The sequence below is a fragment of the Sinomonas sp. ASV322 genome (assembly GCF_030908245.1).
GTDB lineage: Bacteria > Actinomycetota > Actinomycetes > Actinomycetales > Micrococcaceae > Sinomonas.
This window is the reverse complement of sequence record NZ_JAVFJJ010000021.1, coordinates 589-58,259: the sequence shown is the minus strand read 5'-3', so window position 1 is coordinate 58,259 and position 57,671 is coordinate 589. Positions and strand designations below refer to the sequence as shown.

At 71.1% G+C, this 57,671-nt stretch carries 40 protein-coding genes (1 of these 40 running past the window's edge); 15 read left to right on the top strand and 25 right to left on the bottom strand.

The annotated features are described in order from the left end of the window. Positions 1-305, bottom strand: the start of a protein-coding gene (locus RBS12_RS18765) for an IS110 family transposase (protein ID WP_307964926.1). Its footprint begins 790 nt before the window's first position; only the first 305 of its 1,095 coding nucleotides appear in the window; its start codon is at positions 303-305; its stop codon lies off the left edge, out of view. A gap of 444 nt (positions 306-749) precedes the next feature. On the opposite strand from RBS12_RS18765, the gene RBS12_RS18760 reads away from it, so the two are divergent. The 6 genes from RBS12_RS18760 (at position 750) to RBS12_RS18735 (ending at position 7,724) form a co-directional block, all read left to right on the top strand. Continuing rightward, complete coding sequence (locus RBS12_RS18760) at positions 750-3,389, top strand: GMC family oxidoreductase (protein ID WP_307967681.1); 2,640 nt, start codon at positions 750-752, stop codon at positions 3,387-3,389. A gap of 61 nt (positions 3,390-3,450) precedes the next feature. Further along, positions 3,451-4,488, top strand: a complete 1,038-nt coding sequence (locus RBS12_RS18755; protein WP_307967680.1) for an alpha/beta fold hydrolase — start codon at positions 3,451-3,453, stop codon at positions 4,486-4,488. Next, a complete protein-coding gene (locus RBS12_RS18750; protein ID WP_307967678.1) occupies positions 4,485-5,450 on the top strand; it encodes an acetoacetate decarboxylase family protein in 966 nt (321 codons plus the stop codon). The genes RBS12_RS18755 and RBS12_RS18750 overlap by 4 nt, the downstream gene beginning before the upstream one ends. Next, on the top strand, positions 5,447-5,929 hold the full coding sequence (locus tag RBS12_RS18745) for a hypothetical protein (protein WP_307967677.1): 483 nt from the start codon (positions 5,447-5,449) through the stop codon (positions 5,927-5,929). The genes RBS12_RS18750 and RBS12_RS18745 overlap by 4 nt, the downstream gene beginning before the upstream one ends. Then, entirely contained in the window at positions 5,926-6,384 is a 459-nt protein-coding gene (locus RBS12_RS18740; RefSeq protein WP_307967676.1) for a hypothetical protein, read from the top strand. Before RBS12_RS18745 ends, RBS12_RS18740 begins: the two co-directional genes overlap by 4 nt. Beyond that, positions 6,381-7,724 carry a patatin-like phospholipase family protein gene (locus tag RBS12_RS18735; RefSeq protein ID WP_307967675.1) on the top strand — a complete coding sequence of 448 codons (1,344 nt, stop codon included), beginning with the start codon at positions 6,381-6,383 and terminating at the stop codon, positions 7,722-7,724. The genes RBS12_RS18740 and RBS12_RS18735 overlap by 4 nt, the downstream gene beginning before the upstream one ends. A gap of 136 nt (positions 7,725-7,860) precedes the next feature. Here RBS12_RS18735 and mfd read toward each other — a convergent pair whose 3' ends face one another. Further along, positions 7,861-11,493 (bottom strand): transcription-repair coupling factor, encoded by a 3,633-nt coding sequence (gene mfd, locus RBS12_RS18730; RefSeq protein WP_307967674.1) that lies wholly within the window; start codon positions 11,491-11,493, stop codon positions 7,861-7,863. 250 nt (positions 11,494-11,743) lie between these two features. On the opposite strand from mfd, the gene RBS12_RS18725 reads away from it, so the two are divergent. The 3 genes from RBS12_RS18725 to nhaA all read left to right on the top strand — a co-directional run bounded on the left by RBS12_RS18725 (position 11,744) and on the right by nhaA (position 13,968). After that, positions 11,744-12,247: a DUF2505 domain-containing protein gene (locus RBS12_RS18725; RefSeq protein ID WP_307967673.1), complete on the top strand. Its 504-nt coding sequence runs from the start codon at positions 11,744-11,746 to the stop codon at positions 12,245-12,247. Beyond that, complete coding sequence (locus RBS12_RS18720) at positions 12,247-12,468, top strand: SCO4848 family membrane protein (RefSeq protein ID WP_307967672.1); 222 nt, start codon at positions 12,247-12,249, stop codon at positions 12,466-12,468. The genes RBS12_RS18725 and RBS12_RS18720 overlap by 1 nt, the downstream gene beginning before the upstream one ends. Before the next feature lie 171 nt (positions 12,469-12,639). Further along, positions 12,640-13,968: a Na+/H+ antiporter NhaA gene (nhaA, locus tag RBS12_RS18715; RefSeq protein WP_307967671.1), complete on the top strand. Its 1,329-nt coding sequence runs from the start codon at positions 12,640-12,642 to the stop codon at positions 13,966-13,968. Positions 13,969-14,027: 59 nt separating this feature from the next. Here the strand turns inward: nhaA and RBS12_RS18710 are convergent, their stop codons facing one another. Next, positions 14,028-14,171 (bottom strand): hypothetical protein, encoded by a 144-nt coding sequence (locus RBS12_RS18710; RefSeq protein WP_307967670.1) that lies wholly within the window; start codon positions 14,169-14,171, stop codon positions 14,028-14,030. Positions 14,172-14,238: 67 nt separating this feature from the next. Here RBS12_RS18710 and RBS12_RS18705 point away from each other — a divergent pair, with 67 nt between their 5' ends. Further along, the gene (locus tag RBS12_RS18705) at positions 14,239-14,958 is read left to right on the top strand and encodes a hypothetical protein (RefSeq protein ID WP_307967669.1); all 720 of its coding nucleotides are present in this window, start codon (positions 14,239-14,241) and stop codon (positions 14,956-14,958) included. Between the two features lie 382 nt (positions 14,959-15,340). Here the strand turns inward: RBS12_RS18705 and RBS12_RS18700 are convergent, their stop codons facing one another. Further along, the gene (locus RBS12_RS18700; RefSeq protein ID WP_307967668.1) at positions 15,341-16,048 is read right to left on the bottom strand and encodes a hypothetical protein; all 708 of its coding nucleotides are present in this window, start codon (positions 16,046-16,048) and stop codon (positions 15,341-15,343) included. A gap of 626 nt (positions 16,049-16,674) precedes the next feature. Here RBS12_RS18700 and RBS12_RS18695 point away from each other — a divergent pair. The 5 genes from RBS12_RS18695 to RBS12_RS18675 are packed head-to-tail and all read left to right on the top strand — an operon-like array spanning position 16,675 to position 26,853. Then, positions 16,675-17,289 (top strand): acyltransferase, encoded by a 615-nt coding sequence (locus tag RBS12_RS18695; RefSeq protein WP_307967666.1) that lies wholly within the window; start codon positions 16,675-16,677, stop codon positions 17,287-17,289. Continuing rightward, entirely contained in the window at positions 17,286-20,201 is a 2,916-nt protein-coding gene (locus RBS12_RS18690; protein WP_307967665.1) for a WecB/TagA/CpsF family glycosyltransferase, read from the top strand. The genes RBS12_RS18695 and RBS12_RS18690 overlap by 4 nt, the downstream gene beginning before the upstream one ends. After that, positions 20,198-20,629, top strand: coding sequence for a VanZ family protein (locus RBS12_RS18685; RefSeq protein ID WP_307967664.1), 432 nt, complete (start codon positions 20,198-20,200; stop codon positions 20,627-20,629). The genes RBS12_RS18690 and RBS12_RS18685 overlap by 4 nt, the downstream gene beginning before the upstream one ends. A 12-nt stretch (positions 20,630-20,641) precedes the next feature. Next, positions 20,642-25,366, top strand: coding sequence for a DUF4082 domain-containing protein (locus tag RBS12_RS18680; protein WP_307967663.1), 4,725 nt, complete (start codon positions 20,642-20,644; stop codon positions 25,364-25,366). Next, a complete protein-coding gene (locus tag RBS12_RS18675; protein ID WP_307967662.1) occupies positions 25,363-26,853 on the top strand; it encodes a hypothetical protein in 1,491 nt (496 codons plus the stop codon). Before RBS12_RS18680 ends, RBS12_RS18675 begins: the two co-directional genes overlap by 4 nt. A gap of 19 nt (positions 26,854-26,872) precedes the next feature. Here the strand turns inward: RBS12_RS18675 and RBS12_RS18670 are convergent, their stop codons facing one another. From RBS12_RS18670 to RBS12_RS18570, 21 genes are all read right to left on the bottom strand, one after another. Further along, a complete protein-coding gene (locus RBS12_RS18670) occupies positions 26,873-28,036 on the bottom strand; it encodes an acyltransferase (RefSeq protein WP_307967661.1) in 1,164 nt (387 codons plus the stop codon). Next, on the bottom strand, positions 28,021-30,021 hold the full coding sequence (locus RBS12_RS18665; protein WP_307967660.1) for an O-antigen ligase family protein: 2,001 nt from the start codon (positions 30,019-30,021) through the stop codon (positions 28,021-28,023). Before RBS12_RS18665 ends, RBS12_RS18670 begins: the two co-directional genes overlap by 16 nt. Beyond that, positions 30,021-30,830 carry a hypothetical protein gene (locus tag RBS12_RS18660; RefSeq protein WP_307967659.1) on the bottom strand — a complete coding sequence of 270 codons (810 nt, stop codon included), beginning with the start codon at positions 30,828-30,830 and terminating at the stop codon, positions 30,021-30,023. Before RBS12_RS18660 ends, RBS12_RS18665 begins: the two co-directional genes overlap by 1 nt. Continuing rightward, a complete protein-coding gene (locus RBS12_RS18655) occupies positions 30,827-32,023 on the bottom strand; it encodes a glycosyltransferase family 1 protein (RefSeq protein WP_307967658.1) in 1,197 nt (398 codons plus the stop codon). The genes RBS12_RS18660 and RBS12_RS18655 overlap by 4 nt, the downstream gene beginning before the upstream one ends. A 56-nt stretch (positions 32,024-32,079) precedes the next feature. Further along, positions 32,080-33,174: a glycosyltransferase family A protein gene (locus RBS12_RS18650; RefSeq protein ID WP_307967657.1), complete on the bottom strand. Its 1,095-nt coding sequence runs from the start codon at positions 33,172-33,174 to the stop codon at positions 32,080-32,082. Next, positions 33,171-34,610, bottom strand: a complete 1,440-nt coding sequence (locus RBS12_RS18645) for an oligosaccharide flippase family protein (protein ID WP_307967656.1) — start codon at positions 34,608-34,610, stop codon at positions 33,171-33,173. The genes RBS12_RS18650 and RBS12_RS18645 overlap by 4 nt, the downstream gene beginning before the upstream one ends. Beyond that, positions 34,607-35,659: a glycosyltransferase gene (locus RBS12_RS18640; RefSeq protein WP_307967655.1), complete on the bottom strand. Its 1,053-nt coding sequence runs from the start codon at positions 35,657-35,659 to the stop codon at positions 34,607-34,609. Before RBS12_RS18640 ends, RBS12_RS18645 begins: the two co-directional genes overlap by 4 nt. Continuing rightward, complete coding sequence (locus RBS12_RS18635; RefSeq protein ID WP_307967654.1) at positions 35,653-36,780, bottom strand: DegT/DnrJ/EryC1/StrS family aminotransferase; 1,128 nt, start codon at positions 36,778-36,780, stop codon at positions 35,653-35,655. Before RBS12_RS18635 ends, RBS12_RS18640 begins: the two co-directional genes overlap by 7 nt. Continuing rightward, positions 36,777-37,442, bottom strand: coding sequence for a NeuD/PglB/VioB family sugar acetyltransferase (locus tag RBS12_RS18630; RefSeq protein WP_307967653.1), 666 nt, complete (start codon positions 37,440-37,442; stop codon positions 36,777-36,779). The genes RBS12_RS18635 and RBS12_RS18630 overlap by 4 nt, the downstream gene beginning before the upstream one ends. After that, positions 37,439-38,572, bottom strand: coding sequence for a DegT/DnrJ/EryC1/StrS family aminotransferase (locus tag RBS12_RS18625; RefSeq protein ID WP_307967682.1), 1,134 nt, complete (start codon positions 38,570-38,572; stop codon positions 37,439-37,441). Before RBS12_RS18625 ends, RBS12_RS18630 begins: the two co-directional genes overlap by 4 nt. Before the next feature lie 74 nt (positions 38,573-38,646). After that, entirely contained in the window at positions 38,647-39,642 is a 996-nt protein-coding gene (locus tag RBS12_RS18620; RefSeq protein WP_307967652.1) for an NAD-dependent epimerase/dehydratase family protein, read from the bottom strand. Further along, complete coding sequence (locus RBS12_RS18615; RefSeq protein WP_307967651.1) at positions 39,639-40,796, bottom strand: Gfo/Idh/MocA family oxidoreductase; 1,158 nt, start codon at positions 40,794-40,796, stop codon at positions 39,639-39,641. The genes RBS12_RS18620 and RBS12_RS18615 overlap by 4 nt, the downstream gene beginning before the upstream one ends. 54 nt (positions 40,797-40,850) lie before the next feature. Next, entirely contained in the window at positions 40,851-42,383 is a 1,533-nt protein-coding gene (locus RBS12_RS18610; protein WP_307967650.1) for a sugar transferase, read from the bottom strand. Between the two features lie 285 nt (positions 42,384-42,668). Beyond that, positions 42,669-45,359 carry a LuxR C-terminal-related transcriptional regulator gene (locus tag RBS12_RS18605; protein WP_307967649.1) on the bottom strand — a complete coding sequence of 897 codons (2,691 nt, stop codon included), beginning with the start codon at positions 45,357-45,359 and terminating at the stop codon, positions 42,669-42,671. Positions 45,360-45,379: 20 nt separating this feature from the next. After that, positions 45,380-48,106, bottom strand: a complete 2,727-nt coding sequence (locus RBS12_RS18600) for a LuxR C-terminal-related transcriptional regulator (RefSeq protein ID WP_307967648.1) — start codon at positions 48,104-48,106, stop codon at positions 45,380-45,382. 188 nt (positions 48,107-48,294) lie between these two features. Beyond that, positions 48,295-48,750 carry a Fe-S cluster assembly sulfur transfer protein SufU gene (gene sufU, locus RBS12_RS18595; protein WP_307967647.1) on the bottom strand — a complete coding sequence of 152 codons (456 nt, stop codon included), beginning with the start codon at positions 48,748-48,750 and terminating at the stop codon, positions 48,295-48,297. Next, positions 48,747-50,108: a SufS family cysteine desulfurase gene (locus tag RBS12_RS18590; protein ID WP_307967646.1), complete on the bottom strand. Its 1,362-nt coding sequence runs from the start codon at positions 50,106-50,108 to the stop codon at positions 48,747-48,749. Before RBS12_RS18590 ends, sufU begins: the two co-directional genes overlap by 4 nt. A 382-nt stretch (positions 50,109-50,490) precedes the next feature. After that, complete coding sequence (locus tag RBS12_RS18585; RefSeq protein ID WP_307967645.1) at positions 50,491-53,142, bottom strand: LuxR C-terminal-related transcriptional regulator; 2,652 nt, start codon at positions 53,140-53,142, stop codon at positions 50,491-50,493. Further along, positions 53,142-55,859 (bottom strand): LuxR C-terminal-related transcriptional regulator, encoded by a 2,718-nt coding sequence (locus tag RBS12_RS18580; RefSeq protein WP_307967644.1) that lies wholly within the window; start codon positions 55,857-55,859, stop codon positions 53,142-53,144. The genes RBS12_RS18585 and RBS12_RS18580 overlap by 1 nt, the downstream gene beginning before the upstream one ends. 164 nt (positions 55,860-56,023) lie before the next feature. Next, positions 56,024-56,608 (bottom strand): aminoacyl-tRNA hydrolase, encoded by a 585-nt coding sequence (gene pth / locus RBS12_RS18575; RefSeq protein WP_307967643.1) that lies wholly within the window; start codon positions 56,606-56,608, stop codon positions 56,024-56,026. A gap of 152 nt (positions 56,609-56,760) precedes the next feature. Next, entirely contained in the window at positions 56,761-57,351 is a 591-nt protein-coding gene (locus RBS12_RS18570; RefSeq protein ID WP_307967642.1) for a 50S ribosomal protein L25/general stress protein Ctc, read from the bottom strand. Positions 57,352-57,671: the final 320 nt, after the last annotated feature.

Below are 57,671 nucleotides of genomic sequence, written 5' to 3'. Positions count from 1 at the left end.
AGGTGCACCGCGTCCCGGGCATCGGTCTTCACCCGGTCCCCCGACGGGCGCTGGAGCCGGGACGGGGCCGCAACCACGCACCTGACCCCCCGTGAGGTCAAGGCCCGCCAAAGCCCGAACCCCGTCGGGCCGGCCTCATAGACCACGGCGACCGGGCCTGGCAAGCAGGCCAGCCATGACCTGATCGCCTGCTCCGACGGGGCAAGCCTGGCCTGCACCAGCTCGCCGGTCACGCCGTCGATCGCCGCCGCGGCAACCGAACGGGCGTGCACATCCAGCCCAACACTCGTACGCTCAATGAACACCGGGGCCTCCCACGCATGTCGGATAGGCCGGGCAGGGGACTCTGCCCGGTAACCCACGAATCTGCGTGAGCGAGGCCCCGGCCCGCAACCACCCACGAAGTGGTGGTCACTCCATACCGTCTAGAGCTTTTCACGCGGCACGGCGCACCTTCCGGGGCGCGAGCGGGATCTCCCGCATCGCTCTTCCGAGAGGTGCGCCTTTCTGCGTTAACATCCGTCTCATCAGCCACAGCTCTGGCGTGAAGCCCCTGCGGACCGGATTATTAAGCCACCGCCCCTATTGAGTAAATCCAAACGCTGGACAATCGTGTCCTTCGGTGCGACCATCTTGTTGTCATCGCGCGGGCTCGCCGGCCTGAACGGCCCGTTGCTTCAATCATGGTCGAGAGGAACGCCATGGTAGGGCTGGCACATTCGTCACTCAGTTCACGCCACCACGAGTCCGTGGACGCCGTCATCGTCGGATCGGGATTCGGGGCCTCCGTCGCGGCTCTGCGGCTTGCCGAGGCAGGGCAGTCGGTCGTCCTCATGGAGCGGGGCCGCCCGTACGCCCCGGGGGAATTCGCCCGTTACCCGGACCAGATGGGCGCCAACTTCTGGGACCCGGATCGGCAGCTGTACGGGCTCTTCGACGCGTGGACGTTCCGCGGGCTCGAAGGCCTCGTCTCGGCCGGCCTCGGCGGCGGCTCGCTCATCTACGCGAACGTCCTCCTCCGCAAGGACGAGAAGTGGTTCGTCCGGGAGTCCCCCGTCCCGGGCGGCGGCTACGAGAACTGGCCCTTCACCAGGGCGGATCTCGACCCCTACTACGATCGGGCCGAGCAGATGCTCACCCCGGTCCGGTACCCCTACCAGAACACCCCCAAGACGAACGCGATGGAGGCGTCCGCGGCCACGCTCGGGCTCAACATCCAGCGGCCGCCGATCGCCGTCACGTTCTCCCCCACCCCAGGGGGCACACCCCGCACCAACGTCCCGCTTCCGCCGGCGCCCTACGGAAGCGTCCACGGCCCGGACGCGGTCCGCACCACGTGCACGCTGTGCGGAGAATGCGACCTCGGCTGCAACTCTGGCGCCAAGAACACCCTCGACCACACCTATCTGTCCGCGGCCAAATACGCCGGGGCCGATCTGCGCACGCTCCACGATGTGCGCGGGATCCGCCCCGTGCCGGGCGGGTATGAGGTGCGGTACGTCGTTCACGATCCCGAGGGCCCGGGCGGGCTGCTCGCTGAGCGGATCATCCGCTGCCGCCGCCTCGTGCTCGGCGCCGGGACGTTCGGCACGAACTTCCTCCTGCTCCGAAACCGCGGCTCCCTGCCTGGGCTCAGCTCGACGCTCGGCACCCGCTTCAGTGGCAACGGGGACCTCCTCACCTTCATCCTCGACGCGAAGACGCCGAGCCCAGACGGGGAAAAGCCGGGCGTCCGGACGCTGTACGGGAGCGACGGCCCCGTCATCACGACAGCGATCCGCGTCCCGGACACGGTCGACGGCGGGACGGGCCGCGGCTACTACGTCGAGGACGCGGGATACCCGGCCTTCATGAACTGGCTCATCGAGACCGCCGACCTCACCAGCACGGCCGAGCGGACCGCGAAGGTCGCGCTGCAGCTCCTCAAGGACCGCGTCTTCGAGGCGCGGCGGTCGAATATCTCGTCCGACCTCGCCGCCGCTCTCGGCGACGGGCACCTCTCGGCCAGCTCGCTCCCGCTGCTCGGCATGGGACGCGACGTTCCCGACGGCGTGATGGGCCTCGCCGAGGGAAAGCTCGAGATCGACTGGACCATCGCGACGTCCGAGAAGTACTTCGCGCGGGTCCGCGGAACGATGGAGGACATCGCGGGCCAGCTCGACGGGCGATTCGTCGACAACCCGCTCTGGTGGGCCAAGCGCGTCATCACGGTTCACCCCATCGGCGGCGCCCCGGCCGGGGACAACCCCTCGTCCGGCGTGTGCGACCCCTACGGCGAGGTCTTCGGCTACCCGGGCCTCTACGTCGTGGACGGAGCTGCCATGCCCGGGCCCGTCGGGGCAAATCCGTCGCTCACCATCGCGGCGTTCGCCGAGCGGGCGTGCGAGCGCCTGCTCTCGTCGGCGTCGTCGGCCGCGTCGGCCGCGTCGGCCGCGTCGGCCACATCCGCGTCGGCCACATCCGCGTCCCCCACGACGGCGGCGTCGTCCCCGGCCGCGTCGGCCACACCGGCGCCGACGACGACGGCGGGCGAGGCGGCGCCGTCGTCCGCCCATGGCGCGGCAAACCCGGCCGACGCGCCCGCCCCCAGCGAGCCCGCCGCGGTCCCGTTGGGGCCACGGTCCCTCGCGCCGGACGCGACCAAAGGCCTCGGCGCCCGCCGCGAACGCCCAGGCGCGCCCCTCGACGCCGCGGACCGCCATCGCGCCGAAAGGCGGGCGGCCGCCCCTGCCGGGGCGACGTCCGTGGCGTTCACCGAGCAGATGCACGGCTGGTTCAGCCCCGAGGCCACAGACCCGGCCGTGGGCAGCAGCCTAGGGCGCGAGCAGGGCAAGAGTGTCATGTTCGAGCTCACGATCACCGCCCCGGACATCGAGGAGTTCGTCGCGGACCCGAGCCACGCCGGCGTCGCGACCGGCTATCTCGTGGCAGACCAGTACGGCGGGCGCCTCCCCGTGGAACGGGGATGGTTCAACCTGTTCGTCGACGACGGCTCCTTCGGCGGGCGGCCCGCACGGCGCATGCTGTACCGCCTCTGGGTCCGTGACCCGGGCGGAACGAAGCTCACGTTCACGGGCCACAAGCTCGTCCGCGAGGACGGCGTGCTCAACCTGTGGCGGGACACAAGCACCCTGTACGCGACCTTCCTCCACGGCCACGTCCCGCCTCCCGCGGACGGGACGGAGACGACGCCGGGCGAGCAGCCCGAAGTCGTCGGCGCCGGCATCCTGCATATCCGGCCCCCGGACTTCGCGAAGCAGCTCACGACGTTCCGCACGGCCGGCCCCGCGGGGCCCGAAGCGCTCGCGACGTTCGGACGCTTCTTCCTCGGCCAGCTCTGGACCGTGTACGGCCCGGGCGCCCGCCGCGCGCTCTCCACGCCGAGCTGATCCGGCTGTCCCAGCCGGCTCCGCCGAAACGCTGACCCATGACCACGGAAGGAGCGAAGCCATGGACATCACCCGCGCCGACCATGTGACCACCATCATCCCGTTCAGGGCACGAGACGGCCGCCCCCTCAGCCTCGTCCACGTGACGTCCCCGATCGCGCCGTCGAAGGGGCCCGTCCTGCTCGTCCACGGCGCAGGGGTCCGCGCCGAGCTGTTCCGGCCGCCGGTCGCGACCACCCTCGTCGACGTCCTCCTCGAGGACGGGTGGGACGTGTGGATGCTCAACTGGCGCGCGTCGATCGACCTCGCCCCGGTTGCGTGGACCCTCGCCGACGCCGCCGTCTACGACCACCCGGCCGCCGTCGACCGCGTCCTCGACGAGACCGGCGCCGAGACGCTCAAGGCGGTGATCCACTGCCAGGGGTCCACCTCATTCGCGATGTCTGCGGCGGCAGGCCTGCTCCCGCGCGTCGACACGATCGTCTCGAACGCCGTTTCGCTGCATCCCGTGGTTCCGGGCTTCTCGCGATTCAAAATCGAACGCCTCGCCCCGCTTGTGCAGCATTTCAGCCCGTTCATCTCCCCCGCGTGGGGAATCCGCTCGGAGGGGTATTTCAGCCGGGTGGTGCGCGCGATCGTCAAGGCGAGCCACCACGAATGCGACAACACGGTGTGCAAGCTCGTGAGCTTCACGTACGGGAGCGGGCGGCCGGCGCTCTGGCGGCACGAGAATCTCGACGAGGCGACCCATTCGTGGATCCAGGGCGAATTCGCCGAAGTGCCGCTGAGCTTCTTCACCGAAATGGCCCGCTGCATCAGGGCGGGGAGCCTCGTGACGGTCGGACACCACCCCGAGCTCCCCGATGACTTCGGGGCCCAGGCGCCCCGGACCGACGCGCGCTTCGCCCTCCTCGCGGGACTCGACAACCTGTGTTTCCTCCCGGAAAGCCAGGAACGCACCTACGAATTCCTCGGACGCCACCGGCCCGGCCGGGACACGCTCCACCTCATTCCCGGCTACGGGCATCTCGATGTCTTCTTCGGGGCCAATGCCTGGCAGGACACCTTCCCGATCATCGTCAAGGAGTTGAACTCATGAATTCCCTCGCACGGCTCCTCACTCCGCTCGTCAAGCTCATGCCATCGACGCTCCCCGAACGCCAGAACGAGCTCCGCGGCCAATACGCCTCGGCGGACACGATCGAATTCGTCATGCCCGTGAATTCGCATCACTCCCCCGTCCTCATGGCGGCGTTCCCCGTCAACGCGAGGGCCGCCGCGGCGCTCCTGCCCGGAAAGGAGCTCCACCCGCTGACCATCGGAGGAAAGGGGATCCTCATGGTCACGATCGTCAACTACGAATCGACGAACATCGGGAAATACATCGAATACTCGCTCGCGATCGCCGTCACCCACGGACTCAAGCCGCGCCCGCCGCTCTTGCCGTTCGTTTTCCAGAAGAGCATGGGAATGGGACAGTTCGTCGTCGACCTCCCCGTGAGCACCGAGATCTCCGTCAAGGGCGGGAAGGGCATCTGGGGCATGCCGAAGCATCAGGCCAACCTTGACTTCGTCATCGACGAGACCACCGTCTCGGCCCAATACGATCTCGACGGAAAACTCGGCTGCTACGTCGAGATCGAAAAGCCCGAGCCCATGGGGCTGCCCCTCAAGATGGCGGCCTCCAACTATTGCGCGTTCCGAGGAATGCTCTGGAAGTCGGACATCTATTTCGAGGCCGTCGCCGACGTTGCCTTCGGGCGCAAGGCCAAGGGACGGATTGTCTTCGGCGACTCGCCCCGGGTCGCGCCCTTCAAGACCCTCGGCGTCGGGAGCAGTCCGCTCTTCACGGCGTGGCTCCCGCAGACGCACGGCGTGCTCGACGACCACTTCGAGGCATGGTTCCTCACGGCAGAGAGCCACGCGGCCCTCGCGTCGCTCGACGGCGGCGAAGGCCTCGAGAGCGTCGTGGGCCTCGGCAAGAGCCAGAAGTGGCTCGCACCGCCCGACCGCTCGCTCACCGCGGCGGACCGCCTCACCGTCGGAGGGCAGGCATCATGAACTGGCTGCTCCTGCTCGACGAGCTCTACTTCCTATTCGGGGCCACGATGTACGTCGGCACCATGTGGGTGCTCAAGTGGTTCCTCTACCCCACGTGGCGCTCGCTCGACCGCAGCAACGTCGACATGCACTTCGGCGTCCCGACCAAGCGGGCCACCGCGTTCTTCACCGTCGTCGTGCCCATCATGTTCATCGCCGGCGCCGTCATGATCTGGGCCGAATGGGGCACGACGCGCATCATCCCGGCCTTCATCTGCGAGGCGGGCATCATCGCGCTCACGATCGTGGGCCAGGGGCTCATCATCCCCATCAACATCAAGATCCGCAGCGGCGACTTCGCGGACGACAACGAGCTCCGGAGCATGCTCATCCGCTGGATGATGCTCAACGACATCCGCTTCTACGTCTCGACGATCACGTGGCTATCGATGGTGTGGATCCTCGTGGTGCGTGGGCACCTCCTGGGGTCCTTCGCGTGAGCGCCGCGGACCTCGGGCGGATCGCGCCCGACCGCAACGGGCGCGGCCTCCTCGCGTGGGCCTCGGCAGATCCTCTGCGCGCGCTCCTCGCGGCCATCGCCGTCGTCACGATAGTCTCCGGTGCCGCGCAGATCCCGCTCGGCGACGTCGTCCTCCGCTTCCTCGGCGTCACCCCCGGGCTCGTCGAGCGGCAGCTCTTCGGGACGATCGGCATGTTCATGGTCGTCGTGGGCGGGCTGCTCCTGCACACGCTCGCGACGTCGACGGCGTCCCGCCCGGTGCTCCTGTGGTGCGGCCTCCAGAAGGTCGGTGCCGCGGCCGCCGTCGGCATCGGCGTCGCAACCGCTGCCTTCGCGCCGCTCGCCCTGGCCGTCGCCTCGTTCGACTTCGTCACCGGGATCCTGTGCTTCGTCTACCTGAGGAAGCTCCCGCGTGTGCGGAGGCTCCGGCCGTGAAGCGCTCGCTCGTGCTTGCGGGAGGCGGGATGCGCGTCGCGTGGCAGGCCGGCGTCGTGCGCGCGCTCGCCGAGGAAGGCATCGAGTTCGACCACATCGACGGATCGTCGGGCGGAATCCTCGGCACCGGGATGCTCCTCTCGGGGGTCACCCCCGACGAGATGTGCAGCCGATGGTCGCGTCTGGACGTCAAGGACTTCAGCTCGGCGCTTCCGATCGGCGACTATCTCAAGGGTCCCGGCGCCCTCCCGGCGCTCGGCGACGCCGACGGCATCCTGCGGAAGGTCTTCCCGGCGCTCGGGATCGACGCCGACGAGATTCGACGGCGCGCTGGCCTCCCCGGCGCGGTCGAAGGCACGTTCAACGTCGCCGAATTCACACACAAGGTCGCCCACGCGATCGACGCTCAGCACATCGACGCCGAACTCATGGCCGCCGGCATGTCCCTCGCCCTCTTCGTCACTCCGCTCGAACGGGACGGGCAGGTCTGGACCGACGCCGTCTGGATGCGCGACGCGAACGTGCGGGAGGCGCTGCGCCGCGGCGCCGACGAGGTGTGGCTCGTGTGGTGCATCGGCAACTCGCCCTCGTGGGGCGACGGGCTGTTCGAGGCGTACGTGCACATGATCGAGATGAGCGCGATGGGCGCCCTTCTCGCCGACTTCGCCGAGGCCGCCGCGGCGGGGCGCGAGTTCGTGCTGCACGTCATCCGGCCCGAGCATCCGCTTCCGCTCGACCCCGAGTTCTACGTCGGCCGCATCGATGCGGACGCCCTGATCGGCATGGGATACCGGGACGCCCGCGCGTACCTCGGCACCCTGAATCCCGGTGGCGTCGCGCACGATGAGTCCTGCACCGCGATGATCGACCGTGTCCCCGGCGTCCGCTTCAACGAAGCGCTCCACGGCTCGGCCGAGGGGCAGCCGCTCTCGCTCCGGGTCACCCTCGTGGTGCCGACGCACGACGGCGTGCAGACGCCGGAGGTCACGGGCTACATCGACTTCGCGCCGTTCGGGTCCCGTGTCTTCCTCGCCGACGGCGCCGTCGAGTCCAGCGGCGAGCGGATCTCCTACCGCGGCCGTGTCCGAGTCGACGGCGAGTGGGCAGATTTCCGGCTCACGCGGACGTTCGACGACGGCGCGCTCGACGGGTGGCACGACGCGCGGCATGCGCGGCTCGAGATCGGCGGACGCATCGCGATTGATGTCTCGATGGGCCTCGGCGACGTCGCCGCGCTCCTCGGGTCGGTCGAACCCGTGGGCGTGCACGGCGTGGCCGACCGGGCGGCCGCCGTCGCGGGCTTCGCGGCGCGGGGCCTGCGCGAGCTGTTCGGCGCCTGACCAACCCGCCGCCTCTCGCGGGTGTCGGAATCTCACCAGTTTCTCTCCGCGTCCGACGGCGTGGCGCCGCCAGACGTCGGCGAGTCGCGCCGTCGTCGGCTTTGATCGTGGTGAGTTTCCGACGGGAGCGTCGGGGTCAGTCGGTGAAGATGGCCGTCACCACCTGGTCGGCCCAGTCGAGGATCTCCTTGTCCTGCAGATCCCGGCCGCCAATCGGTGCCGACTTCGGCTTCGGGATGAGCACCGCGTTGAGCGCGGCCTTGTACTGCGCCCCCTTGTACATGCGCGTGAGCCGCATGACCTTCGACTCGGGCAGGTCCGCTGGCGCGAACCTCACCATGTTCCCCTGAAGCGCGACGTCGGTCAGCCCGGCCGCGCGGGCCCGCACACGGAAGCGGGCGACGGCGGCAAGGTTCGCCACGGGCGCGGGCGGCTCGCCGTAGCGGTCGGTGAGCTCGTCCACGACCTCGGCGATCGCGCCGTCGTCGTTCGCGGCTGCGAGCTTGCGGTAGGCCTCGAGCCTGAGCCGCTCCCCCGGGACGTAATCGTGCGGGAGGTGAGCGTTGACCGGGAGCTCGATCTTCATCTCCGCGGCCTTCTCCTCGGCCTCGCCCCGGAAGTCCGCGACGGCCTCCCCGACGAGCCGGATGTAGAGGTCGAACCCGACCCCCGCGATGTGCCCGGACTGCTCGCCGCCGAGCAGGTTGCCCGCGCCGCGGATCTCGAGGTCCTTCATGGCGAGCTGCATGCCCGCGCCGAGCTCGTTGTGCGCCGCAACGGCCTTGAGGCGCTCGAGCGCGACCTCGCCGAGCGGCTTCTCGGACGGGTAGAGGAAGTACGCGTAGGCCCGCTCGCGGCCGCGGCCCACGCGCCCGCGGAGCTGGTGGAGCTGCGAGAGACCGTACGAATCCGAGCGGTCGATGATGAGAGTGTTCGCGTTCGAGATGTCGAGGCCGGTCTCGATGATCGTCGTGCACACGAGCACGTCGAAGCGCTTCTCCCAGAAGTCCACGATGATCTGCTCGAGGCGGTGCTCCGACATCTGACCGTGCGCAACCTCGACGCGCGCCTCGGGCACGAGCTCGCGGATCGCGGCCGCCGTCTTCTCGATCGACGAAACGCGGTTGTGGACGAAGAAGACCTGGCCCTCGCGCATGAGCTCGCGCCGGATCGCGGCCGAGACCTGCTTGTCCGTGTACGGGCCCACGTAGGTGAGCACAGGGTGGCGCTCCTCGGGCGGGGTCGCGAGGGTCGACGTCTCGCGGATGCCGGTGAGTGACATCTCGAGCGTGCGCGGGATCGGCGTCGCGGACATCGCGAGGACGTCCACGTTCGTGCGCATCTTCTTGAGCGCCTCCTTGTGCTCGACGCCGAAGCGCTGCTCCTCGTCCACGATCACGAGCCCGAGGTCCTTGAACTCGACCTCCTTCGAAAGGAGCCGATGCGTCCCGATGACGACGTCGACCGCGCCGCTCTTGAGGCCGTCGACGGCCTCCTTCGCCTCCGACCCCGTCTGGAAGCGGCTCAGGGCCTGCACGCGCACGGGGAAGCCCGAGAAGCGCTCCGAGAACGTCTCGAAGTGCTGCTGCGCGAGAAGCGTCGTCGGGACGAGGACCGCTACCTGCTTGCCGTCCTGGACGGCCTTGAACGCGGCGCGGACGGCGATCTCGGTCTTGCCATAGCCGACGTCGCCCGAGACGAGGCGGTCCATGGGCACCTCGCGCTCCATGTCCGCCTTGACCTCGTTGATGGTCGTGAGCTGGTCCGGCGTCTCAATGTACGGAAACGCCTCCTCGAGCTCGCGCTGCCACGGGGTGTCCGGCCCGAACGCGTGGCCTCGCGAGGCCATCCGGGCGGAGTAGAGGCGGATGAGCTCGCCCGCGATCTCCTTGACAGCCTTCTTGGCCTTCGACTTCGTCGCCGCCCAGTCCGCGCCGCCCATCTTCGAGAGCGACGGCGTGTCCCCGCCCACGTAGCGGGTCACCTGGTCGAGCTGGTCGGTGGGCACGAAGAGGCGGTCGCCGGGCGCGCCGCGCTTGGAGGACGCGTATTCGAGGACGAGGTACTCGCGCATCGCGTCGGTCCCGGCGCCCCCGGCCCGCCGCTGCACGAGCTCGACGAACTTCCCAATCCCATGCTGCTCGTGCACCACGAAGTCGCCCGCGTGGAGCTGGAGGGGGTCGACGGCGTTGCGGCGGCGCGAGGGCATCTTGCGCATGTCGCGGGTCCCCGAGGCGCTCGCCCGGCCGAGGAGGTCCGCCTCCGTCAGCAGGCCGAGCTTGAGGCCGTCGAGGACGAAGCCCTTGCCGGCGGTCGCCGTCGTGATCTCGATGATGCCCGCCTCGGGCTCGCCCTCGAGGCCTTCGAGCCGCGTGCACGGAATATCGGCGTCGTGGAACAGCTCGGCGAGGCGCTGCGCGGGCCCGGGGCCGTCCGTCGCGACGACGATGCGCCACTGGTCGGCGACCCGCGAGCCGATGAACTGCATCATCTCGCCGACGTCGCCGTGGTACCCACGCGGCTCGCGCGCCGCGATCGAGAGCGTGTCGATGTCGAGGACGGTCTCCTCGTCGACGCCGAGCGACGTCACGGACCACCACGAGACGGACCGCGTGAGCGCGGCTGCCCGGGTGTCCGCGAGGGAGGCGAAGCTCGCGTCCTCAAGGCGACCCGCGTGCGCAGCTGTATCCTGGCCGGAGCCAGCGCCCGCCGCGACGCTCAGATCCAAAGGCGCCGCCCCGCCGTCGGACGCGGTGGCCCACGCGGCGGCGAGGAATTCGTCGTTGGTCGCGGCGAGGTCGTGCGCGCGGGTTCGCACCTTCTCTGGCTCGAGGACGAGCGCGACCGAGCCCCCGGGAAGCTCGTCGACGAATGGCACCATTGCGTCGACGAGGAGCGGCGCCAAGGACTCCATGCCCTCGACCGCGATGCCGCCCGCGATCTTCTCGAGCATGTCCTCGGCCGCGGGGAGCGAGCCCTTGAGTTTCGCGGCCCGGCTCATGACGGACGGCGTGATGAGCAGTTCGCGGCACGGCGGCGCGAAGAGCGCGCCCGGGTGGTGGACGTGCGGGCCCGTGAGCGAGCGCTGGTCGGCGACCGCGAACCAGCGCATCTGCTCGACCTCGTCGCCGAAGAACTCGACGCGCACGGGGTGGTCCTCGGTCGGCGGGAAGACGTCGATGATCCCGCCGCGCACGGCGAACTCGCCGCGGTGGGTCACCATGTCGACGCGCGCATAGGCGGCCGCGGCGAGCGAGCGCACGACGTCGTCGAACGAGCGTTCCTGCCCGACGGCGAGGGAGACCGGTGCGAGGTCGCCGAGGCCCGCGACGAGCGGCTGGAGCACGGCCCGAATGGGCGCGACGACGACGCGGAGCTCACTGCCCGCCGTCCCGGGGTGGGCGAGGCGGCGCAGGACGGCGAGGCGGCGGCCGACCGTGTCGGAACGTGGCGAAAGACGCTCGTGCGGGAGGGTCTCCCAGCTCGGGAAGAGTGCCACGGAATCGGCCGGAAGGTACGCGCCGAGTGCGTCGACGAGGTCCTCGGCCTCGCGTCCGGTCGCGGTCACGGCGAGGACGACTGCGCCCTCGTCCGGGACGCATTCGAGGATCTCGGCGACGATGACGGGCCGCATGCCCGCAGGCGCCGCCACCTGGAGGTCCTGGCTGCGGCGCGCGGCGGGCTTGGACGCGTAGTCGCGGAGCCGAGCGACGGTGGGGTCTTCGGCCACCGCGCGGCGGAGCCCCTCGAGCGATGCGGGTCGTAGCACGTCCACAGACACGTGATTCCTCCAGGGCAGCACAGAAACCCGGCAGCTCGCGAGAGTCCGGGGGATGCACCTAGCCTAGCGCGTCGCCCCGGCGTAGGCCCCGGTAGCATGGCGCGATGCCGGTCCCCACCGCCACCGCCAGCCGGCCTGTCTGGCCGCTGCGGCGACGTCATGGACGGCGGGGCGGTCACATCGGGCCTCTAGGATGGTGGGGGCCACCCTCCCCACCAGTCCAGATTGGAAGGACTCCATGGCGCTCGAAGCAAACACCACCCTCAACTACCCCGTCGACCAGGTCGCCGCCGTCTTCGCGGACGAGGCGTTCCAGCGCCACGTGAGCGAACTCGTGGGCGGAAAGCTCGAATCGTTCACGGTCGACGGCGATGTCGCCGGTGCGTTCAAGGCGACGGTCGTCCGCCAGGTCCCCACGGGGCGCCTCCCCGAGATCGCGAAGAAGTTCGTGGGCGAGTACCTCAACGTCACGCAGTTCGAGACGTGGACGGCGCCCGACGCGGATGGCTCGCGCCAGGCGGACATCACGGTCAAGGTCGCGGGTGCCCCCGTCGACGTCGCGGCCGTCCAGCGCCTCGCGGCCGACGGCGGGACCACGCGGATTGAGCTCACGGGCACCGTGTCGAGCTCCGTCCCGTTCCTCGGCGGCAAGATCGCCGAGGCCGCCGAGCCGATGGTCGGCAAGGCCCTCAACCTCGAGGCCACGCAGGCGGCCGCGTGGCTCGCGGGCGAGATCGTCTGATGCAGCTTCCTGCAGCGCTCTCGTGGCTCCTCATTGTCGCGGGAGTGTGGAGCGTCGTCGTGTGGCCGCAGTTCCTTCGCCGTGTCATGAAGGACCCGCGGGCGAAGGACGAATCCGGCCGAGCGACCCGGTTCCTCACCGTGCACATGTTCCTCGTGACGATCTCGGTGACGCTCGGCGTTGCCGTCGCGATCGTGGGAGTGCGGACGCTGTTCGCCTAGGTGCCTCCCGCATGACCGTCCCTCGATGACACAACCGTCCCCTCTGCCCCCACGCGGGGGACGGTTGTGCGGCTTCGGGACGGTCATGCCCGCAACGGTAAAATGAAGGAAAGGTGTGCCGGGAAGTCTGGTCGGCGTCGTTCGATCGACCCCCAGACACGAGGAGCCACGATGCCCGGTCCCGCGCACTCCCCCGTTCCGCGTCAATCGCCCGCCCGCCGGCTCGGGAGCCTCGCGCGCGGCAGCTACCCCGAGTACCGGCGCATCGCCGAGATCCTCCGCCGCGAAACCGTGGGCGGCGCACTGCTCCTCGCGGCCGCGATCGCGGCTCTCGTGTGGGCAAATTCGCCGTGGTCGTCCGGCTATTTCGCGCTGCGAGAGCTGCGGCTCGGGTACGAGCCCTGGCACCTTGACCTCACGCTCGGCGAGTGGGCCGGTGACGGGCTCCTCGCGATCTTCTTCTTCGTCGCGGGCCTTGAGCTCAAGCGCGAACTCGTGGCAGGGGACCTCCGACGGCCCGCGACCGCGATCGTGCCGGTCGTCGCCGCATGCGGCGGCGTCGCGGTGCCCGCCATCCTGTTCACGCTCGTGAACCTCGGCGCTGGCGGCGATGCGCTCAGAGGCTGGGCCGTGCCGACCGCGACGGACATCGCGTTCGCCCTCGCCGTCCTGGCCGTCATCAGCACCCACCTCCCGGCGGCCCTGCGCGCCTTCCTCCTCACTCTCGCCGTCGTCGACGATCTCCTCGCGATCGTCATCATCGCCCTCTTCTACAGCGACGGCCTCAACTTCGCGGCCCTCGGCCTCGCCCTCGTCCCGCTCGCGGCCTTCACGTGGCTCGTGCAGCGGCGCGTCCACGCGTGGTACGTGCTTGCTCCGCTCGCGGTCGCGACGTGGGCGCTCGTGCACGCGTCGGGAATCCACGCGACGGTCGCCGGCGTTCTGCTGGGCTTCGCCATTCCTGTGCTTCCCCGGGCGGGCGGGGGATCCGACTCCGGCCCAGGTCTGGCCGAAGAGTTCGAACACCGGTTCAGGCCGCTTTCGGCCGGCGTCGCAGTCCCTGTCTTCGCCTTCTTCTCGGCGGGCGTCGCCGTGGGCGGACCCGGCGGCCTGCTGAACGCTCTCGCAGACTCCGTCGCGGTGGGCATCGTCGTGGGGCTCGTGCTCGGGAAGGCGATCGGCGTCTTCGGCGCAACGTGGCTCGTGACGAAGTCCCGGCACGCCGATCTCGATCCGGACATCGCGTGGATCGACGTGTTCGGCCTCTCTCTCCTCGCGGGCGTCGGCTTCACCGTCTCACTCCTCGTGGCCGGGCTCGGCTTCGGCGCCGGGTCGCCCCATGACGAGCACGCGACGGTCGCCGTCCTCGCCGGTTCCCTGGCAGCGGCAGCGCTCGCCGCCGTCGTCCTTCGCGCGCGGAATCGGCACTACCGGCGGGTCGAGAAGGCAGAGAGCGTCGACGCGGATGGCGACGGCGTGCCGGACGCCTTCGAATCGTGAGCTGACTCGGCGCGCCGCCGCCCCGGCGCCCAGCGCCGAGGCGGCAGTCCCCCCAGTCGCTATACGTGGCGCCCGCGGCGGCGGTTCCTCATGCCCGGGCCGAACGCGCCGAGGAGGAGCAGGGCGCCCGAGGCGAAGAAGAGGTTCGAGACGGTAGCGTCTGGCGCGGGAGCGCTGGCGGCCGTCTGGGCCCGGAGGCTCACGAGGCCCTCGCCACCCGCGGCCTGCTGCGCCTGGACAGACTGGGCCGATGCCGCAGGTGCGGCCCCCGTGATGGCCGGATCGGACGACGGCGGGTCGGCCGGAGCGCTCGACGATGGCGCCGGGTCGGCGGCACGCGGGGGATCCGTCGACGGCGGGGCACCTACGCCGGGCAGTACCGCAGGTGTCGCCGCCGTCGGGGACTTCCCGGGATCCGACGGCGGGGACGACGGATCGGGAAGCGGGGCGGCCTCGGTCGGCGCCGTAGAGCTGGCCGCAGGGCTCGACGGCGGGTCAGACGGAGTGCTCGGGGCCGGGCTGCTCGGGGCTGGCGCGGACGACGGCGGAGTACTCGGAGCCGGCACGCTCGGAGCCGGCACGCTCGGGGCTGGCACCGTGGGCGGGACGCTCGGCGCCGACGAACTCGGCGCGGGAGCCGACGACGAGGGGGCCGGATCACCCGGGACCGGCGCGCTCGGGACCGGCACGCTCGGAGCCGGCACGCTCGGGACCGGCGCGGACGACGGCGGAGAGCTCGGAGCCGGCACGCTCGGGACCGGCGCTGACGACTGCGGAGTACTCGGGACCGGGACACCCGGGACCGGCACGCTCGGAACCGGCACAGTGGGCGGCACGCTCGGGACCGGCGAGCTCGGCGCGGGAGCCGACGACGAGGGGGCCGGATCACTCGGGACCGGCACGCTCGCGGGCGCACTCGACGTCGGGGGCGTGACGGGCGTCGTGGTGGGGCTCGGCGAGGGGCTTGCCTGGGGTGCAGAGCAGCCGTGAGCGTAGAGCGCCATGCCGGCCGAGTCCCAGTTCTGGCCCGGGATGTCGGTCACCGTGCCGTCCTCGTCGGTATAGGCGAACGGCGGGAAGACGTCGTTTGCGTATCGCGGGCGCGAGCTCACGACCGAGTCTTTCGCCGTCATGATGAGAACCCAGGGGTTGGACGCGGAGTCCGTGCGGTGGCAGACGGGGATGGATTTGGCCTCGGCAGCCCCCGGGGCGGCGAGCGCAGGACTCGTCGCAACCCCGGCGGCCACGAGCGCCATGGCCCCGGCCGCGAACAGGCCGCTCGCGTATTTGGCCGAGAACAGGGACATCGGCTTCATGCTGCTCGCCTCCTTTCAAACTCAAGTTCCGGGCAAATGCGCCCGGGTGTCGAATATCAAGTGCACTGACCGCAGTGGAAGGTCAGAAGTACAATCTGCGCGTCCGGGTTCTCGTAATTGCACGAGAATGCGACGACGAGGCACGGATCGTTCGGGAAGGAGAATTCCTGTGTTTTGTCGACGATTCTTCGACTGTCGAGCGAGCAGGAAATCACGCGGCCCGCGGCATCGGTGAGCGATGCCGGCTGGCCAAGCGCCCAGCCCGAGTAGCTGAGGCGGTTGAAGGGGAACGTTGCGTCCGTGCACAGCGCCACGGCGGCATGGCACGAGTGCGCCGCAAGCACGACGGGACGCACCACCCCGCCTTGCCCAGTACCCTCGAGCCAGTGGGCCACCGGGTCGAAGTTGTTCGAGTCGAGGATCGGATCGACAAGCTGATCCGGGCTCCACTCTGCGGGGACGACGTCGACCGAGAGTCCCGCTGCGGGCCACGCAAACTTCGTGGGCGGCATGGCGGCCACCGCGCGATGCACCGCCGACAAGGACGACGACGGGCCGGCGCCAATGCTCGACGCCGGAGACCCTGGCGCCGAGGGCATGGGCGCCGTGGGCCCCGACGTCGAGGGAACAGCGGTCGAGGGCTCCGGGACCGAGACGGCCAGCTGCTGCGCCGCTTCGGCCCGGAGCTGCTCGTGCGCATCCAACCCCAGCTGATGCGCGACGGCGGTCGCAGCGAGCACAGCGGCGAAACCGAAGGTGAGCATTCTGAATGCTCTCCGGCTCCCGCGCTGCCCGACTGCCCACCGCATGATGCACCTCGACTCCCCTTATCGATGCGCCGCGGCCAAATTGCTTGACCGCGGACATTTCCGGTCGAGGGAATTCCCAGAAAATTCTCTCGGCCCGACGAATCCGGCTGAATACCGAACTTCACATATCCAGTACAGCGGCCGGATCCGAGCCGGTCACCAGTAGTCGGTACCCGGCTTTCAGTTCGGCCCTGCCGCGGTCCCGCGGGCGAGTACGCGCAAAGGACGACGGCGGGTACTCAAGTAGTCGCAAGGAGCGGCGCGGCACCTCGTGGGCGGCCCGGGCGGCTACGCGGGCACCCGCACCCGCACGAGGTGACGGCGCAACGCCCCCGCACCCGCGCGAGGTGACGGCGCAACGGTTGGGTACGCAACGGCCCCGCGGCACCCTCTGCCGACTACTTGCCCGCTACTTGGCCCCTACGCGGGGCCGATCCTCGGGCGCGACCGGACCACCCGAATCCAGCCTCGTAGATCCCCGATTCGGCCGAGACATCTTGTCCACTCGAGGGGCCAGTTCCGACCGTGGAAGTGCGGCACAGGCCAGATCTGTGCCAGAGCCGGGGACTGGAGGGGTGCTCATGATCCGGAACCACGCGTCCGCGGAGATCGAGGACGGAGCGGTGGTCGGCGACGGAACGGTCGTGTGGCACTTCGCGCACGTCCGGTCGGGGGCCCGAGTGGGGCGCGAATGCGTTGTGGGCCGAGGCGTGTACATCGGGCCAGGTGCCAGGATCGGGAACCGCTGCAAAATCCAGAACTACGCCCTCGTCTATGAGCCGGCTGTGGTCGAGGACGGCGTCTTCATCGGCCCCGGCGTGGTGTTCACGAACGATCTGAACCCCCGGGCCGTCAACCCGGACGGCTCGCTCAAGGCCGCCGAAGACTGGGACGCCGTCGGCGTCTCGGTGGGTACCGGGGCTTCGATCGGCGCGAGGGCTGTGTGCGTGGCTCCCGTGCGCATCGGCGCGTGGGCAACGGTCGCCGCGGGCGCCGTCGTCGTCAGGGACGTCCCGGACTACGCACTCGTAGCGGGCGTCCCGGCGCGGCAGATCGGGTGGGTCGGCGAGTCGGGCCACCGGCTCAAGGAGGACGGCAGCTCCCAGGTTCCGCACACCGACCGCACCTGGCTGTGCCCGGCGACGGGCACTCGATACGTCGAACGCGACGGTCGGCTCGAGAGGGCGGACTCATGAGCGCAGAGGCTCTTCCGCGAGCGGAGTTTCCAGCACACGTAACACTCGGCGGGACCGACGTCACGCTGCTCGCCGCCGAGGACGCCGTCGACGCCGTCCTCGGAGGCTGCCGCGAGCGCACGGCGCCGCTCGCCGTCGTCTCCGCGAACCTCGACCACGTGTACCACTTCGGTGCGGGCGGCCGCTGGGAGCGCTCGCTCAGAATGGCCGACGGCGTCGAGTGGCTCACGCTGCTCGACGGCGCTCCCCTCGCCGTCCAGGCCCAGCGCGTCACGGGGCGGCCCTGGCCCCGCCTCGCGGGGAGCGACCTCATCGGCCCGATCCTCGACCGCGCGGAGGCGGACGGGCTGAGCATCGGATTCCTCGGCGGGAGCCCCGACGCCCAGGTGCTCCTCCGCGGCCGCCTCGCCGAACGCCGCCCCCAGCTGAGGGTCGCGGGCTTCTGGTCGCCGAGCCGGGGCGAGCTCGAGGACCCCGCGATGTCCGCCGTCGTCGCCGGCTCCATCGCGGCGGCGAGCACCGACGTCCTCGTCGTCGGGCTCGGCAAGCCGCGGCAGGAGCTCTGGATCGCCGAGCACGGCCGCCGCACGGGCGCGCGCGTGCTCTTGGCGTTCGGCGCCGTCGTCGACTTCCTCGCCGAGCGGATCCAGCGGGCACCCGCGTGGGTTTCAGGCCACGGGCTCGAATGGGCCTGGCGGCTCGCGCTCGAGCCTGCGCGGCTCTCCGAGCGGTACCTTGTGCAGGGGCCCGAGGCGTACGTGCGGCTTCGCCGGTACAGCGCCTCGTCGAGCCGGGGCGACGTCGCGCTCTCGGCGGCGGCGCGGGCCGCGGCCGCACGCGCCTCGGCACGCATGGCCCATCCGGCCGGGCGCGGGCTCTCCCCCTCAGCCCCCCGGCCGGATGCCGCGGAGGGCGGCTTCGCGGAATCGGGTGAGCCCGTCGACGTCGCCGTCCTCGTCGCGACCTACAACAGCGCGGACGCGATCGGCCCTCTCCTCGCGTCGCTGCGCGAGGCCGCGCGCAGCGTGCGGCTCCGCGTCGTCGTCGCGGACAACTCTCCCGACCGGCACACACTCGACGCCCTCGCGGCGTACCCCGACGTCGTCGCGTTCCGCACGGGAGGCAACTTGGGCTACGCGGGAGCCATCAACGCGGCCACCGCGGCGGCGGGAGCCGCCGAGGCATTCCTCATCCTCAACCCCGACACCCAGCTTCTGCCCGGCGCGGTCGACGCGATGCTCGCGAGGCTCCGCGCGAGCGGGGCCGGGGCCGTCGTGCCGCTCATGCTGACGGACGACGGCGCCCGCTTCCCCTCGCTCCGACGCGAGCCGAGCGCCGTGCGCGCGTGGGGCGACGCGCTCTTCGGCGCCCACCTCCCCCGGCGCCCGCAATGGATCGCCGAGACCGACTACGACGCCGAAAGCTACGCCCACGCGCACACCGTGGACTGGGCGACGGGCGCGGCGCTCATGGTCTCCGCCGAGGCCGCCCGCGACGCTGGGCCCTGGGACGAGCGCTTCTTCATGTACTCGGAGGAAACCGACTACTGCCGCGCCCTCCGCGAGCGCGGTTACGACGTGTGGTTCGAGCCCGCCGCGAAGGTCATGCACTCGGGCGCGGGAAGCGGATCCTCGCACGATCTCGCGGCCCTCATGGCCGTCAACAAGATCCGCTACATGCGCAAGCACCACCCGGGGGCGCCTGCGGCGCTCGCGTCGGCCGCCGTCGTCGCCCGCGAGGCAATCCGGGTGCGCGACGCCGAGCATCGTCACGCGCTCGCCGTGCTCATGCGCCCCGGCCGCTGGGATGCGCTGCCGCACGCGAGCGGGCACGCGACGCATCCTGCAGACGACGACGGCGGGTCCCCCTTCGGCGGGTCCCCCTTCGGCGCGTCCGACGGCGAGGCCGTCCCGGGCGCGCTTGCCAAGGGAGCGACGCATCCCGAGGGAGCAATGCATCCCGAGGGAAGCATCGTGATCCCCGCGCACAACGAGGCCGACGTCATCGCCCGCACGCTCGAGGGGCTCCGGCCCGCGCTCGAGAGCGGGCGAGTCGAGGTGATCGTCGCGTGCAACGCCTGCACGGATCGGACGGCGGAGATCGCCGCGCGCTTTCCCGGCGTGCGCGTCCTCGAGCTGCCCGAGCCCGGCAAGGCGCGGGCCCTCAACGCCGCGGACGCCGTCGCGACCCGCTGGCCGCGCGTCTACCTCGATGCTGACATCGAGATCCCGCCCGCCGCAGTCGCGGCGATCCTCGAGGAGCTCGGCCGGGGGCGTTTCCTTGCCGGGCGGCCCGACTTCCGCTATGACACGTCAGGCTGCGATCCGCTCGTCGCTGCGTACTACCGCGCGCGCGTGCGGATCCCCTCGAACCGGGCCGCGCTGTGGGGCGCGGGCTGCTATGCCATGACCGAGGAGGGGCACCGGCTCCTCGGCGTATTCCCGGAGGACGCCGCGGACGACTTCTACGTCGACACGGTCTTCTCCCCCGGGCACAGGATCCTGCTCGGTGGCGAGCCGGTCGTCGTGCGCCCTCCGCGCACGGCCTCGTCCCTCGTCCATACCCTGCATCGGGTCTACCGGGCGCCAGCTTCCGCGGGCGCCGCGGGGTCCGCCGTCGGCGCGGCGACATCCGCCGTCGGCTCCTCCCCCGGCGCGGCGACATCCGCCGTCGGCTCCTCCCCCGGCGCTGGGGCGGGCGCGGCCTCACGCGCCGCCCTACGAGGCCCGGCGGGCCCCGGCACAGCACCGATGCGGACCCTCGCGGGGCTCGCCGCCTCGGTGCGGGGCCCGCTGTCGGCGCTCGACGCCGCCGTCTACGCGTCGTTCGCGCTGGCCGGCCGACGTCAGCCGGGACGGGCGCACAGCGCCCACGGTCATCTCTGGGAACGCGACGAAAGCAGCCGGCGATGAGACGGAAGACCGTGGTGGGGGCCCTCGGGCTCTATGGAGTGGCCCTCTCGGTCCTCGTGTTCGCGCCGGTGGGGCCGAGCCTCAAGGGCGTTCATCTGCCGTCGTGGCTGCATGCCGGGGCCATTGGGGCGGCCGCGAACGTCGCGGTCTTCGTGCCAGTCGGCCTCCTCGTCGCGCTGCTCCTCCCGCGCGGCTGGCGCTGGCTGGCCGTCGCGGCGTGCTGTGCGCTCTCGACATTCATCGAGATCGTCCAGTGGATCATGCTGACCGACCGTTCCGGCAACGTCCGGGACGTGATCACCAATACGACCGGCGCCCTCATCGGCGCTGTGCTCGCATCGCTGTGGCTGCGGCTGAGAAGGCCACGCGAGCCCCAACACCCCGCCGACGCGGGGTCATCCCTGTCCGAGAGCTCCACCAGGTCCTGACGAGGAGTCACCGTGGGCCAGCAACCAGCAACCCGATCACGCCTCCGCTCCGTGCACCGCGCCGCGCGACGTCTCGTCGCGATGTGGTCCCCGGCGCTCCTCGTCGCGGCAGTTCTCGTCGCGGCGGAACCGATTGCCGCGCCGCTGACTGCTCAGGCAGCGGCGGATCCCTGTGCTGCCCCAGTGGTCAGCGCCGTCGCGTGCGAGAACACGCAGGCCGGCGACCCGCAGAGCGACTGGCTCGTCTCCGGCGCGGGCGATTCGACCATCCAGGGGTACGCGACCCAGATCAGCGCGAATCTGGGCGACACCGTGTCCTTCAAGGTCAGCACGAACGCGAAGAACTACCACTTCGACATCCTCCGGCTCGGCTACTACCAGGGGAACGGGGCCCGCAAGATCGCGGCCAGCCTCAAGCCGAGCGCGGCGCTTCCCCAGAACCAGCCCGCATGCCAGACATTCTCCGACACGGGCCTCATCGACTGCGGCAACTGGGCCGTATCGGCCTCGTGGACCATCCCCACGACCGCGGTCTCCGGCCTGTACATCGCGCACCTCGTGCGCGAGGACACGGGAGGCAGCAGCTGGATCCCGTTTGTCGTCCGCAACGACGCGGCCAAGACCGCGATGGTGATGCAGACGTCGGACGAGACCTGGCAGGCCTACAACACCTACGGGGGCAATAGCCTGTACTCGTGCACCGTCGCGTGCCCGCCGGGCTCTCCGCTGGCGTACAAGGGCGCCTTCAAGGTCTCCTACAACCGGCCGTTCCACACCGCGCTGGACGACGCCGGCCGGAGCTGGATCACCTACGCCGAGATGCCGATGATCCGCTTCCTCGAGGCCAACGGCTACGACGTGAGCTATATGGCGGGCGTCGACGCGGCGACGCGTGGCTCGCTCCTGACGAACCACAAGATCTTCCTCACCGCGGGACACGACGAATACGTCTCCTATGACCAGCGCGCCAACATCGAGGCGGCGAGGGACAAGGGCGTCAACATCGCGATGTTCACGGGCAACGAGGTCTTCTGGCGCACGCGGTGGGAGAACAGCCAGGCCGGGCCGACGACGGCGGGACGCACGTTGGTCTGCTACAAGGACACCCACTTCAACGCGCCGACCGACCCCGTCACGTGGACCGGCACGTACGCCGACCCACGCTTCGGGACCGCAAACGGCGGCGGAAACCCGCAGAACTCCCTGAGCGGGCAGTTCTTCAACGTGAACTCGGGAACCACGGACATCACGGTGCCCGCGCAATACGCCAAGCTCCGGTTGTGGCGGAACACTCCCGTCGCGAATCTCACGGGCAGCCAGACCGTCACGCTCGGAGCCGGGCTCGGGACTCTCGGCTATGAATGGGACCTCGACGCGGACAACGGCTTCCGCCCCGCGGGCCTCTTCGACCTCTCGTCGACCACAAATACGAACGCCCAGGTCTTCACGGACTATGGCAGTTCCACTGCCGACGGACAGAGCGCAACTCACAGCCTGACCGAGTATCGGGCCAAGAGCGGCGCCCTCGTCTTCGGTGCAGGCACCGTCCAATGGTCCTGGGGCCTCGATGGCTTCACGACCGGCAAGGCCGCTGACCCGACGATGCAACAGGCCACTGTCAACCTGTTCGCCGACATGGGCGTCCAGCCCGTCACGCTGATCTCGGGCCTCGTCGCCGCGACGGCTTCGACCGACACGGCGGCCCCGACCTCCGCGATCACCTCGCCCGCCACGGGATCCACCGTGGCGGACGGCGCGGCGGTCACGGTTCAGGGCACCGCCGCCGACACCGGAGGCGGCGTCGTCGCGGGCGTCGAGGTGTCGACCGACGGCGGCACGACCTGGCACCCGGCGACGGGCACCACGAGCTGGACCTACTCGTGGATTGCGCACGGCAACCCCTCCACGACGATCAAGTCCCGTGCGGTGGACGACAGCGGGAACATCGAGACCCCCGGCTCGGGGAACTCGGTGTCCGTCACGTGCCCCTGCTCGATCTTCGGGACCAACACGAAGCCCGCCGTCGCAGACGCGGGAGACACCAACTCGGTCGAGGTCGGGGCCCAGTTCTACTCCGACGTCGCAGGAACGATCACGGGCCTGCGATTCTACAAGGCGAGCACGAACACGGGAACGCACATCGGCAACCTGTGGACCGCGTCGGGCACCAATCTTGCCAGCGTGACGTTCACGGGCGAGACCGGATCGGGCTGGCAGACCGCCACGTTCTCTCAGCCCGTGACGATTACGGCGGGCACGAAGTATGTCATCTCGTACTTCGCTCCCAAGGGCCACTACACCCAGACAAGCGCGTACTTCTACAACAATCCGTCGCCGCCGCCGGCAGGCTCCGGCTCGGTGGACTCGGTCCCGCTGCACTTCACGCGCAGCGTACCCGGGGCGCCGAACGGCTTCTACGTCTACAACGCAAGCTCGGCCTTCCCGAACCAGATCTACGACGCCGAGTACTACTGGGTCGATCCGGTCTTCTCGCCGTCCGCGAACCCGGTCCCGGCAGTGACCACGACGACGCCGGCTTCGGGCGCAACGGGGGTCGCTGTCACCGCCGCCCCGAGCGCGACGTTCAACCAGGCCGTCACGCCCTCCTCGGTGACGTTCACGCTCAAGAACGGGGCAGGGACCAGCGTGAGCGGCGCCGCATCGTTCAACAGCGCGAACACCGTGGTGACGTTCACGCCGTCGTCCGCCCTTGCCTACAGCACGACCTACACGGCGACGGTCAGCGGAGCGACCAATGCAACCGGACAAGCCATGTCGAGTCCGTACTCGTGGTCGTTCACGACCGCGGCGGCGCCGCCCGCGCCGGCGGTCACCTCGACGAGCCCTGCCTCGAACGCGACGGGCGTCGCCGTCTCGGTGGCGCCGAGTGCGACGTTCAACCAGGCCGTCACGGCCTCCTCGGTGACGTTCACGCTCAAGACCTCGGCCAACGTCGCCGTGTCGGGCACAACGTCGCTTGACAGCTCGGGCACCGTGGCGACGTTCACGCCGTCGTCCGCCCTTGCCTACAACACGTCCTACACGGCGACCGTGAGCGGGGCGGCCAACTCGACCGGCCAGACCATGGCGAGCCCGTACTCGTGGTCGTTCACGACCGCGACCGCGCCGCCCGCCCCGAACGTCTCCTCAACCAATCCCTCACCCGGCGCGACGGGGGTTTCCGTCTCCTCGGTCGTGAGCGCGACGTTCAGCCAGGACGTCACCGCCTCGTCCATCCAGTTCGTGCTCAAGAACCCGGGCGGGGTCAGCATGGCCGGGTCTGTCTCCTACTCGAGCGCGACGACGACGGCGACGTTCACGCCGACGTCGCCCCTGGACCACAACACGCAGTACACCGCGACGGTGAGCGGAGCCACCAACTCGACGGGCCAGACGATGTCCCCGTACAGCTGGAGCTTCACGACCGTGCCGTCGTACGCGTGCCCGTGCAGCGTGTTCCCCGCGAACTCGACGCCCGCCACCGTCAACGGAAACGACCCGAACGGCGTCGAGCTGGGCATGAAGCTCCAGACGACCACGAGCGGGCAGATCACCGGCGTCCGGTTCTACAAGGGCTCCGGCAACACGGGAACCCACGTGGGCAACCTGTGGTCGTCGGGCGGAACGAAGCTCGCGACCGTGACGTTCGTCAACGAGTCGGCCTCCGGCTGGCAGCAGGCCTACTTCTCGACGCCTGTTTCGGTCACGGCCAACACCACGTACGTCATCTCGTACTACGCTCCGAACGGCAACTACTCGTACACGGGCAACGGCTTCTCCTCGCAGCAGGGATCCGCGCCGATCGTGGGCGTTGCGAACGGGTCGTTCGGCGGGAACGGCGTGTACGCGTACGGCGCGGCGTCGGCGTTCCCGAGCAGCTCGTACAACGCGACCAACTACTGGGTCGATGCGGTCTTCAACCCCGGAGCGCCCGCGGCGCCCGCGGTCCTGAGCACCGCACCCGGCCAGGGCGCGACCGGCGTCCCCGTCACCACGACGGTATCGGCGACGTTCGACCAGGCCATCGACACGTCGTCGGCGTCGTTCTCGCTCGCGGCAGGCATCCTGCCCGTGCTCGGGTCCACCGGGTCGCTCTCCGCAACCGGGACGTACACGTTCACGCCGACCGTGTCGCTCTCGGGCAACACGACGTACACGGCCACCGTGTCCGGCGTGAAGAGTGCAACCGGCCAGGCGATGCCGTCCTCCTACAGCTGGAGCTTCACCACCGGCGGCTCTGGGTACTCGTGCCCGTGCAGCGTCTTCGGGTCCTCGGCGGTGCCAGCCACGGTGACGGTCAACGATCCGAACGGGGTCGAGCTCGGCATGCAGTTCACGGCCGACGTCTCCGGATCCGTCACGGGCATCAAGTTCTACAAGGGCTCCCAGAACACGGGGACCCATGTCGGGAACCTGTGGAGCGCGAGCGGCACCCTCCTCGCGACGGTGACGTTCAGCGGCGAGACCGCGAGCGGATGGCAGACGGCGACGCTCTCGAGCCCTGTGGCGATCTCGGCCAACACGACGTACGTCGTCTCGTACTACGCACCGAGCGGCAACTACTCGGCAAACGGCAGCTACTTCACGTCGTCGGCCGACGCGCCGCCGCTCCACGGCCTCCAGAGCACGTCGAGCCATCTCAACGGGGTCTACCGGTACGGGACGTCGTCAGGCTTCCCGACAAGCAGCTACAACGCAACGAACTACTGGGTCGACCTCGTATTCACGACACCGTGACTGCGCGCCGCGCGACGCCCGCCCGCGCGGCGAGCGCCGTGATCCTGACGGTCGGCTTGCTGCTCTCTCTGGGCAGCTGCCAGGAGATCCCCCAGAGCCCCACGGGTTCCCCGTCCCCCACCGTGAGCGAGGGGGCGGGCGCCTTGGGCCCCAGCCCTTCCAAGTCGGGCTCGGGGTCCCGCCTGCAGCTCGGCGGTGTGACCCAGTACCAGACGATCTCCGGCATCGGGGTCAATGCCAACGTCCACAGCTGGAAGGATGGGCAGCTCAAGCCCGCGATCGACCGCTACACGGGGCTGGGACCGCTCGTCTGGCGCGTGATCATCGATCGCGGCGACTGGGAACGGACCCAGCTTCCCGGCTCGCCCACCGACGTCGACTGGAACGCGTACGGCAAGATCTACAGCACCGGCAAGATGGCCGACCTCTGGAACACGATCCGCTACATCTCGGCCTCGCCGGGCCAGACAGTGATCCTCAACGTCATGGGCGGGGTTCCCCCATGGATGGGCGGATCACGGATCCTCCCCGACAAGGAGGACTACTGGGTCCGGACCATGGCGACGATGATCGCCTACGGGCGGAACGTCGAAAAGCTGGACTTCAAGCTCGTGGCCCCCATGAACGAGGTGGACTGGAACGGCATCGAAGGCCCCCAGGTACCGCCGGACCAGTACGTCCGGCTCACGCACAAGCTCCTCGAGCGGCTCGACTCCCTAGGGATCAGCGACATCCGGCTCGTCGCGCCAGACACCGCCGACCCGTCGAAGGGCCTCGACCAGTACCTGCCCGCGCTCGCCAACGATCCCGTGGTCACGGGCCGCCTCGCCGCGTGGGGCGTGCACACGTACAGCGGCGATCTCGCCGGCGCGCCCAAGAGGCTCGCCGCGGCGGGGATCAACAAGCCGGTCGTGGTCACGGAATTCTCGGGGCCCTGCCCCGGCTGCGACAATGGTGCGCCGAACCCCAACGACGCCAGCACGGCCCGCGCGTCGGCCGTTCAAGCCCAGAAGCTGCTGGACCAGGGGGCGAGCGGGCTCGAGTTCTACGACGCGTGGGACGGGTACTACGAGCACCACGGGAGCATGGGCTATTGGGGCGCCCTCAGCTACGACCCGTCTGCGGGGACGTACTCGCCGCGGTGGACGTTCGGCGTCCTGGCCGTGCTCGCGCAATGCGTCACCCCGGGATCCATCCGAATCCAGGCCGCTGTCTCGGGGGCCGGCGCGGACGGTGCATCCGTCTTTGCGGACCCTGCATCGGGAAAGGTCTCGGTCCTCGTGCTCGGGTCGCAGGCCGGCGGCCCGGCCACGGTGACGGTAAGCGCCCCGTGGTCGGGCGGGCTCAACAGCACGGTGGAAAGCCCCGTGGGCGCGCCGGACGCGGGCGGGGCGACGCCCGGACCCTCGGCCGCGTTCGAGCAGGGGAGCCTGCACGTGAACGCGCCGCCCACGTCCTTGGCCTGCTACACGGGGAAGGCGTCCTGATCCGTTCCCGTGCCCGCGCTCACGCGGCCTCAGGCTGCCTCCGCGAGGGCCGGACCGCGTCGATGACCGCGGAGAGGCTCCGTGCCGTGACGAAGACCTTCTCGAACACCACGTAGAAGCCGAAGCTCGCGGCCACGGCGACGGGAACGCCCACGACGAGCAGGAACGCAAAAGTCTGGGCGTGATCGAAGCCCCACACGCTCTCCCCCACGCCTCGGACGAGCTCGAGCATCGGAGCATGGACGAGGTAGAGGCTGAACGCGAAGGTTCCGAGCGACCTCAGGGGGCGTGAGGCCAAGACCCAGCGAAGCGGTCGGAGGTGCCCCGCCGCCATGGCGGCGAACAGTCCCGCGGTGCACAGTCCGATCCAGAGGTCCACCCAGAAGAAGTTGGCGACGACGGCCCGGGCGCCCACCGAGGCCGCCAGGACAGGGAAGGCGGCCCAGCCGAGGGCGCCCGCGATGCCGGCCCAGCGGGACGCCCGGCTGTCGCGTGCGAGCGCGACGGCGAACACGCCGGCCACGAACAGGGCGAGGAACTGCGGGGTGAAGCGGTCGAAGAACGCCGCGAGGGGCACGAAGGGGGCCGCGAGGTGCTGCGCGAGCACGGCGCCGGCGACGAGCGTGCCCGCGACGGCGCTTCCCCACCGCCGGGCCGCGAGGAGGATGAGGGGGAACAGGAAGTAGATGTGCCATTCGACGGCGATCGACCAGAACACCCCGTTGGGGCTCACGTTCCCGATCGTGTCGTGCAGGATGAGTGCGTGGACGAGGACGTCCCGCCACGCGAGGGGCTCGCCGCTCGGCGTGGGGATGAGCCCCGCCCAGACGAGGATGGAGGCGAGCGCGAGCGCGGCCCAGAAGGGCGGCACGATGCGCCAGAACCTGCGTCGGATGAATCCCAGAGTCCCTTCCTTGAGCCTGTACCCGCGGGCCACCGGCGCGAGCGAGAGCGAGAACCCCGAGACGACGATGAACACGGCCACGGCGAGGTGGCCGTAGGTCATCCACCCCGTCCAGCCTGGTCCGGCGTTGTCGGGGAAGCCTCGGAACGAGAGGAGCCACGTGTGGTGGAGGACGACGTAGAAGGCGGCGGCACCCCGGACGCCGTCGAGCCACTCGACGCGCGGCCGCGCCGCGACGCCGTCGACCGTCCCCTGCGGCTCCGTTATCTCGCTCGCCATGGCCGCAGCCCTCTTCGCCGAATCCCTGCCAGCACGAGCCCGAGCTGCAGCACGAGCGCGGAAAGAAGGGCGACGCCGGCCAGTGCCGGCGCCCGGTGCACGGGGAGCGGCGCGACCGTCGGCGCGGTCGCGTCGCCGACGACGACGAGGGGGCTCGGCTGCGTCGGCTGGCCGTCCGTCTGGAGGTTGTACAGTCGGGACACCGACGCGGCCAGCACCTCGCGGGCGTCCTGCTCGACCCGGTTGGGATCGGGCGAGACGACCCGATAGCGCATCGTGTCGCCGTAGCCGCGAACGTCCGTGCCGTGCTCGAGGCTCCCCGTGCCGACGGCGATCGTGTAATCGGCCACACCGACGTCCGCGAGCGCGTCCTTCTGGTCCTGGCTCTGCATCGCGAGGGACAGCAGATAGGACACCCCGTAGGTGTCGTTGCGCTCGTGGTACACGTTGTGCACGGCCACGTCCGGGACACGCACGACAAACGAGCCGACCGCCTGGTAGACCTCCCTGGCCCGGAACGCCGACGCCGCGCCCACCGTGAACGTCACCACCGCGGCGGCGAGGACCACCGTGAGAGGCGACGCGAGCATGGCCCGCGGCGATCTGGAGCCATCCCACGGGAAGCGGGGCTCGGGGCCTTCCCTGTCCCCGTTGTCCCCGTCGACGGCTCGGACAGGCCACACGCCGCGAGAGAGGCCGAGGACGAGGGTCAGCATCCCCATCGCCATGGGAAAGGCCATCGCATCGAACGTGAACAGGAGGACTCCCCCGATGGCGAGCGAGGCGCCGACCGCGGCCCTGCATTGCCACGGAAACTCGCTCTCACGCCGGAGTGCGAAACACGCGGCGACGGGCACGAACACGAGCGCGATGAGCGCGGCGGCGCCCACCGCGCCCATCTCGACCAGGGTCCCCAGATACTGATTGTCGAACGTTCGGTACATCGACGGGATGAACGTGAAGAGCCCGCGCCCCGTGATGGGGGACTTGGTGAAATAGTCCCACGCGACCGAATAGTCGAGCTGGCGCGCCGAGACGGACGTGTCCTGCCCTGCGGCGGCGAACAGGTTGACGATCGTCCCCAGCAGGCCGGGGAGCGCGTTGCGGAACACGACGGCGCCGAGCGCTCCGGCCAGCAATACGACGATCCGCTGTCTCGGCCCGAGGACGATGAGCCCGTAGACGACGCCGAGGAAGAGCGCAATCGTCCCGCTGCGGGAAACCGTGAGGGGAAAGGCACCCAGGATCAGGAGCAGCTGAGTCCACGCGGCGAGATACCGGCGCGGCTTCGTCGAGACCCGATAGAACGCGAGCGGCAGCACGAGGCCGAGCACCGTGGCCAGCTCGATCGAGTGCTCCGCGGTGGCGGTGACGCGAACATACCCCGACCTCTGGTACAGGCCGCCGACGTCGGTGTTCTGCGTGAGGCCGGGGAGGTGCAGCAGGTGGATGAAGTCGATGTGCGTGAAGAACTGGATGATCGCCATCGCGCCGAGGCACGCCCCCAGCAGGACGGTGAAGCGGAGCAGCGCGTCGAACCGCTCGCGGACGCGGACGCAGTCGGCGGTGAACAGGATGACGCCCGCCCAGGACGCCACGGCGATGAGGCCGCGGTCGGCTCCCATCACCTCCGCAGCCGAGGCGGGCCGATCCATGGCGGCAACGAAGCTCAGGAGGCACGCGACGACGAATCCCGCGACAGCCCAATGGAGGGCGGTCGGCCTCTGAATCGACGTCGCCTTCGTGAGGCGCCCGACGAACCACAGCACGAGCATGACGACGCCGATGATGCCGGCCGGAGTGCCGGCGGCTCCCAGCGGCCCGACGACGTACACCGGCGGGGAGAAGATCAGCGCGACGAGATACAGCCGGAGGACCGGCAGCGGGTCGAGGGAGACTCGCAGATGGGGGCGCGTGCCGACGGCTGGTCCGTCGACAGCTTTCCGCCCGCCCTGCCGCGGGTCGACCCCGACCACGGTGACCACTAGCGGATCCTCCCCAAGGACACCGGCTCAGGCTGGCTTCCCGACGTGTCCTCTGTCCCGGTCGAGGCGCGGGCCGGCTCCCGCGACGCGGACCTGAGACGTCGACCGCGGGCGGTGTCGCCGTCGACCGGTGTCACGACGACTGTGCCGGACCCGGTCGCGGCGCTCGTGGGCACCGCGGCGGGAGCCCCCGCGCTCGCGGTGGCCGCGCGCCGTGCCCTGCGGCGCTCGAGGAGCGCGACGATGAGCAGGTCGACCAGGAGGACTCCCGCGCCGGCGCTGATCCCCGTCCGGAGCGGAACGGTGTAGATGGGCTTGGCCCGGGTGTCGCGCGTGAGCGTCGTCGAGGTCACCCACAGGTTCTGCGGGGCCCCCGCGCCCTTCTGGAGGTCGGAGATCTTGCCGGGGACGGCCTCGGACAGGTCCTCGAGCGCGGCTTTGGCCTCCGCCTCCTTCGAGGCGTCCACCTTGACGATGATGACGGGCGCGTTGGTGCCGACGTCGCGCGCGACGGCGTACTCGAGGCCGGGGTATTTGTCCCGGTAGTTCAGCACGGTCGCGTCGTCGGTGAGCGAGGTGGAAACCACTTCGGCGAGGCTCGCGACGCCATTGCCGAGATCGAGGAAGGGGTTCCCCACCTGTCCTTCGGCGTTGCGCAGCGGGGAGAGCAGGAGGAATCGCGCCGTCATCTCGTAGCCCTTGGGGGACACGAGGAACCCCGCCGCGCCGGCGCCTCCCGCAAGGACGACGCCGATGACCACGAGCCAGATGAAGCGGCGGAGCATGGCGACGAAGGACTTGAGCGTCATGACAGGCCTCCTTCCGTCCTGGCCGACACCGCGGCGGGCCGCGAACAGGACCGTTCGACCGCGCTCACGAAGACCCGGCCGCTCTCGCTCCAGGTCCTGTCCGCGACGCCGGCCGCAACGGCCTTCGGCCCGCGGGCGGCCTGGACCTCGAGCGCCCTGCAGAGCCCTTGGGCGAGGGACTCCGGATCGGAGGCGGCCCAGACGATGCTCGGATCGTCGAGGTCGGTCCGCGCCGGGGCCCAGTCGTTCATGACGGGCACGACGCCCGAGGCGAGCAGTTCGAACGGGAGCAGCGACACGTTGGTGTACGAGAGCGCGAGGCCCGCCGCGCAGCGCTGGTAGAGGCGGTTGAGTTCCGCCGGGGTCACCGTGCTGTGGACGACGGCGGGAAACCCGGCGCGCGGAAGCGGGCCGACGACGTGGATCTCGACGTCGGGCCTGAGGCCGTGGAAACGCTCGAGCGCGGGAAGGGCGATCTCGAAGCCCCGCCGCGCGACACCGGGCCGCGAGTAGAAGACGACGCTGTCGCGGCCGGCGCTCTCGTCGACGCCGTAGACCTCGTGGTCGCAGCCGTAGGGAATGACGGTCGGCTCGACGCCGTGCCGACGCGACAGCTCGTCCGCGATGGCCTGCCCGACGGTGAACGTCTCGAAGCCGAAACCGTACGTCCGATCGGCCAGTTCGGAGACCGCACCCTGGGCGTAGAACCACGGCTCGTAGTCCTGCGCGAAGTAGAGGCGTGCCCCGTCGGCCGTCACGTTGGCGAGGACGTGGGCCGTCTGCCAGGCGGTCGCGACAAAGACGTCGGTCCCCTCGGTGCCGGCGTCGACGTCGACGACGGGTGCCCGCACGGCGGGCCACCACTGGCGAATGGTCTCCGCGTAGAGGGACGCGGGCCGACCTCGGCCGTCATAGACGGCGAGTCGACACGCATGCCCGGCGTCTTCGAGCGCACGGACCATGCGGAAGATGGTCGTGTGCCCTCCCGAGCCCGGTCCGGGAGGCGTCACAAGCCACGTGACGCTCAGCGGCCGCGACCCATCGCGCGCCCGCAGCCGCCATGGCTCGGGCGCCGTCGCGAAGTCCCCGGTCCTGAGGTGAAGATCCTCCCCCTCCGAGCCGAGCTTTCGCCGAAGCCAACGCGTGCCGCTCGCACGAAGGCCGCCCGATCCGCCCTCGCGCCACTCCGCCACCAGGCGACGCAAAATCCCCCAGCCCGTCATGGTCATTCCTTTCTCTGTCGAAACCGTCAGAAGACCCCTTCGCGCCGCCAGCGGCGCCATTTGAGCTCGCTCGCCGTGCGCCGGGCTAGGCGCGCGCCAAGAGATTGGAGGCTCCTCTGCGGGAACCTCGAACCTCGCCTGATCCGGCGCTGGAGCCTGCGCCAGCCGGAAACGCGGGCCGTATCCGGGATGAACTGCCCTGCAAGCCGAATGAACTCGGCCGCCGCGGGCGAGTTTCCGCGTCCTCGGTCGTATTCCCGAGCCGCGCGCATGAGGGCCTCGCGCGCCAACGCTGTGAGCGCTGCCGCGTGCAGTTCCTCCGCCTCCGGCAGGCGCCCCACGGGGCCGGAGAACAGGACCTCGAAGGCCTCGCCGCGTTCCACAAGGTCGACGACGTCGTCGACCTCCGTCGCCGACATGCTCGCCGCGTGCTCCCGATGCCACGCCTGATCTGCCCCCTGGATATAGGCGACGTCGGCAAAGGCCGCGAGCCTGAGCCACATTTCCATGTCGGGCGTGTGCTTGAGAGGCATCTGGGGGCCGGCCTCGCGGACCGTGGACATGCGCATGACCACTTCCGGGGAGGTGATGACGTTCACCCCGGAGGCACAGCGATCGGCGAGCCAGCGGCGGCCCGGCCACACGGTCCACGCCGTGGCCGCCGTCCGGGGCTCCGGGAGCCGGGTCCCCTCGAAATGCAGCGGATGGCCGTACACGAGGCCGACGGAGGGGTAGGCACGGAACACGGCGAGGGCCCGCTCGAGGGCACCGGGAGTCAGCAGGTCATCGGCGTCGAGCCGGACGAGGAAGTCTCCCGCGGCGGCGCGGAGCCCGCGGTTGAACGTCTCCACCATGCCCGAGTTGCGCTCGTTCGCGATGACGGTCACCCGTGGATCCCGGTCGGCGATCGCAGTCGCGACGGCCAGACTGTCGTCGGTCGACCTGTCGTCCACGACAATCACGCGGACGTCTGCCGAACGCTGGGACAGGGCGCTGCCCACCGCTTCTCCGAGGAACCGGCCGTAGTTGTAGCACGGGATGACGACGCTCACGGTCTCCGATCCCGCGACGCCCGCCGTCTCGCGCGGCTTGACTCGGACAGTGCGCTCGGCACGGCTCACGGCTTCTCCTCAACTAGCGGCTCTTCCCGTTTCGCCGGGGACAGCGCGGCGCCCGTCCGAAGGCGCGAGGCGGCCCAGGGCCACAGCGCGGCGCCGAGCACGATCAGGCCAGCCGCGCCGCCGCCCACAAGGCGGGCGATGGATCCGGGAAGCACAGCCGACGCCCCGAACGCGGCCGCGCCCGCGGCCAGCCCTACCAAGCTCGGGTAGACGCTCGTGCCCAGCATCTGGCCCACGCGGGCCCCGCGCAGCACCACCCCGTAGGCCCCGAGAACAGCGGCTCCGACGATCACGTGGGCCCACCCGGCGCCCGCAACGCCCGAGAGCCGGATTCCGACGACGAGGGCCGGAACAAGGACGACGCCCCACACGACCTGCACCGCGAGAACGCTCCCCGAGCGGCCTCGGGCCATGAGGTAGCCCGCGAACAGGTCGAACACCGCGCGCATCGCCCCGAACACCGCGAGGGCGGCCAGCACGGGCGCGGCCGGGAGCCAGACGTCCCCGTACACGACGGCGATGAGCGGCACCGCGAGGGCCGCGAGGAGCGCTCCCGCACCGGCCGCACCCGCCCACGTCAGGGCGACCGCCTCCCGAAGGGCCCGGGGAGCGTCCTCGCTCTGCGCGAACCCCGGCAGGGCGACCGCTCGCACCGCCTGGCCGAGCGCGTTCATGGGCCAGCTCGCGATGTTGAACGCGAGGACGTAGAAGCCCAGGGCCGTGGGGCCGAGCATGCGGGCAATCACGACGTTGTCGAGGTTGATCACGATCCACGAGACGAGGTTCGCGCCCGCGAGGGGGGCGCCGAAGGAGACGAGCAGTCCGAGCTGCCGGCGGTCCCATCCGAACGCCGGGCGCTCCTTCGCGAGCACGAATTGCAGCGAGGTGCTGACCGTCTGGCCGAGCACCCGGCCCACCGCAAGGGCGATCGGCCCAGCGCCGCCCAGCACAAGTAGCAACGTCGCCGCCGTGCTCACCGCGAAATCGGCCGCCGAGGCGGCGAAGACCTTCTGCTGGGCGAACGAGCGCTGGAGCGTCGCGAGCGGCACGACGCCCGCCCCCGCCAGCGCGAGCGTGAGGGACAGGAGCGCGATGATCGGCGCCGCGGAGGGCGCCCCCATCACCGACGCGATGAGGGGGGACGCGGCGGCCATGATCGCGGCAAGGCCCGCGCCGCAGAGCATCCCGATCGTCGCCGTCGTGGGAGCAAGCCGCGCGTGCTCCTCAGACCTGATGAGGAGCGCCGTGAGCCCGGGGTCGGCGAGCGTCATGAGGATCGACTGGACGGTCAGCGCGACGGCGTACACGCCGAACTGGTCCGGAGCCAGCAGGCGGGCGAGCACGATGCCGACGGCGAGGCTCCCCACTCGCAAGAGCAGGTTCGACGCCGAACTCCAGGCAAGGCCGCGCCGGACGCGGTGGACGAGGGCGCTCACGTCCCATACCTCCTCCAGCGGCGCCACGCGACGGACCACCGGACCCTGTCGACGAAGGCCTCAGCCCGGGAGAGCGGGCCCCGGGCGCGGGCACCGCCGAGCGCCTTGTACAGCGCCCACCGGGGGCCCCATCTGATTCCCGGATCGCAGTCGAGGGCGAGCGCCTCGAAGTCCGCGGCACGCTCGCGCCCTGCGGCGGACCCCTCGGCGAGGCCCCTGCGGGCGGCCCTCAGGGATTCGCGGGCCACGGAGGTGAGCGCGGTTCCGTGGGCCCGTCGCGACAGCAGCCCGTCGCGGAGGAGCGAGTCGAAGACGATGCGCCGCTCGAGGGCGTCCCGGTACTGACCCTCGAAGGCTCCGAGGTGCATGTTGCCGCCGTGGACCCGGTAGTGGGCCTGGGCCGCGCCGTTGACCCGCCCGACTCCCCCGAGCGCGGCGGCCCTGAGCCAGAAATGCATGTCCGCGGCGTGCGGCTGCGCAGGGTCGTATCCGCCGATGGACTCGAGGACCGGGCGGCGCACGACCGCTTCCGGGTTGACGATGAGATTGGTCCCGCGCTCGCACACGCGCCGCGTCCATTCCGCGCCGCTCCACACGCTCCAGGTGATCCCGGCGTCGCGCCGCGCGGTGGGCGGACTCTCCGAGTCGAACGACGGCGCGTATCCGTAGACGAGGCCGACGTCGGGACGGGCCTCGAACAGGGCCGCAGAGCGGGCGAGGGAGCCGGCGGCCAGGACGTCGTCGGCCGAGAGCAGCACCGCGAGGTCGCCGCTGACCCGCGACAGCCCGTCGTTGTACGTCGCGATGTGCCCTCGGTTCCTCTCGTGGCGGACGAGGGTCACGCGGCTGTCGGCGGCCGCGAGGGCCTCCGCGACCTCGGCGCTGCCGTCCGTCGACGCGTCGTCGACGATGATCACGTCGACGTCGACGCCGGGCTGGTCGAGTGCGCTCCCGACGGCTTCGGGAAGGAAGCGGCCGTAGTTGTAGCACGGCACCACGACCGATACGCGTGGCCGGCCCTGCAACGGCGTCGCCCCCAGCCTCAGCATCCCCGCACCACCTCGGCGACGAGCCGCTGCTGCTCGGGCGTGATGTGGGGGAACATGGGCAGCGAAAGCAGCTGTGAAGCGGCCTCCTCGGCGACCGGGAAATCGCCCGGGCGGTGGTCGAGGTAGGAGAACGCGTCCGTGAGGTGCACGGGCGTCGGGTAGTGGATGCCGGTCGCGATCCCGGCCGCGGCGAGTGCGCTCTGGACCCGGTCGCGCTCCTCGGCGCGGATCGCGTAGAGGTGCCACACGTCCTCGTTGCCGGGCTGGCTGTGCGGCGTGCGGACCCCGGCGACCCCCTCGAGAAGCTCCTCGTAGAGCCGTGCCGCCGCACGCCGTCGTGCGTTCCATTCGGCGAGCCGGCGCAGTTTGGCGCGCAGGACGATCGCCTGGACGGCGTCGAGGCGCGAGTTGAAGCCCACGATCTCGTGCACGTACTTGACCGCGCTGCCATGCGCGGCCAAGAGGCGCACCATGTCGGCGAGGATCAGGTCGTTGGTCGTGACGGCCCCGGCGTCCCCGGCCGCGCCGAGGTTCTTCCCGGGGTAGAAGCTCGTCGCGGCGATATGCCCGAGCGAGCCGGCGTGGCGGCCGTAGCGGCGAGCCCCCTGGGCCTGCGCCGCGTCCTCGACGACGGCGAGGCCACGGCGGGCGGCGAGCGGCACGAGGGCCTCGACGGGTGCCGTCTGGCCGAACAGGTGGACCGGGACGATGGCCTGAGTCCTAGGCCCCACCGCCCGGCCCACCAGGCTCGCGTCGATGAGCAGCGTCTCCGGATCGACGTCGACGAGCACGGGGCGTGCCCCCGCGCGCACCACTGCTTCGGCGGTCGCGACAAACGTGTTGGCCGGCAGGATCACCTCGCCGCCGGGCCCCACACCGACGGCGCGCAGGGCGAGCTCGAGCGCATCCGTGCCGTTGGCCACCCCGATGCAGGCGCGGACCCCCACGAACTCGGCGTACTCGTCCTCGAACGCGGTCACGTGGGGTCCGCCGATGAACGCACCGGTGTCGAGGGCGCGCACGACCTCGGGGACGACGTCGGCGCTCACCTCGCGCTGCTGCGCCGCGAGGTCCACGAACGGGACCCTGAGCACTCTTCCTGCCTGCGCCTCCGTAGTCACGGTTCCACCCCTCGCGTCGGCCCCGCCACGACACCAGACATGGGTCGGGCGGGGACACCGACCCATGTCTGCCCTTCGGGCACGTCCGAGACAACGGCCGCGCCCATGCCGACGACGGCGCGCGCGCCCACGCGCGTGCGCTGCCGGATGCTGCTGTTCATGCCGAGGTAGGCGGCCCGACCGACGACGACGGAGCCGCCGACCGCGACGCCCGCGCCGAACGTCGCGTAGTCGTCCACGAAGTCGCCGTGCGTGAGAGTCACCCCGGGCATGACGACGACGTGCCGCCCGAGCGTGACGGCCGCCGTCATGACGACGTTCGCGAGCAGGATGCTCCCCTCGCCCACCGAGCACCCCTCGGGGATGATCGCGCTCGGGTGGATGATCGTCGCGAAACGGCCCGGCGGGAGCCCGAGCGCGGCGAGGCGCCGCACGATGTCGGCGCGGATTGCCCCGCTCCCGACGCACACGACGAGCCGCGCGTTGGGATGCTTGCGGACCTCGGCAAGCGGGCCGAGGACGTGTGCGCCGTCGAGGAGGCTCCCGACGCGGACCGGATCGTCGTCGAGGATGCCCAGGAGGTCGAAGTCGTCACCCCCGCGCACGAGGGCCATGACCTCACGGGCCAGGCCACTCGCAGCGACGATGAGGAGCTCGGTCACCTCGGCTCCCCTGACTGCGCACGTCGAAGCGCGTCACAGATGCGCAGGACGCCGCTCTCGCCGAGCTCGTGGTACAGCGGCAGGATGAGGGTTCGGGACGTGAGCCTTTCCGTCGCGGGAAGCGGGACGCGGAGGGGGACGTCCGCGAACGCGGGTTCCAAGTGGGCGGCCATGATGCCGGGCCGGGCCGAGATGCCCTCCTCCGCGAGCGCGTCGAGGAGGCCGTCGCGGCTCAGGGGGAATTCGTCGCCGACCTCGGCCCAGAACGACTGGAAGTTCGATTCGCCCTCCGCCGGGTCCTCGACGAGCCGAAGCCCGGGGACGCCGTCGAGCGCCTCGCGATAGAGCGCGGCGAGCGCCCTGCGCTGGGCGACCATCGCCGGGAGGCGGCGCAGCTGCACGAGCCCGATCGCCGCCTGGATGTCAGTCATGCGGAAGTTGAAGCCGAGTTCCGTGTACTGCTCCCGCACGGAAGCGCGGAGCGCCGCCTCGTGCCGCTCCGACGCCGAGACGCTCGCCGCGTGCTGCCGCAGGCGCCGCGCACGCTGGGCCCACGCGAGGCGGTCGGTCGTGAGCATGCCGCCCTCGCCCGTCGTGAGGAGCTTGCGCGGGTGGAAGGACCACGCCGCGACGTCCGCGCCCACGCCGACGGGGTGCCCGCGGTAGCGCGAGCCGACGGCGCACGCCGCGTCCTCGATGATCGCGATCCCGCGATCTTCGCACAGCTCGGCGATCGGCCCGAGGTCCACGGGGAGGCCGCCTTGGTCGACGACGACGACGGCTCGCGTGCGCGGCCCGAGCACGGCGGCGATCGTTTCCGCGGTGAGGTTGCCGGTGACGGGGTCGACGTCCGCGAAGACGGGCTCGGCGTCCACGTAGCGCGGGGCGTTGGCGGTCGCGATGAACGAGAGCGACGGCACGACGACCTCGTCCCCCGGCTCGATCCCCACGACGAGCAGGGCGAGGTGCAGCGCGGCGGTGCAGCTCGATGCCGCGACGCCGTTCGTCACGCCGTGGGCCTTCGCGAACGCCGCCTCGAACTCCGCGACGCGCGGCCCCTGGGCAAGCCAGCCGGACGCGATGACGTCCGCGACCGCGGCGGACTCCTCGAGCCCGACCCACGGCTTCATGACGTTGATGCGAGTTGTCTCGTGCGCTTCGGGGCCCGCAGTTCCCGGGCCGGTGGGGCGCGTGGCCTCGGCCGTCATGACGCCGCCACCACCCGCGCGGCGGCGATCTCTTCGCGCAGCGGCCTCCACCACGCGACGAGACGTCTGAGCCCCTCGTCGAGCGGCATCTGGGCCCGGAAGCCGAGGTCTCGCGAGGCCGCAGCAGTGTCGGCGAGCCGGCGCGTGACCGCGTTGACCTTCCGCTCGGGGCCGAATTCGACCGAGAGGTTCGAGTCCATCGCCGCGAGGAGTGCGACGGCGAGAGCCAGCAGGCTCGTCTCGGTTCCGCTCGCGACGTTGTAGACGCCCTCGCGCACCGCGGACTCGGCCGCGTAGATGTTGGCCCGCGCGACGTCGGTCGTGTAGACGAAGTCCATCGTCTGCTCGCCGTTGCCGTACACGAGCGGCGGCCGCCCGTCCGCGATGCGCTCCATCCAGCGGACGAGGACTTCGGTGTAGAGGCCGTGCACGTCCATGCGCGGCCCGTAGACGTTGAAGTACCGCAGCGCCACGTAGTCGAGCCCGTACATCGCCCGGTAGCTGCGGGCGAGGCCCTCGTTGAAGCTCTTGGCGGCGCCATAGAGCGTGTCGTTGTTGTGGTGGTGATGGATCTCCCGGGTCGGGAACTCGTCCGCGGCGCCGTAGACGGACGCACTCGAGGCCAGGACGACCTTGTCGACGGCGTGCTGGCTCGCGGCCTCGAGCACGGTGAACGTCCCGTCGACGAGGACTTCGAGCGCGAGCCGCGGCTCCTCCGCGCACTGCGTGATGCGGATGGCCGCCTGGTGGAACACGAGGTCCTTCCCGACGGTCGCGTCGTGGACGGCGTCCCGGTTGCGCAGATCTGCCTCGATGAGGCGCACGCGGCCCGTCGCGAGCGCGTGGTCGAGGTTCGCGAGGCGTCCTCGCGTGAGATTGTCGAGCACGTCGACATGGTCGACGCCCGCGTCGAGGAGCTGGTCCACGATCGTCGAGCCGATCGTCCCGGCCCCGCCGGTCACGAGCACATGGGCTCCCGCCAAGACTGTCACGCTCCCGCCTCCTGCCTGAGCTCACCCGAGAGCGAACTCCCCTCGAGCTCGATCGATGCCTGTGCGCCTCCCGCTTGGAGGCTGCGGCTCGTGGCCTCGAGCACGCCGAGGACCCTGAGGGCCGAGGTCCCGCTCGTCGCCGATGGCCGGCCCGCCGTGATGGATGCCGCGAACTCGGCCACCATCTGTCCGAGGGCCTCGCGTTCCGGCAGGGCAGGCGACCACGTGTCGCCCAGGCGGTACGAGATGGCGGCGTCGCGCCGGTCTGTCCCGTTGCGCGAACTGTGGTTCCCGTGCTTCGGAAGCTGGACGCCGCGGTCGTACACGCTGAGCCGCTGCTGCGGATTGAGGTCGTCCCACACGAGCGTGCGCCGCGTGCCGCCGACGACCATCTGCCGGATCTTCGTCGGGCTCAGCCAGTTGACGTGGATGTGGGCCATCGCTCCATCGGGCAGATCAAAGGAGAGGTGGCCCACGCAATCGTGCCCCGTTCCGAGCGGGTCGGCGCCGTGCGCCGAGACCGCCTCCGGGGTCAGCCCATCGGGCAGGATGAAGTCGAGGATCGAGAGGTCGTGCGGGGCGAGGTCCCAGAAGACGTCCACGTCCGGCTGGACAAGCCCGAGGTTGATCCGCACCGAGTCCACGTACAGGATGTCGCCGAGCTCGCCCCCGAGGAGCAGCTCCCGCATCTTCTGCACGGCCGGCGTGTAGCAGTACGTGTGGTCCGCCATGAGCACGAGCCCGCGCTCGCCGGCGATCCGCACCATGTCCGCGCCCTTGTCCCAGCGGTCGGCGAGGGGCTTCTCGACGAGCACGTGCTTGCCGGCCCCGAGGGCCGTGAGCGCCACACCGTGGTGCGTCCTCGCGGGCGTCGCGATGGCGACGGCGTCGACGTCGACCGTGTCGAGCGCCTCGTCGAGCGAGCCGAAGGCCCGCGCGCCGTAGAGGCCCGCGAGCGCCGCGGCGCGGTCGAGGTCGAGGTCGCAGACCGCCCTCAGGTCCCATTCCTCGGAGCGATGGAAGTTCCGCGCGAGGTTAGGCCCCCAGTAGCCGGCCCCGACGACGGCGACGCCAAGCGGAGCGCCGGGGATTCGGCTCCCCGGGCTCCCGGCGCCCGATCCCCGGAATGGGATGAGCGAATGCGGGTCTGGCATAGCCTCTCCTCTCGGCAGGTGCGATGCGGTCTGCGACACTGTGCAGCGGCCGGATCAGTAGGCCCCGACCGGGGCGATGACGGCGCGGAACGTGCGCCACAGGATCATGAGGTCGCCCATGATCGACCAGTTCTCGACGTAGTAGAGGTCGAGGCGGACCGAGTCGTCCCAGTCGAGGTCCGAGCGGCCGCTGATCTGCCACAGGCCCGTGATCCCGGGCTTGATGAGCATCCGGCGGCGCGTGAAGCGCTCGTATTCGCCGACCTCCCGTGCGAGCGGCGGCCGCGGCCCGACGAGGCTCATCTGGCCCTTGAGGACGTTGACGAACTGGGGCAGCTCGTCGAGCGAGTACTTCCGCATCCACTTTCCGCAGCGGGTCACCCGGGGATCGTCCTTGACCTTGAACAGCACTCCCGCGCCCTCGTTGTCGGAGGCCAGCGCGTCGAGCTTCTTCTCGGCGTCCTTGACCATCGAGCGGAACTTGAGCATCGCGAACGGCAGCCCGTCCTTGCCGATGCGCTCCTGCCGGAACAGGATCGGTCCCGGGGAGTCGAAGTGCACGATGAGCGCGAGGGCCGCGAGCAGGGGGGCGAGGACCGCGAGGGCGGCCCCGGCGAGCACGAGGTCCATCGCGCGCTTCACGACGTGCTTCGCGCCCGTGTAGTGCGGGAGGTCGACCTCCATGAGCGGGAGGCCCTGGACGGGCCGCCAGTGGATGCGCGGCCCCGCGACGTTCGTGAGAGAGGACGCTAGGACGAGCTCGGCGTCGTGCTGCTCGAGGTTCCAGCCGAGTTCGCGAACGTACTTGTTCCCGCCCGGGACCGGCCCGGCGATGATCACCGCGGCGGCCTTCTTGAGCGCGACCGTCCGGACGACGTCGTCCGTCGAGCTCAGCACGGGAAGCCGGTTGCCGTCGACGGTGAGCGACTGCCCGCGGCGCCCGCCCGGGAGGATCGCGCCGAGCACGTTGTAGGGGGCGCCTTCGCTCGCGGCGATGCGGCGCACGACGTACCGCACGTCGTCGGCCTCTCCGACGACGACGGCGGGGGTCAGGTAGAGCCCGATGTGCCGCTGGCGGTTCAGCCAGCGGCGGCTGCCCCAGCGGAGCGCGAGGAGCCCGACGAGGCCGCTGCCGAAGACGACGACGGCGACGCGCGCGGGAAGCCAGTTGACGACGGAGAGCGCCGGGAGCGAGTCCCCGAGGAGAAGCACCGCGATCGCGAGGACCGCGAAGAACTGGAACGACGCGGCGACCACCCGGCGGTACTCCTCGGCGCCGATGCCGAGGACCGAAACCTCCCGGGTGCCGTACAGGCCGAGCACGAGGGGCCAGAGCCCGACGACGACGGCGAGTGCCCCCGCGGTCTGCGGCCTTGCGTCGCCGAAGACGAGGCCTGCCGTCGCCGCGGCGAGGACGACGGTCGTGTCGGCACCCCACAGGTAGACGGCGTAGCGCCTGGGCCACGCCTGGGCCTTGGCGGAGCGGGCGATGCGCGCCGCGGAGTTCCCGAGCCCCACGGCAGACCAGAGGCGCGGCGCCCATGACGAGATCGAATGCGTTACCTGCTGCTGCGTGCCGACCGACATGACAGCTCCTCGGATTCCCCATTCGGGACCCGCGTGATTGCCGGTCCCTCCCGCCAACCAGTACAGACCTCGCGGAACGGCAAATCACCAGTAGTCGGTACCCGAGCTTTCTCGGCCTCTACGGGGGCGAACCCTTGGCGAGTACGCAAGCAGGCCACCAAGTACCACGCGTACACTGCGCAGTCGGCTTTTCGGGGGCACCGGCACTACTCGCCGGGACGGTGTCTTCCCTCGTCAGGGGCAGGTGAAGCGCACACGGCCACTCAGGGCCGGATCACTCGCGGATCACTCGTCGACGGCGTCCCGGAGCTCGTCGCGGCTGCGGATTCCGAGCTTCGCGTAGCTGCGGTGGAGGTGGCCCTCGACGGTACGCACCGAGAGGTGGAGCTCGTCGGCGATCTGGCGGTCGCTCAGGCCTTCGACGGCGAGGTCCACGACGTCCTGCTCGCGCCGGCTGAGTCGCAGGGAGGAGAGGATCGCCTCTTCCTTCTCGCCGGCCTCGCCGGATCCGGGCAGGCCCTCGCACGTGCGTGCCAGGGCGCCCGCGTGCCGGGCCGCCGCCCGGTCGCCGTCCAGGTCGAAGCAGCCGGCTGCCCGCGCGTACGCGGCCCTAGCCCGCCGGAACATCCCGAGCCCATGGAAGAGCTCTCCGGCCGCGAGGTAGCCCTCGGCGTTGTCGGTGGCCTCCGCGCGGGCCCACGCCCCCCACGCGCCCGCCCACGGCCCTTCCGCCGAGCCCGCGAGGTCGGCGCCGCGGCCGTTCGCGTCAGCGGCCCCCAGCTCGAACGCGAGGATGCGCGCTACGAGCTCCCAGCCGGGACGGCCCGCGGCACGATTTTCCTCGGCGATCGCCTCGAGGGCGGGAAGCCCGGCGCCCGGTTCGACCAGCTCGAGGGCCCCGGCACGATGCATCGCGGCGAGGTCACGCAGGTCGGCGCTCCCGAGCCCCGCCGTCGCCTCGGCCCGCGCGAGATGCTGGCGGGCCGCTGTCGCGTTTCCGGCCCCCGCCGCGGCACGCGCCGCGATCGCGGAGGCGACGCCGAGGAGCTGGAGCGGGTCCGCGAGCTCGAGGTTCTCGACGACGTCGCGCAGGATGGACTCGGCCTCGGGCTCCCGGCCCTGCCGTACGAGCGCGAACGCCCTCGCGCAATAGAGGCCGGGCCCAAAGACGACGATCGAGCGCAGGTGGGTATTCGGATAGGCCGTGAGGACGCCGTCGACGCTCGACCAGTCCCCCGCCAGGAGCGACGCGACGAGATACCGCACGAGCCCGCGCTCCTCGAACGGGAAGTGTTCGTCGTCGAGGTCCGGGTCGGAGAGCGCGAGCCCCGCGGTGCGGGCCGAGGCATCGAAATGCCCCGCGGCGCATTGCACGGCGGAGTCGAGCACGAGCCAGAGGTTCCGCTCGATCGCGGGGGCCGCGATCGCGTGCGGGAGCTTCCCGTCCTGGTCGAGCGCCGCACTGACCGCGACGAAGTCCGCGCGTTCGGCGGCGGCGAGGGCACGGATGAGCCGGGCCCTGCGCAGGACGGCGTCCCTCGCGCCCGGGCCGTACGGGACGCCGCCGGATCCCGTGCGCCGGTCCACGCCGGCGGCGGCCTTCTCGAGATCCGCGACGTCGTCCTCGACCTGTGAGAGCTCCCCGAGGGCGAGCCGCGCCGTGAACTTGACGAGGGTTCCCGCGAGCACATCCTGCACGTCGGACGCCACGGCCGGGCCCGAGGAGACGGCGGAGAGGGCCGCCGACGGGTCGCCGAGGTTGAGGTGGGCGCGGGCGACGATGCCGCGCGCGAGCGACCGCTCCGCCGCCCGGTCCACGAGCGACGCCGCGCGGAGGCCGAGCTCATTCCGGAAGCTGCGCACCGCGGCGGCCGCGCCGCGGACGAGTTCCGCGGCGGGGAGGGTCGCGCCCGTGTCGAGGGCGAGTTCGAGGAGGCGCAGCTCGTTGGCCGGCTGCCGGAGCTCGTCGCCGCCGAGCGCGAGCGCGCGCCGGTAGAGATGCAGCCGCCGGGTCGCCGACGTCATGCGACGCACGGCGTCCGCTTCGAGCGCATGCCGGATGCACAGCCCGTCGGCACCCTCGACGAACCAGCCGAGGTCCGTCAGCCGGTCGAGGATCTCGCGGTCCGCGAGCACGCGTGCGGCGGAGCGCGGGAGGGGCTCGGTGAGGGCGACGAGGATGAGCAGGTCCCGCTCGGGGGGGGCGAGGGCCTCCATGCTGCTGCGCACGGACTCGGCGAGGGCGTCGCCGCTGCTCGAGAACGCGCCCGTGAGGAGCCAGATGCCGCGCTTGCGCACGAGAGTCCCGGCCGCGACCGATTCGTCGATGAGTGAGAGGAGGTGGAGCGGATTGCCGCCGCTGAGGCCGTGCAGCACCCCAGCAGCCGTGACCGAGAGGCTTCCCCCGAGGTGTTCTTGGGCCGCGGCCTTGCTCTCGGCGAGGCCGAGGGGCGCGAGCTCGACGCGTTCGGCGATCCCGTCGTGCCACATGTCGAGGAAGTCCCGCGGGAGCCCGCCCCGCGTCGTCGCCGCTGCGAGGAGCCTGACCCACGACGACGCGACCGCCTCCGCGATGAGGCCCGCCGAGCCGTCGTCGAGATCCTGCGCGTCGTCGACGACGAGGACGATCGGCCGCTCGGCCTCGCCCGAGCGGCGGTGCAGCTCAGCCCACAGCGCGCGCAGGACGCCGATGCGGTCCTGGACCTCTTCGGGAGCGAGCTTCGGGAGGCATTCGATGAGGGCCGCGTACATGACGGACCGCAGGCTCCGGCCCGTGCTGATCTCGAGCACCTCGACGTCGTTCCCGAGCGAGCCCACGACGGCGTCGAGGACGTGGGTCTTGCCCGAGCCGCCCTCCCCCACGACGAGGACGGCGCCGGCACCCTCCCGGCGCAGCGCGTCGGTTGCGGCGGCCGCGATGTCCCGCCGCGTCGTCTCGACGAGGGACTGGATCCCCGCCTTCTCCGCCAACGTCACCCCCATGCTCCCCAGCACCGTCAGACCAGCCCGTCGAGCCCGCTCCGCGAGGAGACCCCGAGTTTCATGAACACCTGGTACAGGTGCCCCTCGACCGTTCGCACCGAGACGCCCACGGCGTCGGCGATGTCGCGGTTCGATGCGCCCGAGGCCGCCATGACCGCGATCTGCCGCTCACGCTCGGTGAGGACGGGTGCCGGGACCTGGGGCACGAGCGGGAGCGTCGGCAGGATCCGAGTGAGCCGGTCGAGCCGCGTCTGTGCCCGGCCGGCGGCGGCAGATTCGCCGCGGTCGCGCGCGAAATCGAGGGCAAGGGCCGCGCAGCGGGCTTCGACCGCGTCGAGCTCCATCTCGTAGGCGAACTCGGCCGCGTCGAGAAGCGCCTCGGCGTCCTTGCGCCGCGACGCCGCCGCGACCGCGGCCATGAGGTGCGCGAGCGGTCCCTGGCGCCGGTGCCCGAGCCGCTCGATCCACAGGAACTCGCGATCGGTGCCCGGGATGCTCGCCCCGAAAACCCTGATGCCGGCCGCGGACATGCGGCCCGCGGCCTCGTCTTCCTCGGCACGGCCGAGGAGCAGCTCGGCGGCGCCGGGCTCGCCGAGCCAGCGACGCGCCATGCCTTCGCAGAACTCCGAGATGAACGCAAAGAGCCATGGCGCGAGGGCCTCGCAGCCGGCCGCACGTTCGAGGAAGGTCGAGGCCTCGCCCGAGTCGCCGACCTGCGCGTAGGCGAAGGCCGTCGTCGCGTAGGCCGCACGGAGAGCGTTCCTTGCCGGGAATTCCTCGAGCTGGGCGACGGCGTTGAGGGCGGGCTCGAGCGCGGACCCGCCCCGGCCGGCCATGACGTAGGCCATCGCGAGGAAGAGCTCGGCGATCCCGCCGCGCAGGCTCAGCCGCCGGCCGCCCCGGTCCACGTAGCCCTCGAAGAGGTCGACGCAGCGCTTCCAATCTCCGTTGGCGATCCACACGAAGAACGCCGCGGTGAGGTAGGCGTCGTCGTCCGGGTGCTGGGCCGATGCCAGGCCCATGGGACCGAAGCCGAAGGCGGACATGAGGGCCGCCGCATCCGCCTCGCGCCCGCACGCGGCCCAGGCCTGGGCGAGCAGGAGCGAGGCCTCGCGCCGGAATTCCTCGCTCGAGCCCGTCCGGCGGGACGCGGCCTCGAGGGCGTCGAGGACGGGGGCGAAGTCGCCCCGGAACGCGTGCATGCGGTACTCGGCGAGGTCGAGGACCTCGGCAGCGCCGCGGAGCTCGGAGGCGTCGGCCTCCTCGCGGAGAGCGAGCGAGTCCCACGCGACGTGGAGCGGTTCGCGGGCCTCGCCCCGCTCCGGGAGCCACGCGAGGAGCTCGGACTTCGCGGCCGCGTGCCGGGCTAGGTCCGCGGGGCCGAGCTCGTCGAGCCGGGCGCGAGGCACCGAATCGAGCACCGTGAGGGCCTCGTCGCGCCGTTCGAGGAGCGAGAGCGCGGCCGCGCGCTGGAATGCGGCCTCGACGACGGCGTGCCCGTCGTGCTCGCCCGCGCGGTCGAGCAGGTCGAGGGCGCGGCGCGGCTCGAACAGGGCGATCGCGGCGCGCGCGGCGTGGACGACGAGGTCCGCGTTCGCGGTGCCGCCGACCCCGAGCGTCCACTCGACGTAGGAGACGAGGTCTTCGCGGTCGAGCCCGGACTCCTCGGCGGCCCCGCCAAGCGACGTGAGCGACGCGAGCTCGCGGTGCCGATCGGGCCCGAGCCGCTCGCGCACGAGCTCGGCCATGCGCGGCTCGCGCAGGTACGCGCAGCGGTGCTCGCTCGCGTCGACGGCGATCAGTGCGCGGTCCTCCATGTCGACGAGCACCTCGGAACCGAAAAGCCCGGCGAGTCCCGCGATAGGGACCCGCCGGGCCACGGCGAGGTGCTCGATGACCTCGCGGACGTCCTGCGGCTCGCGGGCCCACCGGGCACGGATGATCTCGTCCGTGCCGCTTCCCTGCTCCGGTTCGACCGCGCCGTCGAGCGTCCACACCCCGCCCCGCCGGTGGAGATTGCCCGTCGCCCGCTCGCGGCGCACGATGCCCTGCACCGCGGAGGGGTTCCCGCCGCACGCGTGGTGCAGCTCCCCCACCGCCGAGGACGCGACGCGCCCCTCGACGAGGGTCGAGACGAGGAGCCGGGTCTCGGGAATCCCAATCCCCCGGAGCGGCACCTCCGCGAGCCGGCTCCGCCGGACGAGCCGCAGGAAGTCGGCAGGAAGGTCCGTCGCGCGCTGGGCGACCGCGAGGAGCTTGGCCGTGCCGCTCAGGAGCAGATGGAGGAGGACGCCGATGCTTCCCTCGTCGAGGACCCCCGAGAATTCGACGACGAGCACCGCGGGATGCCCCCCGGAGTCTTCGCGCAGCATGCGTTCGACGGCGAGCATGAGGCCCGTGGGCGACGACGACGCCCCCTTGGGCAGGCGCGCGAGGAGCGCGCCGAGGCACGCATAGTCCGACGTCGGTCCGGTCGTCGAGGTGCGCAGGCGCAGCGGGTAGATCTCGGAGCCGAGCGAATTCAGGACGGCACTCGCGAGAAAGGACTTCCCGACGCCGGGAGGGCCCGTGACGACCGTGCCGAGAGAGTGGCGATCCGTGAGGGCCTGGACTGCCGCGTCGAGTTCGCCCTGACGGACGAGCATTGCCCAGCGGAGGCGATCCGCCTGCCGTTCGGCTGATTCAGGCGACGGCTTGACGGTCCGTCGCGGCAGCACCGAGACGGCAGAATCCCTCAGCATGTCATGCCTCCCCCCGGTGGCGGCTGCGACACGCCGCCCGAGTTCAGGCATAGCGTACGCCGAAGTGGGTCCTGCGCAACAGGGAACCGTGAGTCCTACTATCGGGACCTCCCGGCGGGAGGAGATTTCCCCTAGCAAGGCCCTACGGAGGCCCTCGAACGCCGCGGCGACGTCCGCCGAACTGCGAGTCAGACGCCAGCCTGGCGCGCCGCATCCTCGGCCGCGACCCACGCGATCATCGCGCACTTGACGCGCGCGACATACCGCGAGACACCCTCGAACGCCGCCGCGTCTCCCAGGACGTCGGGGTCGCCGAGGACCTTCCCGCGCGAGCGCACCATGTCCCGGAACGCGTCGACGAGCTCGTGGAACTCTTCCGCCGTCGTCCCCTCGGCGAGATCGTGCAGAACCGACGCCGAGGCCATCGAGATGGAGCAGCCGTGCCCCTCCCAGCGCAGGCTCGCGATCGTCCCGTCTCGGGCCTCGACCCGGACCGTGACCTCGTCGCCGCACACCGGGTTGAGCTGATGGGATTCGCCGTGGGCCGGGCTCTCGGCATCCGCGGGCCGGGCCTCGAAGCCGCTTCCGTGGCGCTCCTTCGAGTGCTCGAGGATGACCTGCTGGTAGAGGGAGTCAAGGCTCATCGGGCGGCCCTTGCGCTCGCCCCGAAGTAGCGGCGCACCTCGGCGAGGCCCGCGAGGAATGCGTCCACGTCGGCCTCGGTCGTGTAGAGGTACGCGCTCGCCCGCGTCGACGCCGTGAGGCCGAGGCGACGGTGGAGCGGCTGGGCGCAGTGGTGGCCCACGCGCACGGCGATGCCGAGGCTGTCGAGGTACTGGCCGACGTCGTGCGCGTGCACGCCGTCCACGTCGAACGCCGCGAGCCCGAAGCGCGCGTGCCCGTACCACTCCTCGCCGGGCGCAGGCCCGAGGAGCCGCACGCCGTCGACCGCGGCGATGCCTTCGGCGAGGCGCGCGCCGAGCACGGCCTCGCGCGCCGCAATCCGCGCCATCCCGGTCTCGCGGAGGTAGTCGACCGCGGCGGAGAGCGCGACGGCCTGGGAGATTCGCTGGGTCCCGGCCTCGAACCGTTGGGGCGCCGGGAGGTATTCGGCGCGCTCCATCGTGACGGTCGTGATCATGGATCCGCCCACCAGGAACGGCGGGAGCGCGTCGAGCAGCTCGGCGCGCCCGTAGAGGGCGCCGATTCCCGTCGGGGCGAGCATCTTGTGCCCGGAGAAGGCTGCGAAATCGACGTCGAGGGCCTTGACGTCGACCGGCATGTGGGGCGCGGACTGGCATGCGTCGAGGACCACGAGGGCGTCCGCGCGGCGTGCGAGCGCCACGAGCTCCTCGACCGGGCTCACACTGCCGAGCACGTTCGAGGCGTGCGAGAACGCGACGACGCGCGTGCGGGGGCCGATGATGCGGGCCGCCTCCGCGAGGTCGAGCCGGCCGTCGTCGTCGATCGGAATGTGGCGAAGGGCCGCGCCCGTGCGGAAAGCGAGCTCCTGCCACGGGATGAGGTTGGCGTGGTGTTCGAGCTCGGTCACGACGATCTCGTCGCCCGGGCCGAGGGCGAAGCGCCGCACCTCGTCGCCGCCGCGGCCTCGTGCGGCCCAGACGCTCGCGTTCGAGAGCGCGTACGCGACGAGGTTGAGGGCCTCCGTCGCGTTGGACGTCCAGACGAGCTCCTCGGGCTCGGCGCCGACGAAGGCCGCGACGTTCGCCCGGGCGTCCTCGTAGGCGTCCGTCGCCCGCACCGCGAGCTCGTGGGCACCGCGGTGCACGGCGGCATTCCGCGTCTCGTAGAAGTCCTGCTCGGCCTCGAGCACGCTGCGGGGCTTCTGCGACGTCGCGCCCGAGTCGAGGTAGACGAGCGGGTGCCCGTTGACCTCCTGGCTGAGCGCCGGGAAGTCGTGGCGGATGCGCTCGGCCTCGGCGTCGTCGATTTCTGCGCCCGCGGGCAGGCGGAGGGTCGCCGGAATGCTGACGAGGGCCACGGTGGCGGGCTCCTTCTCACAGTCTGGGAATTACGTAACGGCTTTATGCCGGAATCCATTCTCCCACGACTGCGGGTGGGCCTGTCACGTCCCCGGGTCCGAGGCTCGGATCCGGGACAAGGCAAACAGCGCCGTATCGCTGAGCGACAGCGAGGAAGGAGTCGCGAAGTCCCCGGGCACCAAGAAGAGCCGGCGACGGCTGGGGGAGGAACCTTGGTCTCGGGGAGGTTCCGTCGTCGCCGGCTCAGTCCTTGGAAGGCCACCCTCGGGGCCTGCGCCGAGTGCCGGCTGCACTGCCGGCTCTGCCCTTAACGATCCCACGCGCGGGGCCCGAGAACATGAGTGGAGACTACGTGATTGCGGTTGGCGCCCCGGTCGGCCACTACTTGCTGCGCGGCGCGGTGTACTCATTCTCAGGAGCGAGCCCGACGGCGGAGGAAAGCTGCTCCCTGCTGCTCACCCCGAGCTTCGAATAGGCGCGGTAGAGATGGCCCTCGACCGTGCGGACCGAGACGGTCAGGCGGTCCGCAATGTCGCGGTCGCTCAGGCCGCTGATCGCGAGCGCGACGATCTGACGCTCACGGCGTGTGAGCTCGCCCGCGGACGCGGACGGCTGGGGCTGCACCTCGGTTTCCCCGAGCTCCGCCTCGCACGCCCGCTGCCCCTCCCATACGGCCCGCGCCTCGTTGCGGGCCGGGGTGTTCTCGAGCAGCGCGAACGCCTCGGCGTAGCACTCTCGCGCGAGCCGGGGGTAGAGCGCGCTGCGGAGTGCATCGGCTGCCGAGCGGAGGGAGTCCGCGCTGCCCTCGGCGAACGCGGCCCCGAGGAGGACGGCCGCCTCGGCCCACTCCCCCTCCATGGGCCACGCGACCCCGAGGAGCTCGTCGAGCCGGTCCCGCTGGCCGGCCTCGAACCACAGGAAGAGCGCCTGGAGGCACACATCGCGCCGGGCCCCGCGGGTCGCGGCGTCGATGATCGTCTCGAACACGGCCATCGAATGCTCATCGGGCTCGATCGCGCACGTGGCGGCGGCCTCGAAGAGCTCCGCGATGGGGCGGACGATCGACGCCGAGACCCGCCCCCGGTTCCTCGAGTCCTCGAGGAAGTCGGCGGCCTGGCCCCAATCGCCGAGCTTTGCGGCGCAGTAGGCTGCGGCCGCCGCGCAGAGGCGGAAAACGTGCTGGGCATCGCTCACGCGGAGCTCCTCGAGCGTCGGCTCGAGGATCGCGAGGGCCGGCCCGAATCGGCCCTGCCGCAAAAGCGCGAGCCCCCGCGCGCACTGGAGCGTCGCCGTGAACTGGAACGACGCCTCTTCGAGCGGCGGGGCGGCGAAGCGCACCGGAATGGACTCGACGGCGTCCCACTGCCCGGCCGTCACGCCCGCATACACATACCGGAGGGCGGCGAACTCGGAGAGGCACCCCGTGAACTCGGTCGGGGCGAGCAGCTCGATCGCGCGCGCCGCGTCGGTCATGCTCTCGAGGAGGAGCCCGCGGCAGGCAAGGACCTCGGCCTCGAGCGCCGCGGCCACCCCGCGCTCCACCGCCGAGCGCTCGGTCGCCTCGGCCCCGCGCCACGCGGCGAGGCCCACTTCGAGGCCCGCGTAGTCACCCGTGAGGGAGAGGTACACGAGGCGCAGGAGATCCCAGGGGCCGCCGCCGCCCTCGGCCGCGAGGCGTCGGATGTCTCGCGCGATCTCGTCGTGCGGATGCCCGAGGGTGTCTCGGCTGTAGAGCCACAGGAGGCCTGAGGCGAGGACCCCTTCGGCGTCGAGCTCGCGGGTGGGCTCAAGGAGCTCGACGGCGTCGGCGTGGTGGTTCCTGCTGTAGGCGACGAGGCCGCGGACGAGCCGCGCGTCGGCCGCGTGCTCGGGCGAGCGGACCTCGTCGACGGCCCGGAGGGCTAGTGAATTCTCCCCGAGCCGAGCCGCGAGCTGGGCGGCTCGGAGATAGGTCGTGTCATCGAGCTGGAGTCCGCAGCCGAGCGCCCACGAGACGGCGCACAGGAGGCCGTCCGCCGTCGCGAGCTGGCGCGCGCGATGCTCCGTCGCGAGCTGCTGGAGCCAGAGCGAGCGGCTCAGCGGAATGAGCTGATAGATCGCGTCCCCGTACACGACGTGCCGCAGCCGCAGCGAGCCGTCCGCTCCCGTGGGAGGCTGCACGAGGCGCTTCGCGACGAGGCTGCGCACGACGTCGGCCCCGAACTGCCCCTCGACGAGGCCTAGCGCGGCGGGCTGCGCGACTGCGACGAGCATGAGCGCCTCGCGCTCCTCGGACGAGAGTCGCTGGAGCTGGTCGCGGACGAGCCCCACGAGGCCGTCTCCACGCCGCTCGAGCTCGGATGCGAGGACCCACGTGCCGCGCTGCTCGATGAGGGCCCCCGCACGCCTCGCCTCGTCCATGAGGCAGCGCAGGAGCAGGGGATTGCCTTGGGAGTCGCGCCAGAGACGCCGCGCCGTGGACGGCAGGACCCGGCTGCCCAACGTGGCCTCGAGGAAGCTCGTCGCCTCGGCCTCCGTGAACGGCTCGAGGTCGAGGCGTTCGGCACCTCCATCGATCCACAGCTGCATGAGCGGGGGCGGGAGCAGGGCGCCGTCCGGGGACGTCACGAGGGCCTGGGCCCAGCCCGCGCCGACGAGCTCCGCGATGACCTCGGCACTCAGCGCGTCGATCGAGTGGGCGTCGTCGATCACGAGGATGAGGCTGCCCTCGCTCTCATTCCTGAGCTCCTCGACCCGGCGCCAGAACGCCCTAAGAACGGCGATCCGCGAGCCGGCCTGCTGGGTCGGCAGGCCGCCCAGGAACGGGGCGAGCACGCCGTAGGGCACGCGCTGGAGCGACGGGCTTCCGTGGATCTCGAACGTCTCGGCGTAGTCGGAGAGCTCCTCGCGGACGGCCGCGACGAGGGCCGACTTCCCCACGCCTGTCTCCCCGAGGAGCAGGACCGCGGGTACGCGACTGCGCAGCATGGCCGCGCACCGGGCGGTCTCGCGCTCGCGCCCGATGAGGAGCGCGCCCTGCGGCCCTCGGGCCATCACAGGAGTCCGCCGAGCTCGGCGCGGGACGTGATCCCCAGCTTCGAGAACACCTGGTACAGATGGCCTTCGACCGTTCGCACAGAAAGCCCCATCTCCTCGGCAATCGTTCGGTTCGACTCGCCGCGCGCCGCGAGGACTGCGACCTCGCGCTCCCTCGCGGTGAGCAGCGGACCGAGGCTTTGGGGCACCACCGGGAGCACCTCGACCAGGCCCGTGAGCCGGTCGAGCCTCGCCTGCAGGATGCGCGCGGAGCGGACGTCGCCCGTGTCCCGGGCAATGTCGAGGGCGACGGCGGTGCAGCGCGACTCGAGCGTGTCGAGTTCGAGCCCCGCGGACAGATCGGAAGCGGCGACGAGGTCCGGAAGGCTGCGCAGGCGGGTTCCGCGCGCGAGCCTCCGCCCGAGTTCTGCGAGGGCCCCTTGGCGGTGTTCGCACACCTCCTCGAGGAGCGCGAGCTCGTCGAGGCCCGCGTCCACCGTGGCACCGACGAGCTTGATGCCGGCCATCGTCCACCGGCCCGCTCGGATGTCCTCGCGCGCGGCCTCCACGAGGCGCGCTGCGGCGCCACGCTCGCCGATCCATCGGCGGGCCATGTCGGCGCAGAACTCCATCGACGCGGCGACCGAATAGCTGCAGGGCCACACCCAGCCTTCGACCTTGTCGAGATAGGTGCGCGCCGCCGCGGCGTCCCCCTGTTGGGCGAACGCAAACGCCGCCGCGGCGTACGCGCAGCCCAGGTACGGGCGGCCGCGGCCCTGTTCGAGCTGGACGATCGCCGCAAGGAGCAGCGAAAGGGCCTCGGAGCCGCGGCCCGCGTAGACGAGGGCAACTCCGGCCGCGAGCTCATACTTGGCGCCTTCGATGCGCAGGCTCGGGACGGTCGTGTGGCCGGCCGAGCGGACGAGCGCGAGGCACTGGCGCCAATGCCCGTTGTAGAGGAGCACGTCGAACGCCCGGTCCGCGAACTCGTGCCGCACGCGTGCGGTCCCGGCGGGGCCGCCGAGCTCGCTCGAGACCCGGTGGAGCGTCGCGAGCGCCTCGTCCTCGCGCCCGAGCATGACTTGGGCCTGCATGAGGAGGCACGCGGCCCTCAGGCGGAGCTCATCGTCCCAGCCCGGAGCGCCGGCCGCGGCGAGCTCGAGGCGTTCGAGGATCGGCGCGAAATCGCCCCTCGCTGCGGCGTCGGTGAACTCGACAAGCTCGAGCATCGCCATCGCGTGCCGGACCTCGTCGTCGTCCACGTCGCTCAGGCCCGAGGTCACGAGGAGCCGCGTGCGCGATTCGACAATGAGCGCGGGCACTTCGGCGCTCCGCCCCGGCGTCGAGCGCTTGACGGCGGCGAGGGACTCGACAAACGCGGCAAAGTCCACGGGCGAAAGCGCGGCGAGCTCATCCTCGGAGACCTGCTCGAGGAAGGCATGCGCCTGGATGGGGAGGCCGAGGGAGAGGTGCGCGTTGGCGCGGAGCCGCTGCACGGTAGCCCACAGCGCGCACACGTGCGGGAGACCCTCGAGGCAGTCGAGCGCGAAGCGCGGGTCGTTGAGCTTGAGCGCCGCGATGGCCGCGGCGATCGCGTGGGCCGCCGGGAGCACGGTCTGGCATTCGCGTGTCCAGGCCGCGTAGCCGAGGAGCTCGACGACGCCGAGCGTCGCGAGCGGGGGCTCCTCGGGGCCGATCACGAGCGCGCGCAGCTCGCGCCGTCGCGGAATGCTCAGCCACCCGCGGACCACGTCGGCCATGACCGGGTCCGCGAGCGAAACCGAGTGTCGGTCTGCGTCCTCGACCTGGATGAGGCCGGATTCGTCCATCGCGGCGACCGTCGAGACGCCGAAGACCGCCGTGAGTCGATCGAGGGGAAGCCTGCGGGCGCACGCGAGCGCCTCGATTCCCGTCTGCACCTCGGGAGGCTCGCGCTCGACGCGGGTGCGGACGACGTCGTCGATCTCGCGGCTGCGGGCCGACTCGGCGTCGTCGGCGAGGGTCCAGACCCCATCGGTCGAGCGCAGCTGCTCGGAGAGGAGGAAGTCCCCCACGATCCGATAGAGGATCTCGGGGTTGCCGTGGGCCATCGCGTGGAGCATCTGGGCAACGGTCCTCGGCACGATTCCACCAAGGGCTTCCCGAAGCACGTCCTCGGTCTTCTCCGAGGGTACGAGATCGAGCTGGATCTCGCGGATGCGCTGTTCCGTGAGCATCCAGTGGAAGTCCTCAGGGAGGTCGCTCGTGCGGTTGGCGACGACGATGACCTTCGCCGTGCCGGTCATCATGAGGTTGACGAGCGTCGCCGTGCTCAGCTCGTCGAGCCCGCCGGGTGTTTCGAGGGCGATGACGGCCGGACGGCCGTCCGCGTCTTCGCGCAGGGTCTCCATGATCCCGCGCATCGTTGCGCTGGGACTTTCGAGGTCCTCGTCGGGGAGGCGGGCCAGGAGCGGGGCGAGCGCACCGTACGGCGTCTCGGTGCCCACCATCGTGCTGCGCAGGGTCTGTGCGTAGATGTCCGGGGCGAGCGAGCGGACGAGCGCCGTCTGGAACGCGCCTTTGCCGATGTCCCGCTCGCCCGTGATCACGACGCCGTAGCTGTGGGAGTCCCGGAGCGCGTCCTGTGCGGTACGGAGTTCGTCGGTGCGGACATTCCGGGCCCACTGGACCCGGTCAGCAGAGAATGACCGAGCGCCGGTCTGACGGCGCTCGGAGACACCACTAGTCCACCGCATAGCCCCTCCCCATATGGCCTCCGCGCATGCAGTGTGCACAAGATACCCCTTCTCCGGGACACTCCGGCAGGGTCTGTCGCCAAATCCGTTCCACGTGAGGCGGATATGACCCACTTGAGGGACGAATTGGGTCACATTTGTGACGCCGAGGACGCGAGGGGAGCTCAGGCCTTGGCGGGGTGGTGCTTCTGCTGGGCGGTCAGGAGGCCGTCCCGCACGAGGAGTTCGACGGCGTCGGCGGCCTCCGAGAGGACGAACGGAAGGTCCTTGCGCTCGGCGGTGGAGAAGTCGCGGAGCACGTGGTCGGCGGCGTCCATGCGTCCCGGTGGGCGGCCGACGCCGACCCGCACGCGGTAGTAGTCCTTCGTGCCGAGCGCCTTCGTGATGTCCCGGAGGCCGTTGTGCCCGCCCTCTCCCCCGCCCAGCTTGAGCCGCACGGCGTCGAACGGGACGTCGAGCTCGTCGTGAATGACGACGACGTGATCCGGCACGATCCCGAAGAACTTCGCCGCGCCGGAGACCGGCCCGCCGGATTCGTTCATGTACGTGACGGGCTTCGCGAGGACGACGCGCGGCCCGCCGATGCCGAAGCGCCCCTCGAGCACCATGGCGCGCGAGCGGTGCGACGAGAAGGACCCGCCGATCCGGCCGGCGAGCTCATCGAGGACCATCTGGCCCACGTTGTGCCGGTTCCCGCTGTACTTCGGGCCGGGGTTGCCGAGGCCGACGATGAGCCAGGTCTCTGCCATCAGGGTCGATGCTCCTTGGGGACGTGTATGGGCGGGTAAGGGCGGGGTGAAATGCGGACGCCGACCGCACGGGACGGCGAACGCAACGCAGAAGGCGGCCCGCCCCACCGGGGACGGGCCGCCTGAGGTTCTGCCAGCAGGCTACTACCTGCTTACTCCGCCGCCTCGGCAGACGCCTCGGCGCCCTCGGCCGCGGTCTCCTCCGCCGCAGCGACGGCCTCGGAGATGTTGACGACGATCGTCTCGGCCTCGGTCACGAGGACGACGTTCTTCGGGAGCTCGACGTCGGACGCGTGGACGTGCTGGCCCGCCTCGCGGCCCTCGATGCTCACCTCGAGCGCGGACGGGAGGTGGGTCGCCTCGGCCTCCACCGTCACGGTCACGGCCTCCTGGTTCACGACGGTACCCGGAGCGGCCTCGCCGGCGAGGTGCACGGGGACGTCAACCTGGACCTTCTCGCCACGACGGACCGTGAGGAGGTCGATGTGCTCGATGATCTGGCGGACCGGGTCGCGCTGGATGTCCTTGACGAGCGCGAGGTGCTCCGTGCCCTCGACGTCAAGCGTCAGGAGGGCGTTCGCGACGCGCACGGCGAGCGTCGTCTCGCGGCCCGGGAGGTTGACGTGCAGCGGCTCGGCACCGTGGCCGTAGATGACTGCGGGGATCTTGCCGGCGGCGCGGGCGCGGCGGGCATAGCCCTTGCCGAACTCGGTGCGCTTCTGGACGGCGAGCTTCTCGCTCATAACAATGCTCCTTCATGGTCTTGTGTGGCCTGGCGCGAGGGCGGCCCACAACCGGCCCGCACACCTCGAGCGCCGCAAGTGCGCCGCAGAAGGAGTCTCAGACCCAGTCGATCACGGCTCTGCGCGTCCCATGAGCATCAGCCCACGGAGCGGCGCAGTCCCTCGCCAAGGTTCGCCGTCCATCCTACCAGAGGGTCCCCGCCCCGTGCGCCGTCACCTCCTCGTTCAGGGGTCACCTCCCGCGGGTCCCCCACCGTTCAGGGGTCACCACCCGCGGGTCCCCCACCGTTCAGGGGTCACCACCCGCGGGTCCCCCACCG

What these genes read in the sequence shown, in the direction of transcription:
- RBS12_RS18755 (WP_307967680.1), top strand. Translation starts at nt 3,451, where the DNA reads ATGGACATCACCCGCGCCGACCATGTGACCACCATCATCCCGTTCAGG.
- RBS12_RS18750 (WP_307967678.1), top strand. Translation starts at nt 4,485, where the DNA reads ATGAATTCCCTCGCACGGCTCCTCACTCCGCTCGTCAAGCTCATGCCA.
- RBS12_RS18745 (WP_307967677.1), top strand. Translation starts at nt 5,447, where the DNA reads ATGAACTGGCTGCTCCTGCTCGACGAGCTCTACTTCCTATTCGGGGCC.
- RBS12_RS18725 (WP_307967673.1), top strand. Translation starts at nt 11,744, where the DNA reads ATGGCGCTCGAAGCAAACACCACCCTCAACTACCCCGTCGACCAGGTC.
- RBS12_RS18720 (WP_307967672.1), top strand. Translation starts at nt 12,247, where the DNA reads ATGCAGCTTCCTGCAGCGCTCTCGTGGCTCCTCATTGTCGCGGGAGTG.
- nhaA (WP_307967671.1), top strand. Translation starts at nt 12,640, where the DNA reads ATGCCCGGTCCCGCGCACTCCCCCGTTCCGCGTCAATCGCCCGCCCGC.
- RBS12_RS18700 (WP_307967668.1), bottom strand. Translation starts at nt 16,048, where the DNA reads ATGCTCACCTTCGGTTTCGCCGCTGTGCTCGCTGCGACCGCCGTCGCG.
- RBS12_RS18695 (WP_307967666.1), top strand. Translation starts at nt 16,675, where the DNA reads ATGATCCGGAACCACGCGTCCGCGGAGATCGAGGACGGAGCGGTGGTC.
- RBS12_RS18690 (WP_307967665.1), top strand. Translation starts at nt 17,286, where the DNA reads ATGAGCGCAGAGGCTCTTCCGCGAGCGGAGTTTCCAGCACACGTAACA.
- RBS12_RS18685 (WP_307967664.1), top strand. Translation starts at nt 20,198, where the DNA reads ATGAGACGGAAGACCGTGGTGGGGGCCCTCGGGCTCTATGGAGTGGCC.
- RBS12_RS18670 (WP_307967661.1), bottom strand. Translation starts at nt 28,036, where the DNA reads ATGGCGAGCGAGATAACGGAGCCGCAGGGGACGGTCGACGGCGTCGCG.
- RBS12_RS18660 (WP_307967659.1), bottom strand. Translation starts at nt 30,830, where the DNA reads ATGACGCTCAAGTCCTTCGTCGCCATGCTCCGCCGCTTCATCTGGCTC.
- RBS12_RS18640 (WP_307967655.1), bottom strand. Translation starts at nt 35,659, where the DNA reads ATGCTGAGGCTGGGGGCGACGCCGTTGCAGGGCCGGCCACGCGTATCG.
- RBS12_RS18625 (WP_307967682.1), bottom strand. Translation starts at nt 38,572, where the DNA reads ATGAAGCCGTGGGTCGGGCTCGAGGAGTCCGCCGCGGTCGCGGACGTC.
- RBS12_RS18615 (WP_307967651.1), bottom strand. Translation starts at nt 40,796, where the DNA reads ATGCCAGACCCGCATTCGCTCATCCCATTCCGGGGATCGGGCGCCGGG.
- RBS12_RS18610 (WP_307967650.1), bottom strand. Translation starts at nt 42,383, where the DNA reads ATGTCGGTCGGCACGCAGCAGCAGGTAACGCATTCGATCTCGTCATGG.
- RBS12_RS18600 (WP_307967648.1), bottom strand. Translation starts at nt 48,106, where the DNA reads ATGCTGAGGGATTCTGCCGTCTCGGTGCTGCCGCGACGGACCGTCAAG.
- sufU (WP_307967647.1), bottom strand. Translation starts at nt 48,750, where the DNA reads ATGAGCCTTGACTCCCTCTACCAGCAGGTCATCCTCGAGCACTCGAAG.
- RBS12_RS18585 (WP_307967645.1), bottom strand. Translation starts at nt 53,142, where the DNA reads ATGGCCCGAGGGCCGCAGGGCGCGCTCCTCATCGGGCGCGAGCGCGAG.
- RBS12_RS18580 (WP_307967644.1), bottom strand. Translation starts at nt 55,859, where the DNA reads ATGCGGTGGACTAGTGGTGTCTCCGAGCGCCGTCAGACCGGCGCTCGG.
- pth (WP_307967643.1), bottom strand. Translation starts at nt 56,608, where the DNA reads ATGGCAGAGACCTGGCTCATCGTCGGCCTCGGCAACCCCGGCCCGAAG.
- RBS12_RS18570 (WP_307967642.1), bottom strand. Translation starts at nt 57,351, where the DNA reads ATGAGCGAGAAGCTCGCCGTCCAGAAGCGCACCGAGTTCGGCAAGGGC.